We start from the raw sequence: 57,671 nt of genomic DNA on the forward strand, positions 1-57,671 counted from the left end.
GCCGGAGTGGTCGTGGACGCCCGGGTTCGCGGCCTCCGCGTGGGCGGCGGAGAACTCGTGGTGCGGGAACTTCAGGTCGCTGCCGCCGCCCTGGATGTCGAAGCCCATGCCCAGGCGGTTGACGGCGATGGCGGAGCACTCGATGTGCCAGCCCGGCCGGCCGCGGCCGAAGGGCGCGTCCCAGGCGGGCTCGCCCTCGCGCTCGGCGCGCCAGATGAGGGCGTCGAGCGGGTCGCGCTTGCCGGGGCGGTCGGGGTCGCCGCCGCGCTCGGCGAAGAACTCCGCCATCGTCGCCTCGTCGTAGTTGGACTCGTAGCCGAAGCCCGGGGTGGCGTCGCGGCGGAAGTAGACGTCGGGGTACTCGTCGTCCAGCTGGTAGGCGGAGCCGTTCTCCAGCAGCCGGCCGACCATCTCCACGACCTCGCCGACCGACTCGATGGCGCCGATGTAGTCGCGCGGCGGGATGACGGACAGGTTGGTCATGTCGTCGCGGAAGAGGTTGATCTGGGACTCCCCCAGCTCGCGCCAGTCGACGCCGTCGCGCTCGGCGCGCTCGAACAGCGGATCGTCGACGTCGGTGATGTTCTGCACGTAGTGGACCTCGTGGCCGTTGTCCAGCAGGACGCGGTGGATGAGATCGAACGTCAGGTAGGTCGCCGCGTGGCCCAGGTGCGTCGCGTCGTACGGGGTGATGCCGCAGACGTAGAGGCCCGCGGTGCCCTCCGGCCGCACGGGGCGCACCGCCGCGTCGGCGGAGTCGTGCAGGGACAGGGGCACGGGGGTGCCGGGGACCGTCGGGACGTCGGGGGCGGGCCAGGAGCGCATGGAGGGCAGTCTATCGCCAACCGCCCGCCCCGCAGGAGGCGGGGCGGGCGGTTGGCGGACGCGTCACGGATTTGCGCGTGACGACGGGGCGCCCGGCGGCCGCGCCGCGATCGGGGCGCGGCCGGGCGGGTGCGGGGCCTACAGCGGCTGCATGACGCCGATGCCCAGCAGCACCATGACGGCGAGGCCGACCGGGATGCGCCAGGCGGCGAACCAGGCGAAGGAGTGGTTGGCGACGAAGCGCAGCAGCCACGCGATGGCGGCGTAGCCGACGGCGAAGGCGATGAGGACGCCGACGGCCAGCTGCGGCAGCGACGCGGCCTGGCCGGCCTCCGGGTTGAACGCGTCGGGCAGGGAGAAGATGCCGGACGCCAGCACCGCCGGGATGGCCAGCAGGAAGCTGAAGCGGGTGGCGACTTCGCGGTCGAGGTTGAGGAACAGGCCCGCGGAGATCGTGCCGCCGGAGCGGGAGACGCCCGGGATGAGCGCCAGGCACTGGGCGAAGCCCATGATGACGGCGTCGCGCATGGTCAGCTCGCCGAAGCTGCGCTTCCTCCTGCCGAACTTCTCCGCGAGGATGAACACGAAGGAGAACAGGATGAGCATCGCGGCGGTGATCCACAGGTTGCGCAGGCCCTCGCGGATGGCGTCCTTGCCGAAGAAGCCGATGAGGCCGATCGGGATCGTGCCGACGATCACCATCCAGCCCATCTTGTAGTCGAAGTCCCGGGCCTCCTTGTTGAACAGGCCCCGGAACCACGCCGTCAGGATCCGCCAGATGTCCTTGGCGAAGTAGACGAGCACCGCGGCCTCCGTGCCCAGCTGGATCACGGCGGTGAACGAGGCGCCGGCGTCCTCGCCCCAGAACAGCTCGGAGACGATGCGGAGGTGGCCGGAGGAGCTGACGGGCAGGAACTCCGTCAGGCCCTGGACGATCGACAGGACGATCGTCTGCATCCAGGTCATGTCTGAGGTGGCGCCGGCCTGGGCCAGCGCGATGGGGGTATCGGTCACGCGGGTCACCCTACGCCCCGCGGCGGCGCCGCCCCAACGGAGCCGGGCCGCGTGTCCGGCGCCCCCGCCCCGCGGCGCCGTCTACCCTCGGACCCGTGCGACGACGGATTCTGGGAGACAGCGGCCTGCGCGTGTCGGCCATCGGGCTGGGCACCGCGACGTGGGGCGCAGGCACCGACGCGACGGAGGCGACCCGCATCATGGGCGACTTCCTCGACGCCGGCGGCGACCTGGTGGACGCGACGCCGGTGCCCGGCGGCGCCGACGCCGAGCGGGCGGTGCGGATGCTCGCCCACGTCCTGGCGCGGACCGGGGTGCGCGACGACGTCGTGCTCACCGCCTCCTCCGGCGTCGACGCGGCCCGGCCCGTCGGCAGGCGCGTCGACTGCTCCCGCAAGTCCCTGCTCGCCGGCCTCGACTCGCTGCTGGCGGGCCTCGGCGTCGACCACCTCGACCTGTGGTCGCCCGGCTACTGGGACGCGGAGACGCCGCCGGAGGAGGTCGCCGACACCCTCGAGCACGCCGTCCGCTCCGGCCGCGTCCGCTACGCCGGCGTCCGCGGCTACTCCGGCTGGCAGCTGGCCGTCACCCACGCCGCCGCCGGGCGCATCCGCCCCGTCGCCGCCCAGCACGAATTCAGCCTGCTGCAGCGCGGCCCCGAGGACGGGCTGCTGCCGGCGTGCGAGTACCTCGGCGTCGGCTTCATCGCCGGCGCCCCGCTGGCGCAGGGCGTGCTGACGGGCAAGTACCGCCACGCCATCCCGGTGGACTCCCGCGGCGCCTCCGAGCACGCCGACGCCGAGGTGCAGGACTACCTCGACGCCCACGGCGCCACCGTCGTCGGCGCCCTGTGCACCGCCGCGGAGGGCCTCGGCGTCGCCTCGTCGGTCGCCGCGCTGGCGTGGGCGCGCGACCGTCCGGGGGTGTCGTCGGTGCTGGCCGGCGCGCGTACCCGCGGCCAGCTGCGGGAGCTCCTCGCGGCCGATGACGTGGTGCTTCCCCCGGCCATCGCGGGCGCGCTGGACGACGTCTCCGCCTGACGCGGCGCCCGCCCGATGATGCCCGGAGGGGTACGGCCGGGCCGGACTCCCCGGGTGGTAGCGTCGGAAGGCGTGAGCAGCGTCAACTGGACACGAACGATGGCGGCCGCGGCGGCCCTGGCGACGGCGCTCGGCACCGCGGCCTGCGCCGGCACCGAGGGCGAGGAGCTGGCGGAGGCCATGGGCAACGCCTCCCCCGCCTCCGCCGCGGAGGTCGCCGCCGACCCCGCCGGGACGGTCGTCCCGCTGCAGGACCAGGTCACCGGGGCGCTGGCCGTCGGCGACCGCATCCTCGCCCGCGCCGGCGACCGGCTGCTGTCCGGCACCCCGGCCGAGCCCGCGATGACCTCCCAGTCGGTTGACCCGGCCTGCGGCCTGCTGGCCCCGTCGTCCGGCCCGGGCACCGCCCTGCTGCCCTGCCCCGACGGCATCCACGTCGTCGCCGGCGACGGCTCCACCACGGGCGTCGTCGGCCGCGGCACCGCCTACTCCGCCGCCGTCGGCCTGCCCGACGGCCGCATCGTCGGCCACCGTGCCGGGGAATCCGCCGTCGACGTCTACGGCTCCGACGGCGAGCCGGCCGCCGACTTCGACGTCTCCCGCCACGGCAGCCAGCTCATCGCCGTGCCCGGCACCCCCGACGGCGTCATGGAGCTCAACATCCCCGAGACCTCCGTCCACGAGGTCCACGTCGACGAGGCCCGCGTCGGCTCCAGCCTCCGCGCCGGCCTCGGCTCCGCCCGCGCCGCCAGCGGCGCCGACGGCACCATCGCCGTCACCGACCGCACCGGCGACCAGCTGCTCATCTTCACGATGACGGACATCATCCGCCTGCACCAGGCGTTCCCGGTGCCCGAGGGCCCGTGGGCCGTCACCGTCGACGACGCCCGCGACCTGGTCTGGATCACCAGCACCGCGCAGGGCCTGCTGACCGGCTGGGACGTCTCCTCCGGCACCGGCGTCAAGGTCGCCGAGCTGCCGCTCGTCGCCGACGCGCAGGCGCTGGCCGACGACGGCGACGGCGGCCTGGTCGCCTACTCCGCCTCCGGCGCCGGCGTCCAGCACCTCGACCGCGCGACCCTCGACGGCGCCATCGCCGCGCGCGAGGAGCAGGCGAACGCCGACCGGGAGCTCATGGCCCCGCGCGAGCCCGTCGACAAGCTGCCCGCCGGCCCCGAGGGCTCCGGCCAGGGCGGCGCGCCGGCCGAGGGGGCGGACAAGTGACCCCCGCGAAGGACTCCGCCGCGGACGGCGCCGGCCGCGCCGGCCGCGATGCCCACCCCGTGCGCACCGCCGCCTACCGCGCCGCGCTGCGCGCCATGTTCCGCATGGACCCGGAGACGATCCACACCTGGATCAACAAGGGCCTCGGCGGCCTCCGGGCCTCCCCGCCGCTGCAGCGGGCGCTCGCCCGCGTGCTGCCGGTGCGCGACCCGCTGCTGCGCCAGACCGTCTTCGGCGTCGACTTCCCCCGCCCGCTGGGCCTGGCCGCCGGCTTCGACAAGTCCGCCGCGGCCGCCGACGCGTGGGCGCCCATCGGCTTCGGCTACGCGGAGCTCGGCACCGTCACCGCCCACGCCCAGCCCGGCAACCCGGCCCCGCGCCTGTTCCGGCTGAAGGCCGACCGCGCGATCCTCAACCGCATGGGCTTCAACAACCCCGGCGCGGGGGCCGTCGCGGAGAACCTGCGGGCCCGCCGCGGCGACGGGGTCATCGGCATCAACATCGGCAAGACGAAGGTGACGCCGCTCGACGGCGCCGTCGACGACTACCGCGCCAGCGCCCGGGAGCTCGGGCCGCTCGCCGACTACGTCTGCGTCAACGTCTCCTCCCCCAACACCCCGGGCCTGCGCGACCTGCAGGCCGTCGAGTCGCTGCGGCCCATCCTCGCCGCCGTGCAGGAGGAGGTCGACGTCCCCGTCCTGGTGAAGATCGCCCCCGACCTGTCCGACGAGGACGTCGACGCGGTCGCCGACCTCGCCCTCGAGCTGGGGCTGGCCGGCATCGTCGCCACGAACACGACCATCTCCCGCGAGGGCCTGGCGACGGACGCCGCCGAGGTCGAGGCGATGGGCGCCGGCGGCGTGTCCGGCCCGCCGGTCGCCGCCCGCTCCCTGGAGGTCCTGACGCGCCTCCACGCCCGCGCCGGGGACCGCCTGACGCTGGTGTCCGTCGGCGGCATCGAGACCGCGGAGCAGGCGTGGGAGCGCATCGCCGCCGGCGCCTCGCTGCTGCAGGGCTACACCGCCCTCATCTACGGCGGCCCCGACTGGATCCGCGACATCCACCTGGGCCTGGCCCGCCAGATCCGCGTCCACGGCCTCGGCGGCATCGCCGACGCCGTCGGCTCCGGGCTGCCCTGGGTCGACGCCTGACCCGTCCCGGCGGGCACGGGCAGGGCCCCGGGCCGCACCGCCCGGACCGCCCGGACCGCACCGGGCGGGCACGGGAAAGGACCCCGGCGGCGCATCGTGCGCCGCCGGGGTCCTCGTCGTCACGCGTCACATGCGCGACCCGGGCCCTGGCGCGGACCCGGGCGCACGCGGCGCGGCGCTACTCGCCGGTGTTCTCCCACCACGGGGTGATGATGGAGCGGGCGATGGAGTGGAAGTACAGGTTGAAGCCCAGCACCGTCGGCGTCGCGTCCTCCGGCACCTCCAGCTCCTCCACGTCCACCGCGTGGACGGCGTACATGTAGCGGTGCGGCGCGTGGTTCGCCGGCGGGTTGGCGCCGTAGTGGCCGCGCTCGCCGGAGTCGCCCTTCAGCTGCACCGCGCCGGCGGGCAGGCTGGAGCCGTCGGCGGCGCCGGCGCCCTGCGCCAGGCCCGTCTCCGACGCCGGGATGTTGAACACGGCCCAGTGCCAGAAGCCGGCCGCCGTCGGGGCGTCCGGGTCGAAGCAGGTGACCGCGACGGACTTCGTGCCCTCCGGCAGGTCGGACCAGTTCAGCTCCGGGGAGACGGACTGGGGCGCGCGGAACTTCTCCTCGATCTGCTCGCCGTCGGCGATGTCCGGGGAGGAGAGCGGGAAGGACGGCAGGTCCTTCAGCGGGGCGTACGGGTCGGGGCCGGGGAAGTTGTTCGGAGTGCTCATGGGCCCCAGTGTGCCGAAACGCGGTGACGCCCGCCACGATCCGCGGCGGATTCCGGGGCGGCCCCGGCCCCGCGCACGTGCGCGCATGACACCGTTGGCATTCCCGATTCGCGGAATGACCTGCGGATTTGTGGCGCGCCCCGCGTTCGGGATAGAGTAACCGACGTTGCACCGCGGGGCCCGCCCCGCGGAGATGCGCACCCTGTCCGGGTGGCGGAATGGCAGACGCGCTAGCTTGAGGTGCTAGTGCCCAATTAACGGGCGTGGGGGTTCAAGTCCCCCTCCGGACACCATGCGGAAACCCCGCGGCTTCGGCCGCGGGGTTTCTTCTTGCGTTGCGACGGCACCCGCCCCGGCGGCCCTCCCCGCGCGTGCGGGGCATGGCCGCGGGGCGGTCGCCGTCGTCACGCGAATCGGCGGCGAGCCGCGCATCGCGCGCGGCGCGCGGGGCCTACTGCAGCGCCGACGTCAGGCGGAACAGGTTGTCCAGGTAGCGCTGCGGCCACGGGCGGCGCTTCCACTCCTCCAGCGTCAGCTCCGTGGAGACCCGGTCGTACTCGTCCGCGATCTCGATGAGCCGCGGTACGATGGAGCCGCGCGTGGCCAGCAGCGTCACCTCGTAGTTGAGGCCGAAGCTGCGCATGTCCAGGTTCGACGAGCCGAACGCCGCGACCCGGTCGTCGACCACCATGAACTTCGCGTGCAGCACCGCCGGCGCCGGGTAGCGCATGATGCGCACCCCGGACTCCAGCAGCATCCGGTAGTACGACGCCTGCGCGTGGCCCACCATGAACTGATCCGACTTCTCGTTGACGTGCAGGCGCACGTCGATGCCCATGTGCGCCGCCGTCGTCAGCGCCATCAGCATCGACTCGTCCGGCACGAAGTAGGGGCTGACGATGATGAGCCGCTCGCGCGCCTCGTAGATGAGGTCGTTGAACACGCGCAGGTTCGGCTCCGTCTGGAAGCCCGGGCCCGAGGGCACCACCTGCACGAGGTTCGTCTCCCCTCCCTCGTCCAGCGGCGTCCGCGCCGGCGTCGGCCGCTGCTGCACCGGCTGGTCGTAGCCCTCCGAGGCCCAGTCGACGGCGAAGACGGCGTCGAGCTCCGTGACCACCTCGCCCGTCAGCTCCACCATCGTGTCCACCCACCGGCGCACGGACTTCCGGTGCGCGCGCTGCTGGTACGCCGACTCGATCATGTTCTGAGAGCCCATGAACGCCCGGTCGCCGTCGACGGTGACGATCTTGCGGTGGTTGCGCAGGTCCGGCCGGCGCCACTGCAGGTGCACGATGCTGATGGGCAGCATCGGGTGCCACGGGATGCCCGCCCGGTTCAGCCGCCGCTTCAGCTTCCGGTAGCCGCGGTACTTGTAGGAGCCGATCGGGTCGACGAGGACCTTCACGTCCAGGCCGCGCAGATGCGCGCGCTCCAGCGCCTGGATGAACGGCTCCGTCGTCTCGTCGAGCGCGAAGATGTACATCTGCACGTGCACCGTCCGCTGCGCGTCGTCGATGGCGCGGATCATCGCCGCGATCGACTCCTCGTAGTTCGTGCGGATGCCGTGGTCGACGCCCAGCACCGCCGGCATGCCGGTGAGCCGCCGGTTCAGCAGGAACGTGCCCCGGATGCCGTCGTCGACGTCGACGCCCTCCGGGATGTCCGGCAGGTGCTTCGTGCGGCGCACCAGCTCGTCGTTCGCCCGCGCCTGGATGCGGTGGCGCCGCCCCGTGATCGCCTGCGAGCCCAGCAGGAGGAACAGCGGCAGGCCGAGGAACGGGATGAGCAGGATGACCAGCAGCCACGCCGTCGACGACGACGGGTTGCGGTTCGCCGGCACCACGCCGACGGCGATGATCTTGATGACGTAGTCCGCCACGACCAGCGCGATCTGCCACCACGTGGGGTCCTGGAACGGGAACCACGAGGGAACCAGCCAATCCACGGCCGCACCGTCCTTCCGTCGTCCGGCGGCGCCGGGCGGGCAGCCGGGCGCGCAGCCCGGCCGGTGGCCGGGCGAGGGACCCGGCGGGTGCCGGGCGAGGGGCCCGGCCGGTGGCCGGGCCCGTGGCCCGCGGCGTCGTCGGCCGCGGGGCCCGCGGCGTGATGCCCCGCGGGCAGCGGGACCCGCGGCGGGATGTGCCGCGGGGAGCATGCCCGGATTCTACGGTGCGGCCCCCGCGGTACAATCCCCCGGTCACCCCGCCCGACGGCCGCCGCCCGCGGCCCCAGCCCGAACCCCCGAGGAGCCCGCGTGCCCGCCGACGCCCCCGGCATCGATCCCGCCGACCTCGCCGTCTGCCTCCGCGTCCTCGAGGAGGGCGGCCGCCTGCCGGCGGAGCACCCCGACGCCGTCACGCTGCAGCGGGCCGTCGGCAAGCTGTTCAAGGACGTCAAGCGCGCCCGCCGCCGCGCGGCCCGCGACCGGCGCCTCGCCGCCGACCGCGCCGTCATCGAGGCGACTGCCACCGGCTCCCCCGACCGCATCGACGACGAGACGGAGGGCCTCGACCTCAGCGCGACGAAGGACTCCGGCGTCGCCGGCGAGCTCATCCGCCCGCAGAACTGCTACGTGTGCAAGAAGCCGTACACGACCGTCGACTACTTCCACCACCAGCTGTGCCCCGACTGCGCCGCCGACAACCGGGCGTGGCGCGACGCGCGCTGCGACCTCACCGGGCGGCGGGCCCTGCTGACCGGCGGGCGCGCGAAGATCGGCATGCACATCGCGCTGCGGCTGCTGCGCGACGGCGCGCACCTCACCATCACCACCCGTTTCCCGAAGGACGCCGTGCGGCGGTTCTCCGCCCTGCCCGACGCGGACGACTGGCTGCACCGCCTCAAGGTCGTCGGCGTCGACCTGCGCGATCCCGCCCAGGTCGTCCGCCTGGCGGACTCGGTGGCCGCCGACGGGCCGCTGGACATCCTCATCAACAACGCCGCCCAGACGGTGCGGCGCTCCCCCGGCGCCTACTCCGGCCTGGTCGACGGCGAGTCCGCGCCGTTGGACCCCGCCGCCGACCGCGCCGTGGAGTGGCTGAGCATCGCCGGGCCCGGCGGCACGACGGCGCTGCACCCGCGGGCGCTGGCCGGCGGGGCGCTGCCGGGCGGCGCGGGGGCGGGCGCGGGCTCCGGCTCCCCCGTCCCCGATGACGCCGCCCTCGTCCCCGGCGACGGCGCGGGCCTGCTGCCGTCGGCCGCCGGGGCCTCCACCGCGGCCGCCGAGGAGCTCGCGCGCGCCGCGATGCTCGCCGGCTCCGCGTCCCTCGACCGCATCGCCGACGGCACCGCCGTCGACGCAGGCGGCCTCCTGCCCGACCTCGTCGACCACAACAGCTGGGTCGCCGCCGTCGGCGCCGTCGACCCCGTCGAGCTGCTCGAGGTGCAGCTGTGCAACTCGGTCGCCCCGTTCATCCTGGTCAACCGCCTGCGCCCGGCGATGGAGGCGTCGCCCGCCCGCCGCAAGTACATCGTCAACGTCTCCGCCATGGAGGGCGTCTTCGGCCGCGGCTACAAGGGCGCCGGCCACCCGCACACCAACATGGCGAAGGCCGCGCTGAACATGCTCACCCGCACCTCCGCCGGGGAGCTGCGGGAGCACGGCATCCTCATGACCGCCGTCGACACCGGCTGGATCACCGACGAGCGCCCCCACGTTACGAAGGAGCGGCTCGCCCGCGAGGGCTTCCACGCCCCGCTCGACCTCGTCGACGGCGCCGCCCGCGTCTACCACCCCATCGTCGCCGGCGAGCGCGGCGAGGATCTCTCCGGCGTCTTCCTCAAGGACTACCGGCCGTCGCAGTGGTGACGGCGGGCGCGGCGCCGCGCGGTTCCCGTCGTCACGCGTGACGACGGCGACCCCTCCCCGTCCCGCCGACCCGCGCGCGGCCACTCGCCCCGGCCCCGCCGGCGGCGCGGCGGCTTCCGCACGACGACGCCCCGCCGCAGCCGGCGTCGATGCTGGCCGCAGCGGGGCGCCGTGAAGTCCCGTGGGATGCGGGGACTAGTGGTCGTGCTCGTTCGGGTCGTTCGCCTCGTCCTCCGGGGTGGCGTGGACGGTGCCCTTGACGTGGTCGGCGGGGCCGTAGATGGAGTAGACCTTCAGCACCTCGTCGCCCTCGTTGAGGACGTTGTGCCACTTGCCGGCCGGGACGAAGATCGCCCAGTCGTCCTCGACGACCTGATCGATGTCCAGGTCGTCCTCCGAGTTGCCGAGCAGCACGCGGGCCTTGCCCTGCTCGACGCGGAGGAACTGATCGTTGTCCGGGTGGACCTCGGCGCCGATCTCGCCGCCCGGCTGGATCGCCATGACGGTCATCTGGATGTGCTCGCCGGTCCAGAGGGTGTCGCGGAAGTTCTCGTTCTCCAGCGTCGCCTTCTCGATGTCCAGCACGTAGGGGTTCGGTCCGTGGTCGGTCAGCAGGTCGGCCATCGCGCATCTCCTTCTCGATTGGGTGTCCGTTACCCCTCCGAGTGTACGTCCGATCGGGCGTCCGGGGCGGGGGCCGGAGCCTTGTCGAACGCCGCGAGGATGCGCTCCGCGCCGAGCGTCGGCGTGATGGTGCCGTCGCGCAGCTGGCCCTCGACCAGGCCGCGTTCGGCGGCGACGTCGCCGTCCTCGTTGAGGCGCTGCAGCAGCGTCTCGTGGACCATCGACCACATCCAGTTGATGCGCTGCTCCGCGCGGGTGACGTCGAAGCGGCCGGCGGCGACCATCGCCTCGTGGTGCCTCTCCACCTCCGCCCAGAACTCCTCGACGCCCTCGAACTCCGTCGCCGACATCGTCAGCACCGGCGGGTTCCAGATGGCGTCCTTCGGGCGGACCAGCTTCATCGCCGTGCGCAGGTCGCGGGCCGCGCGCTTGGCCGGGCGGAGGTTCTGCCCGTCGGACTTGTTGATGGCGATGATGTCCGCCATCTCCAGCACGCCCTTCTTGATGCCCTGCAGCTGGTCGCCGGCGCCCGCCAGCGCCAGGAACGCGAAGCAGTCCGTCATCTGGCTCACCGCCGTCTCCGACTGGCCGACGCCGACGGTCTCCACGATGACGATGTCGAAGCCCGCCGCCTCCAGCACCACCATCGCCTCGCGGGTCGCCTTCGCGACGCCGCCGAGCGTGCCCGACGACGGCGACGGGCGGATGTACGCGTCGTCGGAGGCGCCCAGCTTCGCCATGCGGGTCTTGTCGCCGAGGATCGAGCCGCGCGTCTTCGTCGACGACGGGTCGACGGCCAGCACCGCCACCCGGTGGCCCTTCCCGATGAGGTGCATGCCCAGCGCCTCGATCGTCGTGGACTTGCCGACGCCCGGCACGCCCGTCAGCCCCAGCCGCAGCGACCCGCCGGAGAACGGCACCAGCCGGTCCAGCAGCTCCTGCGCCAGCACCCGGTGGGCGGCGGCGGTCGACTCCAGCAGCGTGATCGCCCGCGCGATGGCGGTGCGGTCGCCGGCTCGGACGCCGTCGAACAGCGCGTCGACGTCGATGCGGCGGCGCACGCGGCGGACCTTCTCCGGCGCCACGGCGGTGCGGCCGGTGATGACGGTGCCGGCGGTGGTGTTCAGGGTGCCCAGCGAGTGCTCGAGGAAGTCGCCCATGGGTCCCTCACTCCCCTCTCCTCGGGTGCGCCGCCCCGCGGGGCGGGCGCGTCGGTGTCGTGCGTCGGTGGCGGCGCATCCCCGCGGCCGGGCCGGACGCGGTGGCCGGCCCGGCCGCGGCGGTGCGCCGCGGGCCCCGGCGTCCGGCCGCCCGTCGCGTCGGGCGGCCGGGCCGGGGCCCCGGCGGGCGCGTCAGGCCCCGAAGGAGCCCTCGGCGCCGTCCGCGTGCTCCTCCGAGCCCTCGACGGTGACGTCGATGCCCAGCGAGTCGCCGAGCTTCGTCAGCATGTCGATGGCCGCGTCGGCGATGACGGTGCCCGGCGGGTAGATGGCCGCCGCGCCGTCGTCGTACAGCTCCTGGAAGTCGCCCGGCGGGATGACGCCGCCGACGACGATCATCATGTCGTCGCGGCCGAGCTTCCTCAGCTCGTCGCGCAGCTCCGGCACGAGGGTCAGGTGGCCGGCCGCCAGCGAGGAGACGCCGACGACGTGGACGTCGGAGTCCACCGCCGAGCGGGCGGCCTCCTCCGGCGTCTGGAACAGCGGTCCCACGTCGACGTCCATGCCGAGGTCCGCGTAGGCGGACGCGATGACCTTCTGGCCGCGGTCGTGGCCGTCCTGGCCCATCTTCGCCAGGTAGATGCGCGGCCGGCGGCCCTCCTCCTCGGCGAACTTGTCCGCCATGGCGATGGCGGTGGCGACGTTCGACTGGGGGCCTCCCACGCCGACCTCCTCCTTGTACACGCCGGACAGGGTCCGGATCTCGGCCTGGTGGCGGCCGAAGACCTCCTCCATGGCGTCCGAGATCTCGCCGATGGAGGCCATTGCGCGGGCGCAGTCGACCGCGAGCTTCAGCAGGTTCTTCTCCAGGTCGCCGGGCTCGCCCGGGTTGGCGCACGCCTCGGTGAGGCGGCGCAGGGCGGCCTGGCAGGCCTCCTCGTCGCGCTCGGCGCGCAGCCGCTCCAGCTTTTCGTGCTGCTCGCGGCGGACGCGCGTGTTGTCGACCTTGAGGACCTCGATCGCCTCGTCCTCCTCGACCTGGTACTTGTTCACGCCGATGAGGGCCTGGCGGCCGGAGTCGATGCGGGCCTGGGTGCGGGCCGCGGCCTCCTCGATGCGCAGCTTCGGGATGCCCTCGATGGTGGCCTGAGCCATGCCGCCGGCCTCCTCGACCTCCTCGATGTGGCCGCGGGCGCGCTCGACCAGCTGGTGGGTGAGCCACTCGATGTAGTACGAGCCGGCCCACGGGTCGACCGGGCGCACCGTGCCGGACTCCTGCTGCAGCAGCAGCTGGGTGTTGCGGGCGATGCGGGCGGAGAAGTCCGTCGGCAGCGCCAGCGCCTCGTCCAGCGCGTTGGTGTGCAGCGACTGGGTGTGGCCCTGCGTCGCGGCCATCGCCTCGATGCAGGTGCGCGCCACGTTGTTGTAGACGTCCTGTGCGGTCAGGGACCAGCCGGAGGTCTGGGAGTGGGTGCGCAGCGAGCGGGACTTCGGGCTCTTCGGGTCGAACTTGTTCACCAGCTCCGACCACAGGATGCGGCCGGCGCGCAGCTTCGCGATCTCCGTGAACGTGTTCATGGAGATGCCCCAGAAGAAGGACAGGCGCGGGGCGAACTTGTCGATGTCCAGGCCCGCGTCGAGGCCCGCCCGGATGTACTCCACGCCGTCGGCCAGGGTGTAGGCCAGCTCCAGGTCGGCCGTCGCGCCGGCCTCCTGGATGTGGTAGCCGGAGATCGAGATCGAGTTGAACTTCGGCATCTTCATCGAGGTGTACTCGAAGATGGACGAGATGATCCGCATCGACGGCTTCGGCGGGTAGATGTACGTGTTGCGGACCATGAACTCCTTGAGGATGTCGTTCTGGACCGTGCCGCGCAGCTGCTCCGTCGGGACGCCCTGCTCCTCGGCCGCGACGATGTACATCGCCATGACCGGCAGGATCGCGCCGTTCATCGTCATCGACACCGACACGGCGCCGAGGTCGATGCCCTCGAACAGCTGCCGCATGTCGTAGATGGAGTCCACGGCCACGCCGGCCATGCCGACGTCGCCCTGCACTCGCGGGTTGTCGGAGTCGTAGCCGCGGTGGGTCGCCAGGTCGAAGGCGACCGACAGGCCCTTCTGGCCGGCCGCGAGGTTGCGGCGGTAGAAGGCGTTGGACTCCGCCGCCGTGGAGAAGCCCGCGTACTGGCGGATGGTCCACGGCTGGTTGGTGTACATCGTCGGGTACGGGCCGCGCATGAACGGCGGGGTGCCCGGGAAGGAGTCGACGGGGTGGCCGTCGGCGGCGACCGCGTCGCGGTCGGCGCGGACGTAGACGCGGCGGACGTCGATGCCCTCCGGGATCGTCATCGTCTCCTCGCCGTGGGCGGCGTCCGCCGCGGCGGCGGCCTGCCCGGCTGCGGCGTCCGTGCGGGGCACGTCCGCGAAATTGGGGATGGTGCTCATGGGTTACGCCTCCAGCAGGTCGAGCAGGCGGGACAGTTCCGCGACCGCGTCGATGGTCATGGTCAGGTAGCCGTCGGGGCGCGAGGCCTCCGGGGCGTCCGCGAAGATCTTCTCCGGGCCGGCGAGGAGGACCTCCTCCGCGCCGGCGGCGCGGGCCGCGTTCACGGCGGCGACGCCGGACTCGGCGTACTCCGGGTCGGCGCCGCACAGGACGACGACATTCGTCGCCGCGGACTCCGCGAAGGAGTCCTCGCCGGGGACGACCTGGCCGGGGTTGACGGCCTCGATGCCGCCCGAGGCCAGCAGGTTGGTGGCGAAGCCGGTGCGCACGTTGTGCTTGGCCAGCGGGCCCAGCGGCAGCAGGGTGACCTGCGGGCGGCGGCCGTGCTCCTCGAGGAAGACGTCGGAGCGGTCGCGCAGCGCCTCGAAGTCGGCGGCCCAGCGGCGGATGTTCTCCGTCTCGCCGCGGCGGTCCGCCGGCAGCGGCGCCTCGCCGAGGTTCGGGAACTCGTTGATGGCCGTGACCTTGGTGCGGCGGTGGGCGATGTCGGCGCGGCGCGTCTCGTGCGCCGCGTCCAGCTCCTCGCGCACGTGGTCGGCGGCGACGACGAGGCCGCCGCGCTTCTCGACGTCCGCGAAGATGGTCCACGCCCGGTCGGCGACCTGGTCGGTCAGCTGCTCGACGTAGTACGAGCCGCCGGCCGGGTCGGAGACGAAGCCGAGGTGCGACTCCTCCAGGAGCAGCAGGTTGGTGTTGCGGGCGATGCGGGTGGCGAAGGAGCGGGAGACGTTCGGCTGGCCGCCGGGGATGGCGTTGTCGAACGGCAGGACCTCGACGCTGGTGGCGCCGGCGACGCCGGCGGCGAACGCCGCGACGGTGCCGCGGAGCATGTTCACCCACGGGTCGCGGCGGCTGTACATCACGGGGGCGGTGACGGCGTGGAACGGCGGCGGGGTGGCCTCGTCGACGCCGGAGACCTCCAGCACGCGGGCCCACAGGGCGCGGGCGGCGCGGAACTTCGCGATGGTCTGGAACTGGTCGTCGGTGGCCGACAGGCGGAAGACCAGCTGGTCGGCGGCCTGCTCCGCGGTCAGCCCCGCGTCGACGAGGGCGCGGAGGTACTCGACGCCGGCGGCCAGCGCGAAGCCGATCTCCTGGGCGTCGGTGGCGCCGCGGTTGGAGAAGGCCACGCCGTCGACGGTGATGGCGCGGGCGTCGCCGTCGCGCTCCGCGGCGCGGACGGCCAGGGCGACCGCGTCGTCGAGGGAGACGGCCTCCGAGCCGATGACCGGGGCGGTCAGCGGCGCCAGGCCCGCCTCGACGCGGGTCAGCGCGACGTCGCGGCCGGAGCCGTCGACGAAGGCGAAGACGGCCTCGGCGGCGGCGACGCCGTCGGCGCCGGCCTCCACGGCGATGGGCGCCATGTCCGGGTAGACGCCGTCGAGCAGCTGGGCCACGTCATCGGCGCCGAGATCCCCGGTCAGGTCCAGGCGGACGGAGGTGGTGCCGTTGGCCATCGCCGACAGCAGCGTCTCGTTGACCTCCTTCGCCGTGCCGCCGAAGGACCCGAAGGTCTCGCGGACGTCCCAGCCGGCGGTGTCGGCCGGCTTCGGCGCGGCGCCGCGGACGAACGGGAAGGCGCCGGGCACCGGCGCCTCCGGCAGATCGTCGGCCCGCGTGTACAGCGGGTTGACGTCCACCCCGTCGTAGGTGGTCTTGATGAGCTTGCGCCACACGTCCAGCGGGACGTCGGCGACGTCCTTCCTGCTGACGCGGGCGAAGACCCCGGCGACGGCCTTGTGCCAGGCCGCCTGCCGGTCGTCGAAGTCCGGCGGCAGGGGCGTGCCGCCGGCGGGGGCCGTGTCGTTCGTCACGTCGGACCTTCTCCCTCGTGTTCGGTTGTGCCACCGTCGGCCGTCCCCCGTCCCGCGGGCTGCGACCACCCGCGTCCGGGGCGCCGGGCGGCGTCCTCCATGTGCCGGGGGACGCCCGGCGTCCGCCCCGGTCGGGGCGTTCATGCGGGCGTCCGCACCTGTCGACCATGGTAGGCGCGTCCGGGGGCGGCACGCCCCGGCGCGCCCAACCCCCTGGTCACCAGGCACCCCGTTATAGGGGGTAGCGTCACCCGGGTGACGTCCTCCTCCGACCGCGCGCAGAGCCCCGATCGCCCCCGCCGCCGCGCCGCCGCCCGCATGGCGGTGCTGGCGCTGCTGGCCGTCGCCGGCGTCGTCGCGTGGCTGACGCTGGACGTGCCGGACGCGGCGGAGCTGCGCCGGTGGGCGGAGGCGACGGGCGCGTGGTTCCCGCTGGTGCTCTTCGCCGCCTACGTGGGGTTCACGCAGCTGCCGGTGCCGCGGACGATCTTCACGGTCAGCGCCGGCGTCCTCTTCGGCCCGGCGTGGGGGCTGGTCCTCGCCCTGGCGGCGACGGGCGTGTCCGGCGCCCTGTCGCTGACGGTCGTGCGGTCCCTGGGCCGGGAGTGGGTCCGCGCCCGCGTCGACGGCCCCTTCCTCCGCGACGTCGACCGCCGCCTGGAGCGCCGCGGCTGGCTGGCCGTGGGCAGCCTGCGCCTCATCCCGGGCGTGCCGTTCTCGCTGCTCAACTACGCGTGCGCGATGACCCCGGTCCACGTGGTGCCGTTCACCGTCGCGACCGTCCTGGGCTCGGCGCCGGGCACCGCCGCCGGCGTCCTCGTCGGCGACACGCTCACCGGCGAGTTCGACTGGCGCGCCGTCGCCTTCCTCGCGTCGCTGGTGCTGGTGGGTCTGGCGGGTCTGCTGCTCGAGTCGCGGCTGCCGTCGCCCTCCCGCGATCGGGTGCGTGACGACGTGCCCCGCGACGCCGCCGCCTGATCCCGGCGCCGGGGACGCGCCGTCGGCGGCACCCGGCCGGACCCGGGGGCGGCGCCGGATCCGCCCCGCGCGTCGCGGGCCCCGTCGTCAAGCCCCGTGCGTAGACTCGGGGCATGTACTGCGTGCACGCCCGTTACCGCGGACGCGCGGACGACCGGGCCGGCCTCGTCGCCGCGTCCGCCCGCGCGCTGGCCAAGCTCGACGGCGTCGACGGCATCGAGGTCGTCGGCGACGACGCCCTGTCGGCCGCCGCCCCGACCTCCGTCGGCGCGACGACGCTGACGATGGCGCTGCTCGCCGCCGGCGACTGGACCGCCGGCATCGGCATCTCCCCCGCCGGCTCCACGGACGCCGCCCGCGTCGCCGCCGCCGGGGTCATGCGCGCCGCCCGCGGCCCCGTCGTGCGCACGCGCATCCGCTCCGACGACCCGGCGGCCGCGGAGCTCGCCGACGACGTCTCCGCGGCGTTCACGCTGCTGCACCACGTGATCTCGCGCCGCTCCCCGGAGGGCCGCGAGGCGACGAACCTCATGCGCGCCGGCTGGTCGCAGGTCGAGGCGGCGGAGGACCTGGGCATCAGCAAGCAGGCCGTCAACCAGCGCCTCGCCGCCGCCGGCTGGCACGCCGAGGAGGCCGGCTGGGCGCTGGCCGTGCACCTCCTGGACCGCGCGCTGGAGATGTGACGGCGCGGGCCGCGCGGCCGTGCGGCCCGCGGCCCGGCGTCGGGGCGGCGGCGGACCCGGTCCGCCCCGTCCCCGCTACCGCGCCGGCGGCCAGGCGACGTCCGGCGCGGTGCCGTCGCCGAACGAGGTGCCGCCCAGCTCCTCGCGGCCGTGCGGGGTGAACCAGTTCGCCAGGTCCGGGCCCTTCGGCACGATGCCGGTCGGATTGATGTCCAGGTGCACCTCGTAGTAGTGCGACTTGATCTGGTCGAAGTCGACGTTGTTGCCGAAGCCCGGGGTCTGGAACAGGTCGCGGGCGTAGCCCCACAGCGCCGGCATCTCCGTCAGCTTGTTGCGGTTGCACTTGAAGTGGCCGTGGTAGACGGCGTCGAAGCGCACGAGCGTCGTGAAGAGGCGGACGTCGGCCTCCGTGATGTGGTCGCCGACGAGGTAGCGGCGCGTCGTCAGGCGCTCCTCCAGCCAGTCGAGGGCGGCGAAGAGCCGGTCGAAGGCCTCGTCGTGGGCCTCCTGGGAGCCGGCGAAGCCGACCCGGTACACGCCGTTGTTCACCTCGGTGAAGACGCGGCGCATGACCTCCTCCATCTCCTCCCGGTGCTCCTCCGGCCACAGGTCCGGGGCGCCCTCGCGCTGGTGGGCGGTCCACTCGGAGGCGAAGTCGCGGGTCATCTGGTCGAAGTCGTTGGTGACGACCTCGCCGGTGGCGACCTCCACCATCGCGGGCACGGTGATGCCGCGGGAGTAGTCCGGGAAGCGCTTCAGGTACGCGTCGCGGAGGCGGTGGATGCCCAGCACGAGGTCCTTCTCCCTCTCGTCGAGGTCGAAGGTCCACGACAGCTCGTCGTGGGTCGGGCCGGCCAGGCCGAGGGAGAACGCGTCCTCCAGGCCGAGCAGCTGCCGGTCGATGATGGCGCGGTTGGCCCACGGGCACGCGTAGGCGGCGATGAGCCGGTAGCGGCCGGGCTCGGCGGCGTAGCCGTCGCGGCCGTCGGCGGTGATGCGGGTGTCGATGTAGCGGGAGTCGCGGCGGAACTCCTTGCCCTTGTCGACGTAGACGCCCGGCGTCGAATGCGGGTCGCGGTCCTCGTTCGGGGTGGAGGCGGACTGGGTGCTGTCGGTCATGGGCGCCACTATAGGTGACACGTCAACACTGGGCAAGGCCGGTCCCGTCCCCGCGGCGCGGAAGGCGGCCCCGCACGGCCGGGCCCGCACGTCCGGCGTGGCGCGGTCCGTCCGCGCGGATCCCTCCCCGGACACGACGACGGCACCGCGGCCGGAAAGCCGCGGCGCCGTCGCCCGCGCGCATCGGGCGCGGTGCCGCGCGGGTGGCGTCGTCACGCGATGCGCGACCGCTCCCCGCGCGAACCCGGGGGCGTCAGTTCCCGCCCGGGGTCCACGGGCGGTCGCCGCCCTGCGGCGGCAGCCACGCGGACTCGCCCTGCGCCGCCGGACCCGGCTGCGCACCCGGCGTCTGCTGCTGCGCGCCCTGCCCGATGGCGCGGGCGTCGCCCTGCGCACCGTCGGCGCCGGCCTGCGGCGTGACCTTCGCGGCGCGGGCGGCGGCCTGGTCGGCCTCCGCCCGGTCGGCGGGCACGCCCTCCGGGACGTTCTGCCGCGACGCCGTCACCGGGTCGTCGACGGAGCGGTTGGCGACCTCGGAGGCCGCGGCGACCGCACGGGCGATCTCCGGAGAGGTGGAGGTGTCGAACCAGTCCTCGTCGTCGCCCTCCTCGGCCTTCCGCAGCGTCGCCGCGTCCGGCTCCGGGGCCTCGTAGCGGAACACCCCGTCCTCGCCGGCCTTGCCGAAGGCGCGGGCGAAGGACTCCAGGGAGTCGCCGAACTGCGACGGCACCATCCACACGGAGTTGCCCTCGCGGTTGGCCAGCTCCGGCAGCGTCTCCAGGTAGCGCCACGCCAGGATCTCCGGCGTCAGCTCGGAGGCCTTGATGGCGGCGTTGACCTTCCGCAGCGCGCGGGCCTCGCCCTGGGCGCGCAGGTAGGCGGCGGCGCGCTCGCCCTCGGCGCGCAGCATCATCGCCTGCCGCTCGCCCTCGGCGCTCAGCACCGCGGCGTGCTTGTCGCCCTCCGCCGCGAGGATCTGGGACTGCTTGCGGCCCTCGGCGGTCTTGATCTCCGCCTCCCGGGTGCCCTCCGCGGTGAGGATCATCGCGCGCTTCTCCCGGTCGGCCTTCATCTGCCGCTCCATCGCCTGCTGGATGGTCGGCGGCGGATCGATGGCCTTCAGCTCCACGCGGGCGATGCGCAGGCCCCACTTCGCGGTGGCCTCGTCCAGCTCCCCACGCAGGCGCCGGTTGATGTACTCGCGGGAGGTCAGCGTCTGCTCCAGCGTCAGGCCGCCGACGACGTCGCGCAGCGTCGCCGTCGTGATCTGCTCGATGCCGAAGATGTAGTCGGCGACGCCGTAGATGGCGCGCGCCGGATCGTTGACCTGGAAGGTGACGACGGTGTCGATGTCGACCGTCAGGTTGTCCTGGGTGATGACCGCCTGCGGCGGGAACGTGACCATCCGCTCGCGGGTGTCCACCCGCTCGCGGACGCGGTCGATGAAGGGCACGAGGAAGGTGAGGCCGTTCTGCACGGTCCGCGTGTAGCGGCCGAGCCGTTCGATGATGGCTGCCTCGCCCTGCGGCACCAGCGTCACCGACTTGGCGACGACGACGATGACGAGGACGACGATCAGCGCGAGGACGATGAGTCCGACCATGGCTAGATCTCCTTGTCGACGATGGCGGTGTTGCCGTCGATGACGACGACCGTGACCCGGGCGCCCTCGGGGAATCCGGCCCCGCCGGGCAGCGCCCGCGCCGACCACAGCTCGCCGCCGAGGCGGACGATGCCGGCGTCGGCGCCGACGGGCTCCACGACGATCGCGCCGCGGCCGGCGAGCTGCTCCGGCGTGGACTCGACGCGGTGATCGGGGCCGGCGGCCAGGCGCCTCTTCAGCGGCGGCCGGACCAGCAGCATCAGCAGCGCGACGGCCACCGCGAACACCGCGATGACGCCCCACAGCGGCAGTCCCGCGAAGGCCGCGCCGGCGGCGATGAGCGCCGCGATGCCGAGCATGAGCATGGACAGGTCGCCGATCAGCACCTCGCCGATGATGAGGAGAAGTCCTGCGATGACGAAAACTATTGCCGGGGTCACGCCGCCCAGGGTAGCCAAACCCCGGTTGCCCGGCCGGGTATCCGGCCGAGACGCGCCCGGGCGCGTGCCGCGGCCGCGGCTCCCGCGGTGGTGCGTGACGACGCCCCCCCCGCCCGCCGCCGCGCCGCCGGCGGCGCGCGGGGGCCGGGTGCGGCGGCCGCTCAGGCCCCGGGCTCGGTGACGAAGTCGACGAGGCTCTCGACGGCGCCGAGCAGGCTCGGCTCCAGATCCCGGAAGGACTCCACGGCGTGGTAGACGCGGTGCCAGCCCTCGCGGGTGTCGCCCCAGCCGAGGCGGCGGCACACGCCGGTCTTCCAGTCCTCGCCCATCGGGACCTCCGGCCAGGCGCGGATGCCAACCGACGCCGGCTTCACCGCCTGCCACACGTCGACGTAGGGGTGGCCGGTGACCAGGACGTGGGGGCCGAGGGACTGCGTCATGCGCGACTCCTTCGTCCCCTCCACGAGGTGGTCGGCGAGGACGCCGACGCGCCGGCCCGGGCCGGGGCCGAACTCCGCCAGCGCCTCCCCGAGGTTGTCCAGGCCCTCGAGCTGCTCGACGACGACGCCCTCCACGCGCAGGTCGTGGCCCCACACCTTCTCGACGATCGCGGCGTCGTGCACGCCCTCGACCCAGATGCGGCTGGGCAGCGCGACCCGCGCCTTCACGTCGGCGACGCGGCGCGAGCCGGAGGCGGAGCGCTCCAGGCGGGGATCCTTCGCGGCCGGCGCGGGGCGCACGAGCGTGACGGGGCGGCCGTCGATGAGGAAGCCCTCGGGCTCCATCGGGAACAGGCGCACCCGGCCGCGGCGGTCCTCCAGCCGGACGTGGTCGCCGCCCGGCGCCTTCTCGACGCCCACGACGGCGCCGACCCACGAGCCGTCGGCGGTCTCCGCCACCAGGCCGTCGTCGGCGGGGACCTCCGGCACCTCCGGGACGCGGGCGCGGCGGTGCGCCTTCGCGCCGCCGAGCGGATCGGATCCGGAGTACCTGTCGTGGAAGCCCATGGGCGACGAGGTTACCGCCCGCGCCGCCGCGCCCGGTAGCGTGGCGCGGCATGAGCGAACCCCGGAGCGTCCGCACCGTCGTCGACGAGGTGTGGAACCCCACCCAGCACGTCGCGCTGTGGCTCGGCGCCTGGGTCACCGGCCACGCGCAGGCCGACTTCGTCCTCGACGCGCTGGAGTCCCTCGGCCGCCGCCACGAGGTCGACCTGTCCGACGCGTGGGTGCCCGACGCCGTCGCCGACGGCCCCGCCGGCGCCGGCGGGCTGATGCGCATGGTCCGCGCGGTCACCGACGGCGCCGAGCCCGGCCCGGAGGCCGAGCCCCCGGTGCGCCTGGTGCTCTCCGGCCCCGGCGACGTCCCCGCCCTGCCCGCGGGCACGGACTGCGCCCGCGAGGCGGCGGCCGCCGGCGCCGCCATCGTCGTCGCCGACGCCGAACCCGGGTGGCACCACGTCCTGGTCCCCCGCCTGCGCCGCGACGACGGCGGCCCGCTGGTCCGCTGGCGCTGGTTCACCCTCGAGGGCCCGCTGCCCGCGACCGCGCACCTGTCCCCCGGCGAAGTCGACCTGCTGCTGGCCGACGCCACCCGCGACGCCGCGCGCACCATCGCCGCCGCCCACCCCGGCGGCCACGCCGCCTCCGCCGCCGGGGGCTTCGATCCGCGGCTGACGGTCGGCACGCTCACCGACCACTTCGACCTCGTCGCCCTGCCGGACGCCCTGCCGCGCCGCGCCGGCGGGGTCCTCGCCCGCGCCGACCGCGTCGCCGCGATCCTCGCCGTCGCCTCCGGCGGCGACGCCGGCGCCGTGCTCGACCCGCACCTCACGCCGCTGTGGCGGCCGGTGCGTCTGGCCCGGATGGCGGCCGTCGAGCACGCGGTCCGCGAATGGGTGGGCGTCTTCTAGCGCCCCCGCATCGCGCACGGAAGGAGAGGCGCCGCCCGCCTCGGGCGGCGCCCCTCCCCCATGCCCCGCGGCCGTCCCTACCGGGAGGCGGCGTGGGCGCCGTCGCGGGTGCCGTCGTCACGCACCCCCGCGGACGCGGCGTCCCCCGCACCCTCCGGCGCGGACCCCTCCGGGGCTTCCGACCCCGGCCGGCCGTTCGGGTGCTTGCGCTTCGTGGGCACGCAGCACTCCTCCGCGCAGAACGAGCCGTTGGCGGCGGAGCCCAGCTGCGGCTCGTCGCCCAGCCTGCGGGCTTCCTCCCCGTCGACGCGCTCGCGGATGAGCTCGCCGATCATGCGGGTGAACGCGTCGGTCGGCCCCGGCGTCGCGGCGCGCTCGATGAGGATGTCGTGGTGCTCCATCTCCTCCTGCAGCTCGCTGTCCAGGTCCCACACCACCTCGATGTGGTCGGACACGAAGCCCACCGGGCACACCACCGCGGCGCGCAGGCCGTCCTCGACCTTCGCCTCCATGTGATCGACCACGTCGGGCTCCAGCCACGGGATGTGCGGCGGGCCGGAGCGCGACTGCCACACCAGGTCCCAGTCGGCGACGCCCAGCTCCTCCGCGATGAGCCGGCACGACTCCCCGATCTGGCGGGTGTACAGGTGCCCGCCCTCCGCGGCCGGGCCCGAGGCCCGGTTGTCCGTCAGCGGAATCGAATGGGCGGTGAAGATGAGGCGCGCGTGGTCGCGGCGGTCCTCCGGCAGCTTGTCGAACGCCTCCCGGCAGGACCGGGCGAACGCGCCGATGAACAGCGGGTGATCGTGGAAGCCGCGGAGCCGCTCCAGGCGGACCTGCGGCAGCCCCACCGCGTCGAGGTGCAGGCGGGCACGCAGGATGTCCTCGTGGTACTGGCGGCAGCCGGAGTAGCCCGCCCACGCGCTGGTGGCGAAGACGAGGGCGTTGCGCACCCCGTCGCGGCTCATCTCCTCCACCGCGTCCTCCAGCATCGGGTGCCAGTTGCGGTTGCCGAAGTACACCGGCAGGTCGGGGCCCTCCTCCGCGAGGTGGGCGCGCAGGTTCGCGATGATCTCCCGGTTGAGGTCGTTCAGCGGCGACCGGCCGCCGAATTCGCGGTAGTGCTCGCCGACGACGTCCAGGCGCTCCGGCGGGATTCCGCGGCCGCGCGTCACGTTCTCCAGGAACGGGCGCACGTCCTCCATCTTCTCGGGGCCGCCGAAGGACAGCAGCAGCACGGCGTCGTAGGGGGTCGCGGTCATGCGGCCAGCCTACCCCCAAGGGCATTCAGGGAACGCGACGGGACTCGCCGAGCGCGCCGCCCGCGGCGATGAGCAGCGCCGCCGCCGTCGCCAGCATCCAGGGCCGCGGGTTCTCCGCGCGCCGCGTCTCGGTGCCGATGTCCTCCGCCAGCCCCGCGTACGCCTCCCTCAGCTCCTCCAGGGAGCCGGCGGAGTGGAAGCCGCCGCCGGAGCGCCGGGCGATCTCCCGCAGCGACTCGTCGTCAGTGGGCACCGGCAGCACCTGATCCTCGACGACGATGGTGCCGCCCGGCGTGCCGAAGCTGATGGTGTTGACGGGCACGCCGCGCGACGCCGCCTCGTCGGCCGCGGAGTACGCGCCGCGCGGGTCGTCCAGCTCCGCCGGGATGGTCTGCTTGCCGTCCGACAGCAGCACGATGGTCGCCGGCGGCGGACCCTGCTCCGACCGGACGCGCTCGCCGAAGCTGGTCACCGCGTCGAGGGCAGCGAGGATCGCGTCGCCGGTGGCCGTCGCCTGGTCCAGCGCGGCGCCGTCCAGGGCGCGCGCGACGGTGTCGTGGTCCGTCGTCGGGGGCACCGGCGTGCGGGTGGAGCCGGCGAAGGTGACCAGGCCGAGGTTGAGGTCGTCGGGCAGCATCCCGATGAATTCCGCGCCCGCCTGCTTCGCCGCCGTCAGCCGGTCCGGTGCGACGTCGGTGGCGGCCATGGACAGCGACACGTCGACGACGAGCATCACGGTCGCGCGGTTGCGGGCGACCTGCGTCTCCGTCACCGGACCCGCCAGCGCCGTCGACGCCGTCGCCAGCGCCACCAGCGTCGCCGCCGGGGCGATGTGCCGCAGCCACGGCCGGCCGGCGGGCGCCACGCGCGCCAGCGCCGGCAGGTTGCCGAACGCGAGCGCCCGGCGGCCGCGGCGGCGCGTCGCGACGACGTAGGCCATCGCCAGCGCGGCGGCCGCGACGACGCCGAGCAGCCACCAGGGGTGCGCGAACTCCGGGAGCATCTACGCCGCCCCCGTCCGCGCCGGGGACAGCTGGCGCGCCAGGTCCGCGACCCAGTCGCGGTCGGTGCGCAGCGTGACGACGCGCGCCCGCGCGGCCCGCAGGGCGTCGTCCACCTCCGCCGCGTGGCGGGCGGCCTCCGCGGCGTAGCGGGCGCGGGTGCGGTCGTCGACCGTCACCTCCAGCAGCCGGCCGGTGCCGGGGTCCGCGAGCACCGCGGGGCCCTCGCCGGGCAGCGCCACGTCGGCGGGGTCGACCAGGCGCACGGCAAGGACGTCGCAGCGGGCGCCGACGGCGCGCAGCTCCCGCGCCCAGTCCACCGGGCCCAGGAAGTCGGAGACGACGACCGCGAGCCCGCAGCGCGGCGCCCGCGCCGGCAGGGTGCCGAGGTCCGCGGCGAGCCCGGAGCCGCCGGAGTGGCGGGCGGCGGCCGCGGCCAGGCGCAGGGCGGCGACGCGGCCGGAGCCGGGCGGGACGACGGAGCCGTCGGCCAGCAGCGCGGTGCGCGTCCCCGGCCCGTCGTTGAGCAGGGCGACGGCGGCGCAGACGGCGACGAGCAGGTGCCGCTTCGTCGTGTCGACCGTGCCGGCGGCCAGCCGCGGCGGGGCGTCGGCGAGGATCCAGCACTCCAGCTCCCGCTCCGCCTCCGGGTCGCGGACGTGCGGGGCGCCGGTGCGGGCGGTGACCGCCCAGTCCATGCGGCGCACGTCGTCGCCCGGCACGTACTCGCGGGCGGCGTCCGGGTCGGTGCCCGGCCCGCGGGCGGCGGAGGCGAAGGAGCCGCGCAGCAGGCCGTCGAGCCGGCGCGTGACGGTCAGCTCCAGGTGGCGCAGGACGCGGTGCAGATCGCGGTCGGGGTCGCCGGGCACGGGTCCGGCCGGGCCAGGCGACCCCGCCGGAACGGAACGCCGGCCCGGGCCCGCCGTCTCCCCGGTCCCGTCGGCACGCCGGCCCGCGCCCGCCATCTACGCCCCCGCCTGCGGCAGCCGCACCGAGGCGAGGATGCGGCGCACGATCTCGTCGGGCTCGACGTCGTCGGCCAGGCCCTCGTAGCCCAGCACCAGGCGGTGGCGCAGGACGTCGGGCAGCACGGCGACGACGTCGTCGGGGATGACGTAGTCGCGGCCGGCCAGCAGGGCGGTCGCGCGTGCGGCGGAGACGGCGCCGAGCGTGGCGCGCGGCGAGGCGCCGTAGGCGAGCCACCGGGCGACGTCGTCGAGGCCCGCGCGCATCGGGTTGCGGGTCAGCTCCACGACGGCGACGACGTAGTCGATGAGCGAGTGGTGGACGAAGACGCCGCGGGCGGCCTCCTGCAGCTCGCGGACGCGCTCCGGGTCGAGGACGCGTCGGGCCTCCGGGGCGACGCCGCCCATGCGGTAGACGATCTCGCGCTCCTCCGACGGCGACGGGTAGCCGACGTCGACCTTGAACAGGAAGCGGTCGCGCTGCGCCTCGGGCAGCGGGTAGACGCCCTGGTTCTCGATGGGGTTCTGCGTCGCCAGCACGAGGAACGGGTCGGGCACGGCGGTGGTGCTCCCGGCGATGGACACCTGGCGCTCGGCCATGACCTCCAGCAGCGCGGACTGGACCTTCGCGGGGGCGCGGTTGACCTCGTCGGCCAGCACGACGTTGGCCATGACGGGGCCGTGCTCCACGAGGAACTCGCCGGTGTCCTGCCGGAAGATGCGCGTGCCGACGATGTCCGACGGCACCAGGTCCGGCGTGAACTGGATGCGGTTGAAGGACCCGCCGATGATGCGCGCGAAGGTGGAGACGGCCAGCGTCTTCGCGACGCCGGGCACGCCCTCCAGCAGCACGTGGCCGCCGGCGAGCATCGCGACGACGAGGCTGCGGCACAGGTGCGACTGCCCGACGACGACGGTGGAGAGCTCCGCGAGCACCCGGCGCAGGTCCTCGCCCGCGGCCTCCGCGGATCCGGCGGCGGGTCGCGCGGTGCGGGAGGTGCGTGACGACGGCTCCCCCGCCGGCGGCCGCGCCCCGGCGGACGGGGCCTGCCCCGCGGGCGCGGAGCCGGCGGTGGGCGCCCGGCGGCCGGTCGGGGCCGGGCCGGGGGCCGCCGCCTGGCCGGACGGCGGGTGCGGGACGGCATGGGCCCCGGACGCGGCGAAGCCCGCCTCCGGCGCGCGGTGGCGGGCGTCGCCGTCCCCCGGGACGGCGTGCGGTCGGTGCTGGTCCACGGGGCGGCTCCTCTTCGTGCGGGCGGGCGGTGCCGTCCAGGCTAGAGCAGGCGGACCACGTTCGGGGTCATGCTGTCGTAGCGGACCTTCGAGATCTTGACGACGTCGCCCGACTGCGGCGCCTCGATCATCTGCCCGTCGCCCAGGTAGAGCGCGACGTGGCCGTGGCCGTTCTTGCCCCAGAACAGCAGGTCGCCGCGCTGCATCTGCGACTTCGGGTAGTGCGTGCCCTTCTGGTACTGGTACCCGGTGTAATGCGGCAGCTGGATGCCGACGCCCGCGTAGGCGTAGAGCGTCAGGCCGGAGCAGTCGAAGCCGATCTTGTTGTAGTCGCCGTGGCGGTCCGCGACGCCGCCGTCGCGGATGCCCTTCGTCGGGCCGTTGGCGTCGCCGCCGCCCCAGGCGTAGGGGACGCCCAGCTGGCCCATCGCGCGGTTGATGACCGTCTCGATCTTCGCCTCGCGGGAACCGGCCGTCGGCGAACCGCCGTCCGGGGAACCCGGCGTGGCGGTGCGGGCCGGGGAGCCGGAGGCGTCGTCGCCCGCCTCGCCGGTGCCGTCGGCGTCCGCGGTGCCGCCGGAGGAGCCGAAGCCGTTCTCCAGGATGTCGTCGATGCCGAGGCCCGCGATGCCCGGGTTGTCCGTCGTCGAGGAGGCGTCGGTGCCGCGCTCCCCGTCCGTCCCGGTCCCGGTGCCGGACTCGCCGTCGTTCCCCGAGGAGCCGGACGCGTCGCCGGACTCGCCGCCGATGACGTCGGCGTCGGAGTCGCCGGCGGCTCCGGACCCGGACGAGCCGGAGGCGTCGCCCGCGTACTCCTGCGTGGTCGCGACGCCGGCGTCGATGGACTCGGCCTCGCCGGCGACCTGCGCGGCGGCGCCGCGCGCGGCCTCGTTGCGCTGATCCTCCGGCGCCTCCGCGGCGGCGGCGCGGGCGGCCTCCAGCTGGCGGGCCAGGATGTCGGCGGCCGCGGCCGCACGCCGGTAGTCCTCCTGCGCGGCGACCAGCCGCTCGGAGACCTCGCGGATGGCGGTCTCGGCGTCGGCGTGGCGGGCCTCCGCGTCGGCGGTGGCGGCGTCGGCCTCGGCCTTCGCCTGGCGGTTGCGGGCGTCGGCGTTGGCGTCGCGGGTGCGGGCCTTCACCAGGTCGTCGAGGATGAGCTGCTGCTTGTCGGCCTCGCGGCGCAGGACGCCGGCGCGATCGAGCGCGTCGGCGGCGTCGTCGGCGCCGCCGAGGACCGAGGAGGTGGAGCGGCCCTGGCGGGCGATGGCGCGGGCGAGTTCGTTGAACTCGTCCTGGGCCGTGCGCAGCCGGGTGCGGGTCTCCTCCAGGCGGCGGCCCGACTCGTCGGCCGCGGCGGCGGCGCGATCGGACTCGGCGCGGGCGACCTGCAGGTCGACGAGGGCCCGGTTGACGTCCTCGCGGACGACGCCCAGCTGCAGCTCGAGCTCGTTGACCGCGGCACGGCTCTCCGCCACGCGGGCGGCGAGGTCCTGGACGACGGCGTCGGAGCCGGCGAGCTCGTCCTGCATGCGGGCGAACTCGTCGGCGGTGACGGCGTGCGGGGCGTCGGCGGGCTGGGCGACGGCGGGCGCGGCCTGGGCGGCGATGGCTCCGGCGACGGCGAGCCCGGCGGCGGCGCGCAGCCACCGGCGGACGGTCCGGGGGTGTCGGGTCTGGCCCACGGGTCGAGCTCCTTATGTCGGCGTGCGGCCCCCGGGACACCGCCGGGGCCTCGGCGACTTCCCCTTCGCCGGGACCCGGCCGGGCGGGCCGTCGTCGGCGGCGTCCGGGAGCCATGGGTGTGTCGGGATTCGGCTCATGAGTCGATCCCTCGAACAAAGGGCACGGTACGACACTTATGACTCTGAAGAAACACCAGTCACATCGGCAGGGTTGACCGGGCGGCGCCGTGACCGTCCCGTGATCAACGTTGCGCAGGGGTTTCGCGACACGCCGGAAAAATTGTGATGTTAGTCACGAAAAAGGGGCGCCGACGGGCGCCCCGGCCCGCCGGTGCGGGTTCATGACGTGGCGATTCGAGATGAAGTCAAGTGGACGAGCTTGTCGCCGTCGTTAAGCATGCGACCTTCACGCCGCATCGCGGCGTGCGCGCCGTGCTATACGCGGCGCCGGCCCGGGCGATCCCCGGGTGCGGCCTCGTCCGGAACCCCCGCGCGGCCGGCGCGATCCCCGGGCGAGTCCGTGTCACCGTCGCCGGGGTCGCGGCGCTCCGCCCGCGCCTCCGCCCGCACCTCCGCCTGCGCCTGCGCCCGGGCGCGGGTCCACCACACCAGCGGCAGGCCGACGGCGAGGATCGCCAGCACGCCGAGCGCGATGAGGTTGAGGCCCGTGTACGGCATCGACCACTCCGCCAGCGCATCGACGAAGTCGGACATGCCCATCGTGTAGTCCCACGTCTCCATGCCCTCCAGCTGGGCGTTCTCCAGCGCCGCCCGCGGGAAGTCCTCGGAGACCGCCACCAGCTCCCCCGGTGCCCGCACGACGACGGTGCCGCCGTCCTGGGCGAGGATCTGCTGCGCGAGGTCGCGGGTGACGTGATCGCCCTCGGGCTGCCAGTCGAGCACCACGATGCGCAGCTCCCCCACGCCCTTGTCGTGCGCCTGCACCACGACGCCCTGCAGCGCCACGTCGAGCTTCGGATCCGTCGCCGCGACGCGGTCCTGCGCCAGCTGCTCGCGGATCAGATCGGCGTTGAACTCCGGCGGTCGGTTCGGCATCGCGGCGGCTCCTGTCGGGCGGGTCGGGCGGGCTGGGCGTGGCGTGCGGGCGGTGCGCGGCGGACGCCCGGCGTCGGCGGCTGCGCGCGGTCGCCGCCTGACGACGGGGCCCGTGCGCGCATTGTGCCCCGCGCGCGGCCCCCGGACGTGGAGGATCGCCGGTCCGGCGCGTCACCGGCGCGTCATCCGCCCGTCATCCGGAGGTTTTCCGCATCGCGCCAGGGCGGGGGTGGCGGTCGGGGCGGAGCGCCCGGGACACGCCCCGTACCGGGGGTGATCGGCAACAGAACGGCCGTACTGTTAAACTTGGCGCCAGGACGCGTGGGCGACCGTCGTCGCCGCATGCACGCGCCACATGGCCGGCCCCGTTTCGTGTGCGGGGGCCCGGTCAGCGGACTCATCCGAACCCACGAATTGGAGCAGACTGTGACCGAAAGCAAGAACTCCTTCAATGCCAAGAAGACCCTCCAGGTCGGCGAGAAGTCCTACGACTACTACGCCCTGGACGCGGTCGAGGGCATGGAGAAGCTGCCCTACGCGCTGAAGGTTCTCGGCGAGAACCTCCTGCGCAACGAGGACGGCGCCAACATCACCGAGGAGCACATCCAGGCGATCGCCAACTGGGATGCCTCGGCCGACCCGTCCATCGAGATCCAGTTCACGCCGGCCCGCGTCATCATGCAGGACTTCACCGGCGTCGCCTGCGTCGTCGACCTCGCCACCATGCGCGAGGCCGTCAAGACCCTCGGCGGCGACCCGGATCAGGTCAACCCGCTGAACCCGGCCGAGATGGTCATCGACCACTCCGTCATCATCGAGGCCTTCGGCGACGACCAGGCGTTCGAGCGCAACGTCGAGATCGAGTACCAGCGCAACGACGAGCGCTACCGCTTCCTGCGCTGGGGCACCGGCGCCTTCTCCAACTTCCGCGTCGTGCCCCCGGGCACGGGCATCGTCCACCAGGTCAACATCGAGTACCTGGCCCGCTCCGTCTTCGACAAGGACGGCCTGGCGTACCCGGACACCTGCGTCGGCACCGACTCCCACACCACCATGGAGAACGGCCTGGGCATCCTGGGCTGGGGCGTCGGCGGCATCGAGGCCGAGGCGGCCATGCTGGGCCAGCCGATCTCCATGCTGATCCCGCGCGTCGTCGGCTTCAAGCTGCACGGCGACATCCCGGCCGGCGTCACGGCCACCGACGTGGTCCTGACCATCACCGACATGCTCCGCCAGCACGGCGTCGTCGGCAAGTTCGTGGAGTTCTACGGCGCCGGCGTCTCCAAGCTGCCGCTGGCCAACCGCGCCACCATCGGCAACATGTCCCCGGAGTTCGGCTCCACCGCCGCGATCTTCCCGATCGACGACGAGACCGTGAAGTACCTCCGCCTGACCGGCCGCTCCCAGGAGACCCTGGACCTGGTCGAGGCCTACGCCAAGGCCCAGGGCATGTGGCTGGACGAGAACACCCCGGAGGCCGAGTATTCCGAGTACCTCGAGCTCGACCTCTCCACGGTCGTCCCGTCCATCGCCGGCCCGAAGCGCCCGCAGGACCGCATCGAGCTGTCCTCCGCCAAGGAGCAGTTCCGCAAGGACCTGCACAACTACGTCACCATCGACCCGGCCCAGGACGCCGGCGACATGGCGAACGAGGGCGGCGCCGCCGCCGGCAACGCCGCCTCCGCGGCCGACGCCAAGGGCAACGTGCCGGACACCAACGCGACCGACGTCGAGGGCCTGCCCTCCGCCGCGATCGGCGCCGACGGCCGTCCGTCCAACCCGACCAAGGTCACCTACAAGGGCGAGGACATGGTCCTCGACCACGGCATGGTCGGCATCGCGTCCATCACCTCCTGCACCAACACCTCGAACCCGTCCGTCATGCTCGGCGCGGCCCTCCTGGCCCGCAACGCCGCGGACAAGGGCCTGAAGTCCAAGCCGTGGGTCAAGACCTCCATGGCGCCGGGCTCCCAGGTCGTCACGGGCTACTACGAGAAGGCGGGCCTCTGGCCGGCCCTGGAGGCCATGGGCTTCTACCTCGTCGGCTACGGCTGCACCACCTGCATCGGCAACTCCGGCCCGCTGCCGGAGGAGATCTCCGCGGGCATCAACGAGGGCGACCTCGCCGCGACCGCCGTGCTGTCCGGCAACCGCAACTTCGAGGGCCGCATCAACCCGGACATCAAGATGAACTACCTGGCGTCCCCGATCCTCGTAATCGCGTACGCCATCGCCGGCACGATGGACTTCGACTTCGAGACCCAGCCGCTGGGCCAGGACCAGGACGGCAACGACGTCTTCCTGCGCGACATCTGGCCCTCCACGGAGGAGATCGAGCAGGTCATCGAGGAGTGCATCACCGCCGAGCTGTACGAGGAGGACTACCAGGACGTCTTCGCCGGCGACGAGCGCTGGCAGTCCCTGCCCACCCCGGAGGGCAAGACCTTCGCGTGGGACGACGCCTCCTCCTACATCCGCAAGGCCCCGTACTTCGACGAGATGGACATGGAGCCGCAGCCGGTCAACGACGTCGCCGGCGCGCGCGTCCTGGCGCTGCTGGGCGACTCGGTCACCACCGATCACATCTCCCCCGCGTCCTCCATCAAGCCGGGCACCCCGGCCGCGCAGTACCTCGACTCCATGGGCGTCGAGCGCAAGGACTACAACTCGCTGGGCGCCCGCCGAGGCAACCACGAGGTCATGGTCCGCGGCACCTTCGCGAACATCCGCCTGCAGAACCAGCTGCTGGACGGCGTCACGGGCGGCTACACCCGCGACTTCACCCAGGAGGGCGGCCCGCAGGCCTTCATCTACGACGCGGCGCAGAACTACGCCGCCGAGAAGACCCCGCTGGTCGTCCTGGGCGGCAAGGAGTACGGCACCGGCTCCTCCCGCGACTGGGCTGCGAAGGGCACCCTGCTGCTGGGCGTGAAGGCCGTCATCGCCGAGTCCTTCGAGCGCATCCACCGCTCGAACCTCATCGGCATGGGCGTCATCCCGCTGCAGTTCCCGGAGGGCGAGTCCTGGAAGTCCCTGGGCATCGAGGGCACCGAGACCTTCGACATCCAGGGCATCGAGGAGCTCAACGAGGGCCGCACGCCGAAGACCGTCAAGGTCGTCGCGACCAAGGAGAACGGCGAGACCATCGAGTTCGACGCGGTCACCCGCATCGACACGCCCGGTGAGGCCGACTACTACCGCCACGGCGGCATCCTGCAGTTCGTGCTGCGGAACATGATCAAGGGCTAGGCAGGGCCTGACCCGTCGCCCCGGTCCGCCGCTCCCCCTCCCCGGGGGCGCGGAGGGGCCGGGGCGGTCATGTTTCCGCCGGAACACGGAGCCGCATATGCCGAAGGTAAGTGAACGGGATCTCGCCGACCGCCGGCGGGACATCCTCGACGGCGCACGGCGGTGCTTCGCGGACTACGGCTACGACGGCGCGACCGTCGCCCGCCTGGAGGCGGCCACGGGCAAATCCCGTGGCGCCATCTTCCACCACTTCGGGTCCAAGGAGGGGCTGTTCCTCGCCCTGGCCGAGGAGGACGCGGAGGAGATGGCGGCGGTGACGGCCGAGGCCGGCCTGGTCGAGGTCATGCGCGACGTGCTCGCGCATCCGGAGCGCCACGCCTGGCTGGGCACCCGGCTGGAGGTCGTCCGGAGGCTGCGTTCCGACGCGGACTTCCGGGCCCACTGGCTGGAGAACCAGGCCCGCCTGGACGAGGCGGTCCTGGCCCGGCTGCGGGCGAGCGCCGCCGCCGGCACGCTGCGGGACGACGTCGCCCCGGAGACCGTCCAGAGGCTTCTGGAGCTGGTCCTCGACGGCGTCATCACCCGCATCGCCGCCGGCAGGCCGACGGAGGGCGTCGGCGACGTGCTGGACCTGCTGGAGCAGACGGTCCGCGGCCGCTGACCCGCCGAGAACGGGCCCCGCGTCCGCCCCCGACCACGGGGGCGGTGCGCGGGGCCCGTCCGCGCGCCCGGGGTCCCCCCGCACCGGGTGCGCCGTTCGCGTGACGACGGGGCCCGCGCGGCGGGGATCCCTCCCCCGCGCGCCCCCGTTTCCGCGGGTCCGGTGCGGGTCCGCGACCCAAGGTGAACTAAGCTGTCCACTCATGGACGAAGGCCGTTTCCTCCTGGTGGGCATCCGCGACGGCGACGACGTCGCGGAGGCCGAGCACCTGGATTTCCTGCGCAGCACCGGTCTGCCCGCGCACCGACTCGAGCACCGGCGCATCCTCGCGCCCTCCGACGGCCTGCCGAACCTGGCGGACTACGACGGCGTCTTCGTCGGCGGCAGCCCGTTCAGCGTGACGGACCTGGAGCACCCGGTGCTGCAGAAGCACGTCCACGACCTGATGTACGCCGTCGTCAAGTCCCCGACCCCCGCGCTGATGATCTGCTACGGCAGCAGCTACGCGGCGTTCGCGGGCCGCGGCCGCGTCGACCGGTCGTACCCGGAGCGCGCCGGCGTCTCCCGCGTGGAGCTCACCGAAGCCGCGGCGGCCGACCCGGTCTTCGGCGCCCTGCCGCGGACGTTCGAGGCGCTGACCGGCCACAAGGAGTGCGTCGCGGAGCTGCCGCGCGGCGCGGTGCTCATGGCGACGGGCCCGACGTGCCCGGTGCAGGCCTACCGCGCCAACCGCAGCACCTGGGTGACGCAGTACCACCCGGAGATGGACGCCGACGGCCTGCTGCTGCGGATGGGCTTCTACCAGGACGCCGGCTACTTCAGCCGCCACGAGATCGAGGAGATCGCCGGCATCGTCCGCGCCGCCGACCTGGCGGGCGCGGAGGCCGTGATGCGCTCGTTCGTCCGCCATTGCCTGACCCGACCCGGACGACGGGAGGACTAGTTCACCCATGACCCTGCCGGCCCGATCCACCGCCCCCGCGGATTCCGCCCCGGGCGCCGTGAAGCCGTTCCTGCTGCTGTCCACCCGCGGCGAGGACGCCGCCGCGCACGCGGAGCACCTGTCCTTCGCCCGCGTGGCGGGGCTGCCCGCGGCGAAGCTGCACCAGCTGCGCCTGGAACGGGAGCGGCCCGCCCGCGTCGACCTGTCGCGCTACTCCGGCGTGATGGTCGGCGGCGGCCCGTTCAACGCCTCCGACGAGGACAAGTCGGCGCTGCAGAAGGAGGTCGAGGCGTGGTTCGCCGACCACCTTGCGGAGGTCCTCGACCGCGACATGCCGTTCTTCGGCGCCTGCTACGGCGTCGGCCTGCTGGGCACCGCCGGCCGCGGCCACGTGTCGCGCCGCCACGGCGAGCAGGCGGCGGTCGTCGACGTGACGCTCACCGACGCCGCCGCGGAGGATCCGGTGCTGGAGGGGCTGCCCCGAAGCTTCCCCACCATCGTCGGGCACAAGGAGGCCATCGAGCGGCTGCCGGAGGAGGCGACGCTGCTGGCCACCGGCGAGGCGTGCCCGGTGCAGATGTTCCGCATGGGCCGCAATGCCTACGCCACCCAGTTCCACCCGGAGCTCGACGCGGACACCTTCCTGCAGCGTCTGCGGGTTTACGCGGACCAGGGGTATTACGCCCCGGGCGCGGAGCTGCGCGCCGTCGACGAGGCCCGCCGCCGCCCGGTCGCGGTGTCGGGCCGGATGCTGCGCAACTTCGCGCGCGTCCATGCCGCCCCGCGCCACCACTGAGCCGGGGCGCCGCTGAGCCGGGTCACCGCCGGCGCCCGCGCCGCGCGGGAGCCGTCGTCACGCGCTCCCGCGCGTCAGAGCGATCGGCGCAGGTCCGCGACCAGCGGCAGCACCCGATCCGGGATGCGGTGGCGCAGGACGACGTCGGTGCGCAGCCGCTCGACGCCCGGGATGGCCAGCAGCGCGCCGCACAGCTCCTCCAGGTGGGCGTGGTCGCGGGCGACGACGCGGCACGACAGGTCGTCGGCGCCCGCGACGGAATCGGCGCGCAGGATTTGCGGCACGGCGGCGAGGCGGGCGACGACGGCGTCGAGGTCCGCCTGGTGCAGCCGGATGTGGACGTCCGCCGCCAGCGGGTGGCCGAGCTGCGCCGGATCCGGGGCCGGCGCGAACGACGGCAGGACGCCGGCGGCGATGAGCTTGTCCAGGCGGGACTGGGCGGTGCCGCGGGCGACGCCGAGCCGGCGGGCGTACTCGCGGACGCCGGCGCGCGGTTCGGTGAGCACGAGGGTGAGCAGGTCGCAGTCGAGCTTGTCCATGATCCGTTCCGATACGCATAAATGCATGTTCACCTGCAAAAGCAGAATGTGGGCCAATGGTACAGGCGGACGGGGCTGCGGCGGTGCCGGTTGTCCAACTGGCACCGATTTCCCCGGCGGGTCGTGACTGTGACCTGGGTCACGGTTAACGTCCGCGTCACCGAACCAGGACCAGCGACCGTCGAGGTGACCACCCATGACCACGATGCTCAACCCGCCCTCCTCCCCCTCGCCGCAGCCCGGCGGGCGCCGCGGACGGACCCGCACCGGGACGCCGGACGGCGCCGCCCGCGCCCTCCGCGCCGCGGGGGCCGCGGATACCGCCCAGGCTCCGTCCGCCGAGGACGCCGCCGCGATCCTGACCGGCCGCTACACCGCCGACGAGGGCGCCGTGCACCTGACCGGCATCCAGGCGCTGGTGCGCATGATCCGCGATCGCGCCATCGCCGACCGCGCCGCGGGCCTGGCGACGTCGAGCTTCGTCTCCGGCTACGAGGGCTCCCCGCTCGGCGGCTACGACCTGGAGCTCGCCCGCCGCCGCACCATCCTGGCCCCCTACGACGTCCGGCACGTCCCGGCCGTCAACGAGGAGCTGGGCGCCACCGCCGTCGCGGGCTCCCAGTTCCCGGGCCGCGGCGGCGGGGCCGGCACGCTGCGCGACGGCGTCGACGGCGTCGTCGGCTACTGGTACGGCAAGGCCCCGGGCCTCGACCGCTCCGCGGACGCCCTGCGCCACGCGAACCTCTCCGGCACCTCCCCGACCGGCGGCGCCGTGGCCATCGTCGGCGATGACCCGGCGGCGAAGTCGTCGACCGTGCCGTCGAACTCCGAGGGCCTGCTCGCCGACCTCGGCCTGCCCGTGCTCGTGCCCGCCGACGCCGGCGAGGCGCTGCGCCTGGGCATGCACGCCGCGTGGCTGTCCCGCGCCTCCGGCCTGTGGACGGCGCTGCGCGTGACGACGGCCGTCGCCGACGGCTCCGCCACCGTCGACCTCTCCGGCCTGCCCGCCGCCCCCGCCGCCCCGGACGGGGAGCGCCACGCCCCCACCGCCCGCCTGCTCGGCCAGACGCTGCACGTGTTGGAGGCCTCCCGGGTCGGTCCCCGCATGGACCGCGCCCGCGCCTACATCCGCGACCACGGCCTCAACCGCGTGCTCCACGCCGCCCCGGGCGACCGCGTCGGCGTCGTCTGCGCCGGAGCCCCCGCCCTGGCCGTCGAGGAGGCGCTGCGCGACCTCGGCTCCCCCGCCGGCGTCCGCGTCCTGCGACTCGGCGTCACGTGGCCGCTCGACGCCGACGAGGTCGCGGTGTTCGCCGACGGGCTCGACGCCGTCATCGTCGCCGAGGACCGCGGCAGCTTCCTGTCGGAGTCGCTGCGCGCCGTCCTGTACGCCACGCCGCACCGGCCCCGCATCCTCGCCGGGCCCGCCGACGGCCTGCCGCGCACCGGCGCCGTCACCGCCGCCGACGTCGCCGCGGTCATCCGCGGCGCCTGCCGTGATGCGGGCGTGCCCGTGCGGGAGACCGCCGCAGCCGGCCCCGCCGGCCGCACCCGCCCCCGCGGGCCCCGCAGCCTGCCGCTGGCCGTCGCGGCCCGCGCCCCGCACTTCTGCTCCGGCTGCCCGCACAACGCCTCCATCCGCGTGACGGGCGAGTCCCTCGTCGGCGCCGGCATCGGCTGCCACGCCATGGTGCTGCTCATGGACCCCGACCGGGTCGGCGACGTCACCGGCACCGCCCAGATGGGCGGCGAGGGCCTGCACTGGGTCGGCATGAGCCCCTTCGTGGAGGAGCGCCACTACGTGCAGAACCTCGGCGACGGCACCTTCCTGCACTCCGGCTCGCTGGCCATCCGGGCGCTGGTGGCCGCGGGCGTCGACTGCACCGTGAAGCTGCTGCACAACGGCACCGTCGCCATGACCGGCGGCCAGGACCCCGTCGGCCAGAAGCCGCTGGCCGGGATGCTGGACATCCTGCGGGCCGAGGGCGTCTCCCGCATCGTCGTCACCACCGACGACGTCGCCCGCACCCGCCGCGCCCTGCCGCGCGGCACCGAGGTCCGCGACCGCGCCGACCTCGCCGACGTCCAGCGGGAGCTCGCCGCCGAATCCGGCGTCACCGTCCTGGTGCACGACCAGCACTGCGCCGCGGAGAAGCGGCGCGCCCGCAAGCGCGGGAAGGCGGAGACGCCGGCGACCCGCGTCGTCATCAACGAGCGCATCTGCGAGGGCTGCGGCGACTGCGGCGCGAAGTCCGGCTGCCTCTCCGTCCAGCCGGTGGACACGGAGTTCGGCCGCAAGACCCGCATCGACCAGTCCACGTGCAACGTCGACTGCTCGTGCCTGTCCGGCGACTGCCCCGCCTTCGTCACGGTGACGCCGAAGGGCGCCCGCGCCGCCCGCCCCACGGCCCCGCCGCTGGACGCCGCGGCGCTGCCCGCCCCGCCGGCGCCGGCCCCGCGCGACGGGTCCTTCGGCGTGCGGGTCACGGGCGTCGGCGGCACCGGCGTCGTCACGCTCGCCGCGGTGCTCGCCACCGCCGCGCAGCTCGACGGCGGCCACGTCCGCGGCACCGACATGACGGGCCTGGCGCAGAAGGGCGGCTCGGTCGTCTCCGACGTCCGCATCGCCGCCGCCCCGCTGGAGGAGCCGGGCACGGTCCCGGCCGGCGGCGCCGACCTCCTCATCGCCTGCGACGGCCTCACCACCGCCGAGCCCGGCAACCTCGCCGTCATCGACCCGGGGCGCACCGTCGCCGTCGTCTCCTCCACCGACAACCCCACCGGCGCGATGTGCGTCGACGTCGCCGCCACCCGTCCCGACGGCGTGGCGCTGGCCGGCGCCATCGGCCGCTCCGCCGCCCGCGCCGTTACCCTCGACGCCGCCGGCCTGTCGCTGCGCCTCTTCGGCGACGGCGCCCACCAGACGATGCTGCTCCTTGGCGCCGCCGTCCAGACCGGCGCGCTGCCCGTCACCCCGGAGGCCGTCGAGCAGGCGATCGCCGCCAACGGCGTCGCCGTCGACGCCAACACCCAGGCGTTCCGCCGCGGCCGTCAGCTCGTCGCCGACCCCGTGGCCCTGGAGTGCCTCACCGAGGACCTCGACCCGGCCCCGGAGGCGCCCGAGCCGCCGCGCTGGGCCGTCGACGCCGCCGCCGACGCCCTCGACCCGCGCGCCGAGGGCGTGCCCGACCCCGACGTCGTCGCCCACGTCGCCCTCCGCGCCGCGGAGCTCGCCGACTGGGGCTCCCGCCGCGACGCCGACGGCTTCCTCACCGACATCGCGCGCATCGCCGCCGCCGAGCGCGCCGCCGCCCCCGGCTCCACGGAGCTCACCGTCGCCGCGAGCTTCGGCCTGCACAAGCTCACCGCCGTCAAGGACGAGTACGAGGTCGCCCGCCTCGCCCTCGACGACGCGTTCGCGGACCAGGTCGCGGCCGAGCACGGCGACGGCGCCGACGTCCGGGCCATGCTCCACCCGCCGTTCCTGCGCGCGATGGGCATGACCCGCAAGATGGCCGTCGGCCGCGCCGGCCGCGTGGCGCTGCGGGCGCTGTCCCGCATGAAGGGCCTGCGCGGGACGCCGCTCGACGTCTTCGGCCGCGCGCACGTCCGCCGCGTCGACCGGGAGGTCCTCGCCGAGTACCGCGCGGCCCTGCTCGACGCCGCCGACGGCCTCGACGCCGAGGGGCTGCCCCGCGCCCTCGAGATCGCCGGGCTCGCCGACGGCGTCCGCGGCTACGAGGACGTCCGCCTGCGCACCATCGGCGCCTTCCGCAGCCGGCTCGCCGAGCTCACCGGGGACGGGGCACGCTAGCCGCGCGGGTCGCCGTCGTCACGCATCACGCGATCACCCGCACGACGCGTGACGACGGCGCCCGCGCGCACGCGGGGGCCGTCGCTAAGCAAAAGACGGTGCGCGGGAACCGCTCCCGCGCGACCGGCGGATCACGCCAGCTCGACCAGCTCCATGTAGTCGTCGCTCCACAGATCCTCCGTGCCGTCCGGCAGCACGATGACCCGCTCCGGCTCCAGCGCCTTCACCGCGCCCGGATCATGGGTGACCAGGACGACGGCGCCCTCGTAGGTCCGCAGCGCGTCGAGGACCTGCTCGCGGGAGACCGGGTCGAGGTTGTTCGTCGGCTCGTCGAGCAGCAGCACGTTCGCCCGCGACGACACCAGCGCCGCCAGCGCCAGGCGCGTCTTCTCGCCGCCCGACAGCGTCCCCGCCGGCTGATCCAGCTGCTCGCCGCTGAACATGAACGCGCCCAGCAGGCCGCGGAGATCCTGCTCGTCGGCGTCCGGGCACGCCTCGATGGTGTTCACCCACACCGACTTGTCCGGGTCGATGGTGTCGTGCTCCTGCGCGAAGTAGCCGATCTTCAGGCCGTGGCCCGTCACGATGCCGCCCTCGCCGTCCGTGCGCTCCACCCCCGCCAGCAGCTTCAGCAGCGTCGTCTTGCCGGCGCCGTTGAAGCCCAGCACGACGACGCGGGAGCCGCGGTCGATGGCCAGGTCCACGCCGGCGAAGACCTCCAGCGAGCCGTACATCTTCGTCAGGCCCTTCGCGTTCAGCGGCGTCTTGCCGCACTTCGCGGGCTCCGGGAAGGAGATGTGGGCGACCTTGTCGGCGACGCGGACCTCGTCGAGGGCGCCCATCATCCGGTCGGCGCGGGCGGCCATCTGCTTCGCGGCCTTCGCCTTCGTCGCCTTCGCGCCGAGGCGCTCGGCCTGCTGCTTCAGCGCCGACGCCTTCTTCTCCGCGTTGGCGCGCTCGCGGCGGCGGCGCGCCTCGTCGGTCGCGCGGGCGTCGAGGTACTTGCGCCAGCCCATGTTGTAGACGTCCGCCTCGCCGCGCACGGCGTCGAGGAACCAGATCTTGTTGCACACCGCCGCCAGCAGATCGACGTCGTGGGAGATGACCACCAGGCCGCCGTCGTGGGCCTTGAGGAACCCGCGCAGCCACGTGATGGAGTCCGAGTCCAGGTGGTTCGTCGGCTCGTCGAGAAGCAGCGTCATCCCCGACTTGCCGGACCCGGCGGTGGCGCCGAAGAGGATCTGCGCCAGCTCCACGCGGCGGCGCTGGCCGCCCGACAGCGTCTTCAGCGGCTGGTCGAGGACGCGGGCGGGCAGGCCCAGGGCGTCGCAGATGCGCGCCGCCTCCGCGTCGGCCTCGTAGCCGCCGAGGTCGTGGTAGCGCTCCTCCAGGCGGGAGAACTTGCGGATCGCGGCGTCGCGTTTGGCGTCGTCCAGCGTCGTCTCCATGATCTCCTGCTGGCGGTCCATGCTCCGCCGCATCTGATCCAGCCCCCGCGCCGACAGCACGCGGTCGCGCGCGGACTGGTCGATGTTGCCCTCGCGCGAATCCTGCGGCAGGTAGCCGACGTCGCCGGAGCGGACGACGGAGCCGCCGTACGGCTCGCCCTCGCCGGCGAGGATGCGCATGGTCGTGGTCTTGCCCGCGCCGTTGCGGCCGACCAGGCCGATGCGGTCGCCCGGCTGCACGCGCAGGTGCTCGCCCGGGGCGTCCAGGAGGGTGCGGGCGCCGACGCGGACCTCGAGATCCTTGGTGACAATCACGGCGGGGCAGTCTATCAGCCGCCGTTTCCGCGGCTAGCCTGGGTGCATGGTTGCACGAGGGGTCATCGGGCGCGCGGCGCGGCGGGTCGCGGGGGCGGTGCGGGGCGCTGTTGGCGGTGTTCGTTCCGCGTCTGCTGCGGGTTCCGGGGTGTCGCGTGACGACGTCATCCGCGCCGTCGTCCTCGGCCTCGGCCCCGCGGGGCGGGCGGCGGCCCATCGCGCTGCGGCGAGGGGCTGGCGGGTGCTGGCCGTTGACCCGGCGGGGGCGGCGGGCTCCATGCCGTCGACGGTCGGGGCGTGGGCGCGGCAGCTGCCGGCCTGGCTGCCGCCCGAGGCCGTGGTGTCGCGGTTCCGGCCGCTGGCGGTGACGGCCGACGGGCGGGAGCGCGTGCTGGACGAGTACGTGGTGCTGGACACCGGCGTCCTCGCGGGCCTCGGCGGCTTCGACGTTATCGAGGGGAGCGGCGTGGCGGGCTCCGGGGTGACGGTGGAGTGGGACGGCGCGGGGCGGTCGCGGCGGTGGGCCGGCCCGGCGGTGAGCCTGCTGGACGGCGGCGGGGCTTCGCCGTCCGCCCCCGCCGAGTTGCCCGAGGAGTGGACCTCCCCCGACGTCCTCGTCGACGCCTCGCCCACGGACCGCCCGCTGCCGGTGCTGCAGCTGGCGGTCGGGCACGTGTTCGCGGAGGCCGACGTCCCCGCCGCCCACCGCCGGCCGGTGCTCATGGACTTCACGGTGCCCGCGTCGGCCGGCCCGGGCGTCGACGCCACCGACGCAGCCCCGGCCTCCGGTGCCCCTGACGCGGGCCCCGCCTCCGCAACGTCACCCGCATCCGCCGAGAACGCCGACGGCTTCCCCGCGACGTTCTCCTACCGGCTCCCGCTCGGCGACGGCCGCTGGCTCATCGAAGAGACCATCCTCGTCGTCCACGTCCGCGACGGCGCGCACCTCGACGCCCTCTTCGCGGGCCTGCGCCGCCGTCAGGTCGCGCGGCTTGACGTGCTCGGCGTCGACCCGGGTGCCGCCGTCGGCGAGGAGCTCATCCGCTTCCCCGTCGGCCCCGCGGACCTGCCCTCGAACCGGCCGCGCACGCCGCTCGCCGAACGCCTGCGCGGCATCCCGGTCGGTCGCGGCGTGTCCCTTGACCTGTCGCGGCTGGTGCCGTGGTCGGGTGCGGCCGTCCCCGGGCTCGCCGCGTTCGGCGCCGCCGGCGGATGGATGCACCCGGCGACGGGCTACTCCGTCGGGGCGGTGCTCGCCGACGTCGACCGGGTGCTGGACCGCGTCGCGTCGCGTGACGACGCTTCCCCGCCCGGCGGCCGCCCCCTCGCGTGGCTGCGGCGCCGGGGACTGGCGGTGCTGCTGCGCTTCGACGCCCGCGCGACGCGCGACTTCTTCGGCTGCTTCTTCCGCCTGCCGGCGCCGTTCATCCGGGCGTATCTGACGGGCGGCTCGCCGCTCGCGACGCTGGGCGTCATGGTGTCGCTGGCGGTCCCGCTGGCGCTGCGGAGCCCGCGGACGCTGGGCCTGCTGCTCCGCGGCTTCGTGCGCCGCCTGCCCGTCTGATCCGGCTCGCCGGGCCGGCATGGGCACCGCCGCGTGCGTGCTGCACGGTTTCACCGGGGGTTGACGCCCTTTAGCGGGCCAGACGCACGATTGCCCCAGAGCGGTGCCTCCCCCGTTGTCCGTTACCCCGCACGCGCCGTCGCCATCCTCCTCAGGCGCCGCCGACACCCTCTGCCGGGGGTAATGCGGTTTAGCGGGATCAACGCGATCTCCGTCCTGGGGTTTTGCGGCGGATTCTGTCGCGTTCATCCCGCTAAACGCGGTTAACCCCGTCGAGACGGGCATGACCCCGTCGACGGGACCCGGCTAAATCGTCCGCATGGCTCCTCCAGACCGGGACTCCCCGTCACCTGGCGCTCGTCGAATGCTGTTAACGCGATTTAGCGGCCCAAACGCGATCCGGTTCCTGGGCTTTTGCCGCCGATTCCGTCGCGTTCGGGCCGCTAAACCCGGTTAACCCCCGTGAGGCACCGCGTCCCAGCCAGGCGGATGCCGCGCCGACGGCCCGGACCCGGAAAGCCCGGTGCCACGGCGGGTGCCACGCCGACCGGCCACCGGGGACCGCCCGTCCCCTGCGCGTCCCGGACCCGTCTCCGCCCCGCCTCCTCCCCCGAACCGGGCAACACCCGGGGGTGACCTCCCGAAAAATGCCTACGACGGCATAAGATTCCCCGGGAACTCGGCGCATCGCCCACCGGCGGCGCGTCAGCCTGCCCCCGGGCCGGCACCCCGCAGCCACCACACTGCACCCCCGCGCGGGCTCCCGTCCGCGCACCCCGCAGCCACCACGCTGCACCCCGCGGCCGACCAGGCCGCACGACGCGGCCCACCCCGCCGCACCCCCGCACGGCCCCCGGGCCGGGCACCCCGCGCAGACCGCGTGGACGTCGGCCACCTGCCACGGCCCGCGCATCCCCGGCGCAGCCGCCGCTCCCCGACCAGGGGCGGCCCCGGCTGCCACGGAACCGAATCCAGAGGAGACCTCCGTGCCCCATCCCGAGTCCCCGCACAAGGGGCAGCTCCGCCGCAGCCTGAGGGCGCGGCACCTGAACATGATCGCCATCGGCGGCTCGATCGGCACGGGCCTGTTCGTCGCCTCGGGTGCGACGATCTCGAACGCCGGCCCGGGCGGTGCGCTGCTGGCGTACGCGCTCATCGGCGTGATGGTGTACCTGGTGATGCAGTCGCTGGGCGAGATGGCCGCGTATCTGCCGGTGGCGGGTTCGTTCCAGGAGTACGGCACGCGGTTCGTGTCGCCGTCGTTCGGCTTCGCGATGGGCTGGAACTACTGGTTCAACTGGGCCATCACGGTGGCGGCGGAGCTCGTCGCCGCGGCGCTGGTGATGAAGTACTGGCTGCCGGACGTGCCGTCGATCGTGTGGTCGGCGCTGTTCCTGGCGCTGATCTTCGGCATCAACGCGCTGAGCGCCCGGGCGTTCGGCGAGGGCGAGTTCTGGTTCGCGGCCATCAAGGTCATCACGGTCGTGGTGTTCCTCGTCATCGGCGTGGCCATGATCGCGGGCATCATGGGCGGGAAGTCGCCGGGCTTCGAGAACTGGACGACGGGCGACGCCCCGTTCGTCAACGGCGGCCTGGGCATCCTCGCGGTATTCATCGCGGCGGGCTACTCGTTCCAGGGCACGGAGCTGGTGGGCGTCGCCGCGGGCGAGGCGGAGGATCCGGAGCGCACCATCCCGCGCGCCATCCGCACCATCTTCTGGCGCATCATGCTCTTCTACATCGGCGCCATCGCGGTCGTCGGCTTCCTCATCCCCTACACCGATCCGAGCCTGCTGAACGCGTCGGAGGACAACATCGCGGTGTCGCCGTTCACGCTGGTGTTCGACCGGGCGGGCATCGCCATCGCGGCGGGCCTGATGAACGCGGTCATCCTGACGTCGGTGCTGTCGGCGGGCAATTCGGGCCTGTTCGCGTCGACGCGCATGCTGTTCTCGCTGGCGCGGCAGGGCCAGGCGCCGCGGTTCTTCGGCAAGCTGGACAAGCGCCACGTGCCGATGCGGGCGCTCGTCGCGACGACGTGCGTCGGCATGGCGGGCTTCATCACGTCGATCGTCGGCGACGGCGCGGCGTACACGTTCCTGCTGACGCTGTCGGCGCTGGCGGGCTTCATCACGTGGATGGGCATCTCGTGGAGCCACTACCGCTTCCGGAAGGCGCTGAAGGCGCAGGGCCGGCCTCTGTCGTCGCTGCCGTACGTGTCGCCGTTCTTCCCGCTGGGCGCGGTCGTGGCGCTGGTGATGTGCTTCCTGGTGGTCATCGGCCAGGCGTACGAGCCATGGAAGACGGGCGAGGACACCTTCGCCCTGCTGGTGCCGTACGCGGGCATCCCGGTGTTCCTGGCGCTGTGGGCGGGCCACAAGCTGGTGACGGGCGAGAAGCGCGTCGACCCGGCGAAGGCCGATCTCACGCGCGGGGATCTGGAGCGGCGCCCCGTCGCGTAGCCTCCCCCTCCCCTTGACGACGGCGCCCGCCGCGCGCAGCACCTGCGCGCCGCGGGCGCCGTCGCCGTCTCCGCGTCCCCGCGGCCGCGCGTGACGACGGGACCCTCCCGCGGCCGCGCCGGACGCCCCGGCCGCGGGAGGGTCCCGTCGTCACGCAAACGCGCGCACCGGGGACGCGGGCGACCCGTGCGAGGCCCGCGCACGACGGCGCCGGCGCCGCACCCCGTGGCTGCGGGGTGCGGCGCCGGCGTGCGCGGTCCGTCCGGGGCGTGGCCTAGACGGAGAAGCCGAGGGCGCGCATCTGGTCGCGGCCGTCCTCGGTGATCATCTGCGGGCCCCACGGCGGGGACCAGACCCAGTTGATGCGGAAGTCCTCGACGCCGTCGACGTCCATCACCAGGGACTCGGTCTGGGCGGTCAGCATGTCCGTCAGCGGGCACGCCGGCGTCGTCAGCGTCATGTGGATGACGGCGGTGCTGCCGTCCTCCACCCAGATGTCGTAGACCAGGCCCAGGTCGACGACGTTGATGCCGATCTCGGGGTCGACGACGTCGAACATCGCGTCCTCGATCTTCAGCGCCAGCTGGTCGTCCTCCGGGGTCTGCTCCGGCCGCGGCGGCACCGTCAGGGAGCCGCCGGACTCGAGGCCCGGGTTGTACTGGGCGGCCTGCTCCTGGGCGGCCTCGGCGGCGCGGGCCTCCTCGTCGGAGAGGTTCGCGCCGGTGGCGTCGTCGGCCATTGTCTTCCTTTCCGCGCCGGTCCCGCGTGCGGGCGGCGCTTGGGTCGTCGCGGGCGCGGAGCCCTACTTCGCCTTGGTCTCCAGCGCCTCGGCGGCCGCGGCCTGGAACGCCTTCCAGCCCAGCAGCGCGCACTTGACGCGGGCGGGGTACTTGGACACGCCCTGGAAGGCGATGCCGTCGCCGATGAGGTCCTCGTCGCCCTCGACCTTGCCGCGGGAGGTGATCATCCGCTCGAACTCGGCGAGCTTCTCCATCGCCTCCTCGAGCGGTCGGCCGACGATCTCCTCGGCCATCACCGACGTCGACGCCTGGGAGATCGAGCAGCCGACGGCGTCGTAGCTGACGTCCTCGACCGTCGTCCCGTCCTCCGACAGCAGCACGCGCAGGGTCAGCTCGTCGCCGCAGGAGGGGTTGACGTGGTGGACCTCGCAGTCGTGCGGGTCGCGCAGCCCGCTGTGCTGCGGGTGCTTGTAGTGGTCCAGGATGACTTCCTGGTACATCGACTCGAGTTTCATGGGTGCTTCCTCGTGCCTCGGCGTGTCCTCGCCCCGTTCAACGCGTCACGCGCCGAAGAATTCCTTCGCGTCGCGGATCGCGTCGGCCAGAGCGCCGACCTCGTCGAGGGTGTTGTACAGGTAGAACGACGCGCGGGCGGTGGACTGGACCCCCAGCGCGCGGTGCGCCGGCCAGGCGCAGTGGTGGCCGACGCGGATGCAGACGCCGCGGTCGTCGAGGACCTGGCCCAGGTCGTGCGGGTGGACCCCGTCGACCTCGAAGGAGACGGCGGAGCCGCGGGCGACGGCCTCGCGCGGGCCGACGATGCGCAGCCCGTCGATCTCCTGCAGCGCGGACAGCGCCGCGCGGGTCAGCTCGTTCTCGTGCTCCGCGACGTTGGCCATGCCGACGCGCTCCAGGTACTCCACGGCGGCGCCGAGCCCGACGACCTGGCTGGTCATCATGGTGCCGGCCTCGAACCGCTGCGGCGGGGCCGCGTAGGTGGAGCCGTCCATGGCGACGACCTCGATCATGGAGCCGCCGGTGAGGAACGGCGGCAGCTGGTCGAGCAGCTCCGCGCGGCCCCACAGGGCGCCGACGCCGTTGGGGCCGAGCATCTTGTGGCCGGAGAAGGCGAGGAAGTCCACGCCGAGGTCCGACACGTCGACCGGCATGTGCGGCACCGACTGGCAGGCGTCGAGCACGGTGAGGGCGCCGACGGCCTTCGCGCGGCGGACGAGCTCCGGCACGTCCGAGATGGAGCCCGTGACGTTCGACTGGTGGGTGAAGGCCACGACCTTGACCTTGTCGGTCAGCTCCAGGGAGTCGAGGTCGATGCGGCCGTCCTCCGTCGCCGCGTACCAGCGCAGCGTCGCGCCGGTGCGCCGCGCCAGCTCCTGCCACGGCACGAGGTTGGCGTGGTGCTCCAGCTCCGTGACGACGATCTCGTCGCCCTCCCCGACCCGCAGGTCGCCGGCGCGCTCGTCGCCCAGCACGTAGGCGACGAGGTTGAGGGCCTCCGTGGCGTTCTTCGTGAACGCCAGCTCGTGGTCCTCCGCGCCGATGAAGCGGGCGATGGCCTCGCGGGCGCCCTCGTAGGCGTCCGTGGCCTCCTCGGCGATCTCGTACGCGCCGCGATGGACGGGCGCGTTGCAGGTCTCCAGGAAGCGCCGCTCGGCGTCGAGCACCTGGCGGGGCCGCTGCGAGGTGGCGCCGGAGTCCAGGTAGACCAGGCGCCGCCCGTCGCGCACGGTGCGGGAGAGGATCGGGAAATCCTCGCGCAGCGCGGGATCAAGCATTGAGGAACCGCTCGTAGCCGTGCTCCTCCAGCTCCAGGGCCAGCTCCGGGCCGCCGGACTCGATGAAGCGGCCGTCGCTGAACACGTGGACGAAGTCGGGCTTCACGTAGTTCAGGATGCGCTGGTAGTGGGTGATGATGAGGATGCCGCCGTCGTTCTCCTCCTGGTAGCGGTTGATGCCGTCGGAGACGACGCGCAGGGCGTCGACGTCCAGGCCGGAGTCCGTCTCGTCCAGGATGGCGAACTTGGGCTTGAGCAGGTCCAGCTGGAGGATCTCGTGGCGCTTCTTCTCGCCGCCGGAGAAGCCCTCGTTGACGGAGCGCTCGGAGAACGACGGGTCGATCTCCAGGTCCTTCATCGCCTCGCGCACCTCCTTGACCCAGTGGCGCAGCTTCGGGGCCTCGCCGCGCACGGCGGTGGCGGCGGAGCGGAGGAAGTTGGACATGGAGACGCCGGTGACCTCCACCGGGTACTGCATGGCCAGGAACAGGCCGGCGCGGGCGCGCTCGTCGACCTCCATCTCCAGGACGTTCTCGCCGTCCAGGAGGATCTCGCCGTCGGTCACCTCGTAGCGGGGGTGGCCGGCGATGGTGTAGGCCAGCGTGGACTTGCCGGAGCCGTTCGGGCCCATGACGGCGTGGGTCTCGCCGGAGTTGATGGTCAGGTCCACGCCCTTGAGGATGGGCTTGGACTCGCCGCCCTCCTCCGTGGGGAGGACGCTGGCGTGCAGGTTCTTGATTTCGAGGGTGCTCATGTCGGTGGGCCGTCCTTCGTGGTGTCTGTCGTGGTGGCCGGTGCCGCCCCGGCGCCTCGCGCCGGCCGCGGGCCTTCCCGCGGCGCCCGTCGCGCGCGGCCCGGCCTGGGTGATGTCGTGGGTCAGAGGGAGACGGTGTCCAGCTCGGCGTCGACGAGCTCGGCCAGCCGGTCCCGGGCGGATTCGACCGGGATGCGGTTGATGACCTCGCCGAAGAAGCCGCGGACGACCAGGCGGCGGGCGACGTCCTCGGGGATGCCGCGGGCCTGGAGGTAGAACAGCTGGTCGTCGTCGAAGCGGCCGACGGTGGCGGCGTGGCCGGCGCCGGCGATCTGCCCGGTCTCGATCTCGAGGTTCGGGACGGCGTCCGCGCGGGCGCCCTCGGTGAGCACCAGGTTGCGGTTCAGCTCGTAGGTGTCGGTGCCCTCCGCCTCGGCGCGGATGAGCACGTCGCCGACCCATGCGGTGCGGGCGTCGGGCTTCTTCGACGCCGGGTCGCCCTGCAGCGCGCCCTTGTACATGACGTTGGAGCGGCAGTTCGGGACGGCGTGGTCGACCAGCAGCCGCTGCTCGAAGAACTGGCCGTCGTCGGCGAAGTAGACGCCGAGCATCTCCGCGTCGCCGCCGGGGGCGGTGAACTTCAGGCGCGGGATGACGCGGACGACGTCGCCGCCGAAGGTGGCCACGGTGTGGCGCAGGGTGGCGTCGCGGCCCATGGTCGCGTGGTGCGCGGACAGGTGCACCGCGTCCTCCGCCCAGTTCGCCATGACGACGGTGGCCAGGCGGGCGCCGTCGGCGACGAGGAACTCGACGTTGTCGGCGTAGGTGCCGGAGCCGCGGTAGTCGACCACGACGACGGCCTCGGCGTTGTCGCGGACGTCGATGACCAGGTGGCCGTAGGCGACGGCATCCTCGCCCGGGCCGTCGACCGTCACGGTGATCGGCTCGGCCGCCCGGTGGTTCTTCGCGACGGTGATGACGACGGCCTCGTCGAAGGAGCTGAAGGCCTGCGCGGCGACGCGGTCCGTCGGGGCGCCCGCGCGGCCGAGCAGCTCGGAGCCGCGGGCGACGCGGGAGACCTCGACGCCCTCGCCGGCGCCGTCGACCGTGACCTCGGCGTGGACCGGGTCGCCGGCGGTGCCGTCGTGCAGGCCGCGGAGGCGGCGCAGGGGCACGAAGCGCCACTCCTCGTCGCGGCCCTTCGGGACGGTGAAGTCGTTGACGTCGAAGGACGCGAAGACGTCGCCCTTGTTCGCCAGGACGCGGGCCTTGTGGGCGTCCTGGCCCGTGGCGGCCGCGGTGGTGTCGTTCTCGTTCACAGTGGTCATGGGGTTAACCGACCGACCCTTCCATCTGCAGTTCAATGAGGCGGTTGAGCTCGAGGGCGTACTCCATCGGCAGCTCCTTGGCGATGGGCTCGACGAAGCCGCGGACGACCATGGCCATGGCCTCGTCCTCCTCGATGCCGCGGGCCATCAGGTAGAAGAGCTGGTCGTCGGAGACCTTCGAGACCGTCGCCTCGTGGCCGAGCGTGACGTCGTCCTCGCGGACGTCGACGTACGGGTACGTGTCCGAGCGCGAGATCGTGTCGACGAGCAGCGCGTCGCACTCGACGGACGACGACGAGTGCTTGGCGCCCTTGTTGATCTGGACCAGGCCGCGGTAGGCGGCGCGGCCGCCGTTGCGGGCCACGGACTTGGACACGATGTTCGACGACGTGTGCGGCGCCATGTGGACCATCTTCGCGCCGGTGTCCTGGAACTGGTCCTCGCCGGCGAAGGCGACGGACAGGACCTCGCCGCGCGCGTGCGAGCCGGTCATCCAGACGGCCGGGTACTTCATGGTGACCTTGGAGCCGATGTTGCCGTCGATCCACTCCATGGTCGCGCCCTCCTCGCACTTCGTGCGCTTGGTGACCAGGTTGTAGACGTTGTTCGACCAGTTCTGGATGGTCGTGTAGCGGCAGCGGCCGCCCTTCTTCACGATGATCTCGACGACCGCGGAGTGCAGGGAGTCCGACTTGTAGATCGGGGCGGTGCAGCCCTCGACGTAGTGCACGTACGCGTCCTCGTCGACGATGATGAGGGTGCGCTCGAACTGGCCCATGTTCTCCGTGTTGATGCGGAAGTAGGCCTGCAGCGGGATGTCGACGTGGACGCCCGGCGGGACGTAGATGAAGGAGCCGCCCGACCAGACGGCGGTGTTCAGGGCGGAGAACTTGTTGTCGCCGGCCGGGATGACCGTGCCGAAGTACTCCTTGAACAGCTCCGGGTGCTCCTTGAGCGCCGTGTCGGTGTCCAGGAAGATGACGCCCTGCTTCTCCAGGTCCTCGCGGATCTGGTGGTAGACGACCTCGGACTCGTACTGCGCGGCGACGCCGGCGACGAGGCGCTGCTTCTCCGCCTCGGGGATGCCGAGGCGGTCGTAGGTCTCCTTGATGTCCTCGGGCAGGTCGTCCCAGGTCTGGGCCTGCTCCTCGGTGGAGCGGACGAAGTACTTGATGTTGTCGAAGTCGATGCCGGACAGGTCCGCGCCCCACGTGGGCAGCGGCTTCTTGTCGAAGATGCCGAGCGCCTTCAGGCGCGTCTCGAGCATCCACTCCGGCTCGTTCTTCTTGGCGGAGATGTCGCGCACGACGGCCTCCGACAGGCCGCGCTGCGCGGACGCGCCGGCGACGTCGGAGTCGTGCCAACCGTACTGGTAGGCGCCGATGGACTCGATGATCTCCTCATCGGTCTGCGGCTTGGACACCTTCGCGGAATCGTCCTGGGCGAGGGTCATTGTCCGCTCCTTTCTTCTGGTGCCGTGGTCGGGCTGGTGGCCCCCGGGCGGATTCCCGGGGCGGGGTGCGCCGGACGGCGGACCGGCGTGAGGGGGATGTTCGTCGTGCACACGCCGTTGCCGTCGGCGATGGTAGCGAGCCGCTGGGTGTGCTGGCCCAGCAGGGTGCCCACCGCGCGGTGCTCGGCGACGCACAGTTCGGGGAAGTCCTCCGCCACGTGGCTGATCGGGCAGTGGTGGTGGCAGATCTGCAGGTTGCCGTCCGTCGCGTTGACGGTGGCGGCGTACCCGTGGCGCCGGAACGCCTCGACGACCTCCCCGATGACCGAGTCCAGGTCGCCGTCCTCCCCGACGGCCCCCACGCCGTCGAGGATCCGGTCGGCGCGGCGCCGCGCGAACGCCTCCACCGCGGCGTCGCCGCCCGCGTCGCGGAGGGCCTCCAGGGCCTCCGCCGCAAGGTCGTCGTAGCCGTGGCCGAAGCGGGACCTGCCCGCGTCGGTGAGGCGGTAGCTGCGGGCGGGGCGTCCCCGTCCCCGGGTGCGGCGGCCGTGCGGCGGCGCCTCCTCGGCGAGGCCCTCCTCCAGGAGGATGTCGAGGTGGCGGCGCACCGCGGCCGACGAGAGCCCGAGGTCGGAGGCGACCTCCGAGGCGCTGGCGGGATTGCGCTCCAGCAGCGCCAGGAGGATCCGCCGGCGGGTGTCGCCGTCGGCGCCCTTGGTGCGTCCGGTCATGGCCGCTGGTCACCTCCTCGCGTCGCGTCCGTGGTCCCCGGGCCGGCGGGTGATCCCCGGCCCGGGCGTGTGCCGTGTCGTCCGTGCCGGCGCCGTTCGCGGGCACGACGGCCCGCCGGCCGCGCCGGTTTTAGACAACACAAGTGTTGCGTATATCGGCCCGCATGTCCAGGTGGCCATGTCCGGGCGAGTCGGGCGTCCGAACGTGCGCGTTCCGGGCGTCGGCCGGGCGCCCTGCCCGCGGACGTCGCAACGCAACCGCGCACACCTCCCCGCAACTCCCCCGCACCCGAGCCGCGCACCCGCGCCCCGCCGGCCCGGACGCGCGGGAGGTCTCCCGGGCCGGACGCGCGGGCGCGGCGGCTAGTCTGGTGCGGTGACCGAATCGACCCCCGGGACGTTCAGCCCCCGCTGGCTGCGCGACGCCCTGCCGAAGGCCTGCCTCGCCGGCTCGCGGTCCGCGGCGCTGCACCAGGCCTCGGACGTGCCGCTGGCGTACCGCGTCGATCACCGGGAGCTGCGCCGCTTCACGGCGGTGCGGTGGCTGGGCACGCTGGGGTCCATCCTCATCATGGTGGGCGGGCTCGGCGCGGGCGCGACGCCCGTCGTCGGCAACGACCTCTGGGGCGCGGGCCTCGGCGTGATCCTCGGCCGCATGCTGCAGTCGACGACGATCGTGGCGCTGACCGGCATGGGCATGCTGGTGCTGGCGTGGCTCGGCGTCGGGGCGTTCGTGTACGCGGGGTCGCGCACGCGCGTGACCGCCGTCGACACGGGCATGCTGGCGCGGACGTTCGCGGGCTGGGTGCTGCCGATGATGGTGACGGCCCCGCTGTTCACGCAGGACATCTACTCGTATCTGGCGCAGGGCGCGATCGTCGACAGGGGCATGGACCCGTACGTCGCGGGCCCCGTCGACCTGCTGGGCGCCCGCGATCCGCTGGCGCGGTCGGTGCCGGTCATCTGGTCGCACTCCCCCAGCCCGTACGGCCCCGTCGCGCTGTCGGTGGCGTGGGCGATCTCCGCGGCGACGGGCGATCACATCGTCGTCTCCGTGCTGCTGCACCGCGTCGTCTCCGTGGCCGCGCTGTTCGTCGCGGCGTGGGCGCTGGTGAAGCTGTCGCAGCGGTGCGGCGTCGCGCCGCAGTACGCGCTGTGGCTCGGCATCCTCAACCCCCTGACGCTGCTGCACCTGGTCGGCGGCATCCACAACGAGTCGATCCTCGTGGCCTTCCTGCTGCTGGGCATCGAGACGTGCCTGCGGGCGCTGCACGGCCCGGCCGGTCCGCACGGCGCGGATCCGGCGGTGGAGCGGGCGGAACCGGGCGCCCCGGTGCTCGGCGCCCGCGGCTGGGCGCTGTTCGCGCTCGGCTGCGGGTTCATCGCCATGGCCGGGCTGGTGAAGGTCACCGGCTTCGTCGGCCTGGGCTTCGTCGGCATGGCGCTGGCGCGCCGCTGGGGCCCGTCGCTGTGGTCGGTGGTCCGCGCCGCCGTGATCTGCGCCGCCGTCGCGGCGGTCGTCGCGGTGGGCTTCTCCGTGGCGACGGGGCTGGGCCTCGGCTGGGTGACGTCGCAGGGCGGAGCGACGTCGGTGCGCAGCTGGATGAGCCTGACGACGCTGCTGGGCATGCTCTCCGGCGCCTTCGGCATGCTGCTGGGCATCGGCGACGTGTCGGATTCGGCGATTTCCCTGACCCACGCCCTGGGCCTGGCGCTGGCCGGCGCGTGGATGCTGCGCATGCTGTGGGCGACGTTCCGCGGCCGCATCCATCCGCTGGGCGGCTACGGCCTGGCGATGTTCGTCACCGTCGTCGTCTTCCCGGTGGTGCACCCCTGGTACCTCCTGTGGGCGCTGGTGCCGCTGTCGGCGTGGGCGAACCGGGGCGCGTTCCGCGTCGCCGTGGTGGCGTACTCCGCGCTGTTCAGCTTCTTCGTGCTGCCCCGCGGGCTCGGGCTGCCGCCGCTGACCGTGGTGCAGGTCTACGTCGGTGCGCTGGTGGCGTTCGTCGCGTGCATGGCGATCATCCTGGCCGTCGGTGCCCGCCGCGGCGTGTTCCGCATCCGCTGACCGCCGTCCCCGGTGCGCCCGCCCAACGCCGCCCGCGCCCGCCGCGGATCGCCTCCCCCGCGCCGCGTGCGCCGTGGGGTCCGCGGCCGCCCGCGGATCCGCGTGACGACGCCCGCCGCCCCGGTTTCCGCGACGATGCCCGGAGGGGGTTCCCGCGATGCAGAACGGTCGTCGCCTAGACTGTCCCATCGTGACCACCGACACGAGCCCGGCCCTGCGCCTGACCGGCGCGACGAAACGATACGGCGGCGTCGCCGCCGTCGACGGGCTCGATCTCGAGCTGCGCCGGGGCCGCGTCCTGGCGCTGCTCGGGCCGAACGGCGCCGGCAAGACGACGACCATCGAGATGTGCGAGGGCTTCGTCCGGCCGGACGAGGGCTCCGTCGAGGTGCTGGGGATGAACCCCTGGCGCGACGCCGCCCGGCTTCGGCGGCGCATCGGCATCATGCTGCAGGGCGGCGGCGCCTACCCGGGCATCCGCGTGGGCGAGATGCTCGACCTGGTCGCCTCCTACGCCGCGAATCCGATGGACGCGGACTGGCTACTCGGCGTCGTCGGCCTGTCGCGGCACCGCCGGACCAGCTACAAGCGGCTGTCGGGCGGCCAGCAGCAGCGGCTGTCCCTGGCGTGCGCGCTGGTGGGCCGCCCGGAGCTGGTGTTCCTCGACGAGCCGACCGCCGGCCTGGACGCGCAGTCCCGCATCGCCGTGTGGGATTTGGTGTCCTCGCTGCGCCGCGACGGCGCGACGGTGGTGCTCACCACGCACTTCATGGACGAGGCGGAGGCGCTGGCCGACGACGTCCTCATCATCGACCGGGGCCGCGCCGTCGCCGCCGGCACGCCGAGCGAGCTGACGGGCCTGGAGACCTCCCGCGGCGTCGACCTGTCGACGGAGACCCCGGTGGACGCCGCCCGTCTCGCCCGGGAGCTCGGCCCCGGCGTCACGGTGACGGAGACCGCGCCGGAGCACTACCGCGTCACGGGCGCCGGCGAACCGGACGACATCGCGCGCCTGGCCGCCTGGTGCGCCGCGGAGCGGACGCTCATCACAGAGCTCCGCGTCGCGCACCGCAGCCTGGAGGACGTGTTCCTGGACATCACCGGCCGAGAGATGAGGAGCTGACCGTGGCCGACACCGCCTCCCGCTTCCCCGCGGGCACCTTCACCCCGGCCCCGGGCCGCAACTCCATCGCCCGCATCCTCCTCGCCCAGACGCGGATGGAGGCGACGCTCATCCTCCGCCACGGCGAGCAGCTGCTGCTGTCGGTCTTCATCCCGCTGGCGCTGCTGGTGGGCTTCACGCTCGTGCCGGTGCTCGACGCCGAGGACCCGATCCGATCCGTCTACCCGTTCACGCTGGCCGTCGCCGCGATGAGCGCCGGGTTCACCGGGCAGGCCATCGCCGTCGGCTTCGACCGCCGTTACGGGGCGCTGAAGCGGATCGGCGCCTCGGGCCTGCCGAAGTGGGCGATCATCGCCGGCAAGACGACGGCGGTGCTGTGCGTCTCCGCGCTGCAGTACGTGCTGTTCACCGTGGTGGCGCTGGCGCTGGGCATGCGCGCCCCGGTCGCGGCCTTCGTCGCCGCGTTCGGCATCATGCTGCTGGGCACCGTCGTCTTCACCGTGCTGGGCCTGCTCATGGGCGGCACCCTGTCCGCGGAGCTCATCCTCGCGCTGGCCAACCTCATCTGGTTCGTGCTGCTCGGCGCGGCGGCGCTCGTCGCCGTGGGCCCGGAGCTGTCCGACGCGGCCGTCACGGCCCTGTCCGTCATCCCGTCGGTGGCCCTGACGGAGGCGATCATGGGCGTGTTCGAGGGCCGGGTCGCCTGGTTCTGCTACATCGTGCTGCTCGTCTGGGCCGTCATCGGGGCCTGGGTCGCGGTCCGGTACTTCCGCTTCGAGTCGACCGACGACTGACGCCGGCCGCCCCGCTCGCACCGCACGCCCCGCCGGCCCCGGCGGGGCGTCCGCGATCCGGGCACGGGGCCTCCCGCGCCGCCTCCGGTTCGTGTCCGCCTGCCCCCGGATGCGCCCGGAATCACCCCCGCGGGCCGCATGGCCGATGCGGGCGGGGGCACCCGGAGGGAGTAGCATCGGAGGGGTGACACGCTCCACCGAGACGCCCGCACCCAGCCTCACGGATCGGGCGCTTCCCCTCCAGTTCCTGCCCCTGCCGTCCATCGCGCGCCAGAAGCTGCTGTCGCTGCTCGTGCTCATCGCGCAGGCGGGCATCACGGTGACCGGATCCATCGTCCGCGTGACGGGCTCCGGCCTCGGCTGCGACACCTGGCCCCAGTGCCACCCCGGCAGCTTCGTGCCCGTCCCCGGCGCCGCCAGCGCGCTGCACCAGGCGGTGGAGTTCGGCAACCGCCTGCTGACGTTCGTGCTCATCGCCGTCACCCTCGCGACGTTCCTGGCCGTGCTGCGCGCCGGCCGGCGCAAGGCGATCATCTGGCTGACCTTCGCCAACGGCATCGGCATCATCCTGCAGGCGGTCATCGGCGGCATCTCCGTCCTCGTCGACCTGAAGTGGTACGTCGTGGCGCTGCACTTCCTCCCGTCGATGATCCTGGTGTGGCTCGCCGGCCTGCTGTACGTGAAGGTGCAGGAGCCGGACGACGGCCACGTCACGAACACCTACCCGCCGATGCTGCGCGGCCTCGGCGCCGGCGCCGCCATCGCGATGGCGCTGACGCTCATCACCGGCACCATGGTCACCGGCGCGGGCCCGCACGCCGGCGACGCCGACGTCCTGCCGGAGGACCGTCTGCAGCTGCCCATCATCGAGCTGAGCCACGTCCACGCCGGCTTCATGTACCTGTACCTCGGCCTCACCATCGGCCTGGTGTTCGGCCTGCTGGCGTTCCGCGCGGACAAGGCCGTCGTCACCCGCGCCTGGTGGCTCATCGTCGCGATCGTCGCGCAGGCCGCGATCGGCATGACGCAGTACTGGACGGGCGTGCCGGAGGTGCTGGTTCCCTTCCACGTCGCCGGGTCCTCCGTCGTCGTCGCGCTGACCGCCATCGTCTTCCAGATGGGCCGCCGACGCCTCGGCGGCGCCGCCACCGCCACGGGCTCCCCGGCCGGCGATTCGGAGCGTGCCGCGAAGGTCTAGCCCGCCACGGCCGGCGCGGTTCCCGCCCCGGCCCGCCGCCGGATCCCCGGCGGCTTCCCCCGACGCCCCGGCATCGC

At 73.9% G+C, this 57,671-nt stretch carries 45 protein-coding genes and 1 tRNA gene (1 of these 46 only partly in view); 19 read left to right on the forward strand and 27 right to left on the reverse strand.

Annotated elements, in window-relative coordinates:
• Together mshC and QQS41_RS00505 are read right to left on the reverse strand one after the other, a co-directional pair.
• Positions 1-825 carry the 5' portion of a cysteine--1-D-myo-inosityl 2-amino-2-deoxy-alpha-D-glucopyranoside ligase gene (mshC, locus tag QQS41_RS00500; RefSeq protein ID WP_448850756.1) on the reverse strand. It extends 456 nt beyond the left edge of the window, so 825 of the gene's 1,281 nt are visible here — the first part of the coding sequence; it begins with the start codon at positions 823-825; its stop codon lies beyond the left edge, outside the window.
• 138 nt (positions 826-963) lie between these two features.
• Positions 964-1,791, reverse strand: a complete 828-nt coding sequence (locus QQS41_RS00505; RefSeq protein ID WP_448851919.1) for an undecaprenyl-diphosphate phosphatase — start codon at positions 1,789-1,791, stop codon at positions 964-966.
• Positions 1,792-1,934: 143 nt separating this feature from the next.
• On the opposite strand from QQS41_RS00505, the gene QQS41_RS00510 reads away from it, so the two are divergent.
• The 3 genes from QQS41_RS00510 to QQS41_RS00520 all read left to right on the forward strand — a co-directional run bounded on the left by QQS41_RS00510 (position 1,935) and on the right by QQS41_RS00520 (position 5,254).
• Complete coding sequence (locus QQS41_RS00510; RefSeq protein ID WP_448850757.1) at positions 1,935-2,879, forward strand: aldo/keto reductase; 945 nt, start codon at positions 1,935-1,937, stop codon at positions 2,877-2,879.
• A 72-nt stretch (positions 2,880-2,951) separates the two neighbouring features.
• Positions 2,952-4,103 carry a hypothetical protein gene (locus QQS41_RS00515; RefSeq protein ID WP_448850758.1) on the forward strand — a complete coding sequence of 384 codons (1,152 nt, stop codon included), beginning with the start codon at positions 2,952-2,954 and terminating at the stop codon, positions 4,101-4,103.
• 59 nt (positions 4,104-4,162) lie between these two features.
• A complete protein-coding gene (locus tag QQS41_RS00520) occupies positions 4,163-5,254 on the forward strand; it encodes a quinone-dependent dihydroorotate dehydrogenase (RefSeq protein ID WP_448851920.1) in 1,092 nt (363 codons plus the stop codon).
• Positions 5,255-5,432: 178 nt separating this feature from the next.
• Here QQS41_RS00520 and QQS41_RS00525 read toward each other — a convergent pair whose 3' ends face one another.
• Positions 5,433-5,972: a YbhB/YbcL family Raf kinase inhibitor-like protein gene (locus tag QQS41_RS00525; RefSeq protein WP_448850759.1), complete on the reverse strand. Its 540-nt coding sequence runs from the start codon at positions 5,970-5,972 to the stop codon at positions 5,433-5,435.
• 204 nt (positions 5,973-6,176) lie between these two features.
• On the opposite strand from QQS41_RS00525, the gene QQS41_RS00530 reads away from it, so the two are divergent.
• Positions 6,177-6,265 (forward strand) — tRNA-Leu (locus QQS41_RS00530).
• A 158-nt stretch (positions 6,266-6,423) separates the two neighbouring features.
• On the opposite strand, the gene cls is transcribed toward QQS41_RS00530, so the two are convergent.
• A complete protein-coding gene (cls, locus tag QQS41_RS00535; protein WP_448850760.1) occupies positions 6,424-7,917 on the reverse strand; it encodes a cardiolipin synthase in 1,494 nt (497 codons plus the stop codon).
• Between the two features lie 309 nt (positions 7,918-8,226).
• Between cls and QQS41_RS00540 the strand changes: the two genes are divergently transcribed.
• The gene (locus QQS41_RS00540) at positions 8,227-9,780 is read left to right on the forward strand and encodes an SDR family NAD(P)-dependent oxidoreductase (protein WP_448850761.1); all 1,554 of its coding nucleotides are present in this window, start codon (positions 8,227-8,229) and stop codon (positions 9,778-9,780) included.
• A 195-nt stretch (positions 9,781-9,975) separates the two neighbouring features.
• Here QQS41_RS00540 and QQS41_RS00545 read toward each other — a convergent pair whose 3' ends face one another.
• From QQS41_RS00545 to QQS41_RS00560, 4 genes are all read right to left on the reverse strand, one after another.
• Positions 9,976-10,404 carry a cupin domain-containing protein gene (locus tag QQS41_RS00545; protein ID WP_448850762.1) on the reverse strand — a complete coding sequence of 143 codons (429 nt, stop codon included), beginning with the start codon at positions 10,402-10,404 and terminating at the stop codon, positions 9,976-9,978.
• A 29-nt stretch (positions 10,405-10,433) separates the two neighbouring features.
• Positions 10,434-11,564 (reverse strand): methylmalonyl Co-A mutase-associated GTPase MeaB, encoded by a 1,131-nt coding sequence (gene meaB, locus QQS41_RS00550; RefSeq protein WP_448850763.1) that lies wholly within the window; start codon positions 11,562-11,564, stop codon positions 10,434-10,436.
• 192 nt (positions 11,565-11,756) lie between these two features.
• A complete protein-coding gene (gene scpA / locus QQS41_RS00555) occupies positions 11,757-14,012 on the reverse strand; it encodes a methylmalonyl-CoA mutase (RefSeq protein WP_448850764.1) in 2,256 nt (751 codons plus the stop codon).
• A gap of 3 nt (positions 14,013-14,015) precedes the next feature.
• On the reverse strand, positions 14,016-15,887 hold the full coding sequence (locus tag QQS41_RS00560) for a methylmalonyl-CoA mutase family protein (RefSeq protein WP_448850765.1): 1,872 nt from the start codon (positions 15,885-15,887) through the stop codon (positions 14,016-14,018).
• A 255-nt stretch (positions 15,888-16,142) separates the two neighbouring features.
• On the opposite strand from QQS41_RS00560, the gene QQS41_RS00565 reads away from it, so the two are divergent.
• Together QQS41_RS00565 and QQS41_RS00570 are read left to right on the forward strand one after the other, a co-directional pair.
• Complete coding sequence (locus tag QQS41_RS00565) at positions 16,143-16,865, forward strand: TVP38/TMEM64 family protein (protein WP_448850766.1); 723 nt, start codon at positions 16,143-16,145, stop codon at positions 16,863-16,865.
• A 113-nt stretch (positions 16,866-16,978) separates the two neighbouring features.
• The gene (locus QQS41_RS00570) at positions 16,979-17,548 is read left to right on the forward strand and encodes a DNA-binding protein (protein WP_448850767.1); all 570 of its coding nucleotides are present in this window, start codon (positions 16,979-16,981) and stop codon (positions 17,546-17,548) included.
• 75 nt (positions 17,549-17,623) lie between these two features.
• On the opposite strand, the gene QQS41_RS00575 is transcribed toward QQS41_RS00570, so the two are convergent.
• The 4 genes from QQS41_RS00575 to QQS41_RS00590 form a co-directional block, all read right to left on the reverse strand.
• On the reverse strand, positions 17,624-18,667 hold the full coding sequence (locus tag QQS41_RS00575; RefSeq protein WP_448850768.1) for a glutathione S-transferase family protein: 1,044 nt from the start codon (positions 18,665-18,667) through the stop codon (positions 17,624-17,626).
• Between the two features lie 253 nt (positions 18,668-18,920).
• Entirely contained in the window at positions 18,921-20,270 is a 1,350-nt protein-coding gene (locus QQS41_RS00580) for an SPFH domain-containing protein (protein ID WP_448850769.1), read from the reverse strand.
• A gap of 2 nt (positions 20,271-20,272) precedes the next feature.
• Entirely contained in the window at positions 20,273-20,710 is a 438-nt protein-coding gene (locus QQS41_RS00585; protein WP_448850770.1) for an NfeD family protein, read from the reverse strand.
• Between the two features lie 161 nt (positions 20,711-20,871).
• Positions 20,872-21,717, reverse strand: coding sequence for a DUF3097 domain-containing protein (locus QQS41_RS00590; protein WP_448850771.1), 846 nt, complete (start codon positions 21,715-21,717; stop codon positions 20,872-20,874).
• A 50-nt stretch (positions 21,718-21,767) separates the two neighbouring features.
• Between QQS41_RS00590 and QQS41_RS00595 the strand changes: the two genes are divergently transcribed.
• Complete coding sequence (locus QQS41_RS00595; RefSeq protein WP_448850772.1) at positions 21,768-22,622, forward strand: hypothetical protein; 855 nt, start codon at positions 21,768-21,770, stop codon at positions 22,620-22,622.
• 77 nt (positions 22,623-22,699) lie between these two features.
• On the opposite strand, the gene QQS41_RS00600 is transcribed toward QQS41_RS00595, so the two are convergent.
• From QQS41_RS00600 to QQS41_RS00625, 6 genes are all read right to left on the reverse strand, one after another.
• Positions 22,700-23,884 (reverse strand): ferrochelatase, encoded by a 1,185-nt coding sequence (locus QQS41_RS00600; protein WP_448850773.1) that lies wholly within the window; start codon positions 23,882-23,884, stop codon positions 22,700-22,702.
• A gap of 25 nt (positions 23,885-23,909) precedes the next feature.
• Complete coding sequence (locus QQS41_RS00605) at positions 23,910-24,887, reverse strand: VWA domain-containing protein (protein WP_448850774.1); 978 nt, start codon at positions 24,885-24,887, stop codon at positions 23,910-23,912.
• Positions 24,888-25,754 (reverse strand): DUF58 domain-containing protein, encoded by an 867-nt coding sequence (locus QQS41_RS00610; protein WP_448850775.1) that lies wholly within the window; start codon positions 25,752-25,754, stop codon positions 24,888-24,890.
• Positions 25,755-25,850: 96 nt separating this feature from the next.
• Positions 25,851-26,795 (reverse strand): AAA family ATPase, encoded by a 945-nt coding sequence (locus QQS41_RS00615; protein ID WP_448851921.1) that lies wholly within the window; start codon positions 26,793-26,795, stop codon positions 25,851-25,853.
• A gap of 329 nt (positions 26,796-27,124) precedes the next feature.
• On the reverse strand, positions 27,125-28,765 hold the full coding sequence (locus QQS41_RS00620) for an NlpC/P60 family protein (protein WP_448850776.1): 1,641 nt from the start codon (positions 28,763-28,765) through the stop codon (positions 27,125-27,127).
• Positions 28,766-29,200: 435 nt separating this feature from the next.
• Positions 29,201-29,821: an Rv1476 family membrane protein gene (locus QQS41_RS00625; protein ID WP_448850777.1), complete on the reverse strand. Its 621-nt coding sequence runs from the start codon at positions 29,819-29,821 to the stop codon at positions 29,201-29,203.
• Between the two features lie 426 nt (positions 29,822-30,247).
• Here QQS41_RS00625 and QQS41_RS00630 point away from each other — a divergent pair, with 426 nt between their 5' ends.
• The 4 genes from QQS41_RS00630 to QQS41_RS00645 all read left to right on the forward strand — a co-directional run bounded on the left by QQS41_RS00630 (position 30,248) and on the right by QQS41_RS00645 (position 35,470).
• The gene (locus QQS41_RS00630; RefSeq protein ID WP_448850778.1) at positions 30,248-33,070 is read left to right on the forward strand and encodes an aconitate hydratase; all 2,823 of its coding nucleotides are present in this window, start codon (positions 30,248-30,250) and stop codon (positions 33,068-33,070) included.
• A gap of 97 nt (positions 33,071-33,167) precedes the next feature.
• Complete coding sequence (locus QQS41_RS00635) at positions 33,168-33,731, forward strand: helix-turn-helix domain-containing protein (protein WP_448850779.1); 564 nt, start codon at positions 33,168-33,170, stop codon at positions 33,729-33,731.
• Between the two features lie 202 nt (positions 33,732-33,933).
• The gene (locus QQS41_RS00640; protein ID WP_448850780.1) at positions 33,934-34,674 is read left to right on the forward strand and encodes a glutamine amidotransferase-related protein; all 741 of its coding nucleotides are present in this window, start codon (positions 33,934-33,936) and stop codon (positions 34,672-34,674) included.
• Positions 34,675-34,681: 7 nt separating this feature from the next.
• Positions 34,682-35,470 carry a glutamine amidotransferase gene (locus QQS41_RS00645; RefSeq protein WP_448850781.1) on the forward strand — a complete coding sequence of 263 codons (789 nt, stop codon included), beginning with the start codon at positions 34,682-34,684 and terminating at the stop codon, positions 35,468-35,470.
• Positions 35,471-35,544: 74 nt separating this feature from the next.
• Here the strand turns inward: QQS41_RS00645 and QQS41_RS00650 are convergent, their stop codons facing one another.
• On the reverse strand, positions 35,545-36,009 hold the full coding sequence (locus QQS41_RS00650; RefSeq protein WP_448850782.1) for an Lrp/AsnC family transcriptional regulator: 465 nt from the start codon (positions 36,007-36,009) through the stop codon (positions 35,545-35,547).
• Positions 36,010-36,205: 196 nt separating this feature from the next.
• Here QQS41_RS00650 and QQS41_RS00655 point away from each other — a divergent pair, with 196 nt between their 5' ends.
• Complete coding sequence (locus tag QQS41_RS00655; protein WP_448850783.1) at positions 36,206-39,823, forward strand: indolepyruvate ferredoxin oxidoreductase family protein; 3,618 nt, start codon at positions 36,206-36,208, stop codon at positions 39,821-39,823.
• Positions 39,824-39,954: 131 nt separating this feature from the next.
• Here QQS41_RS00655 and QQS41_RS00660 read toward each other — a convergent pair whose 3' ends face one another.
• Positions 39,955-41,586 (reverse strand): ABC-F family ATP-binding cassette domain-containing protein, encoded by a 1,632-nt coding sequence (locus QQS41_RS00660; RefSeq protein WP_448850784.1) that lies wholly within the window; start codon positions 41,584-41,586, stop codon positions 39,955-39,957.
• 241 nt (positions 41,587-41,827) lie between these two features.
• Here QQS41_RS00660 and QQS41_RS00665 point away from each other — a divergent pair, with 241 nt between their 5' ends.
• Positions 41,828-43,150, forward strand: a complete 1,323-nt coding sequence (locus QQS41_RS00665; RefSeq protein WP_448850785.1) for a lycopene cyclase family protein — start codon at positions 41,828-41,830, stop codon at positions 43,148-43,150.
• A gap of 1,052 nt (positions 43,151-44,202) precedes the next feature.
• The gene (locus QQS41_RS00670; protein WP_448851922.1) at positions 44,203-45,612 is read left to right on the forward strand and encodes an amino acid permease; all 1,410 of its coding nucleotides are present in this window, start codon (positions 44,203-44,205) and stop codon (positions 45,610-45,612) included.
• Positions 45,613-45,886: 274 nt separating this feature from the next.
• Here QQS41_RS00670 and QQS41_RS00675 read toward each other — a convergent pair whose 3' ends face one another.
• From QQS41_RS00675 to QQS41_RS00705, 7 genes are all read right to left on the reverse strand, one after another.
• The gene (locus QQS41_RS00675; RefSeq protein WP_448850786.1) at positions 45,887-46,351 is read right to left on the reverse strand and encodes a metal-sulfur cluster assembly factor; all 465 of its coding nucleotides are present in this window, start codon (positions 46,349-46,351) and stop codon (positions 45,887-45,889) included.
• Between the two features lie 63 nt (positions 46,352-46,414).
• The gene (gene sufU / locus QQS41_RS00680; protein WP_448850787.1) at positions 46,415-46,867 is read right to left on the reverse strand and encodes a Fe-S cluster assembly sulfur transfer protein SufU; all 453 of its coding nucleotides are present in this window, start codon (positions 46,865-46,867) and stop codon (positions 46,415-46,417) included.
• 45 nt (positions 46,868-46,912) lie between these two features.
• Positions 46,913-48,145 (reverse strand): cysteine desulfurase, encoded by a 1,233-nt coding sequence (locus tag QQS41_RS00685; protein WP_448850788.1) that lies wholly within the window; start codon positions 48,143-48,145, stop codon positions 46,913-46,915.
• The gene (sufC, locus tag QQS41_RS00690) at positions 48,138-48,899 is read right to left on the reverse strand and encodes a Fe-S cluster assembly ATPase SufC (RefSeq protein ID WP_448850789.1); all 762 of its coding nucleotides are present in this window, start codon (positions 48,897-48,899) and stop codon (positions 48,138-48,140) included. Before sufC ends, QQS41_RS00685 begins: the two co-directional genes overlap by 8 nt.
• A gap of 122 nt (positions 48,900-49,021) precedes the next feature.
• Positions 49,022-50,227: a Fe-S cluster assembly protein SufD gene (gene sufD, locus QQS41_RS00695; RefSeq protein WP_448850790.1), complete on the reverse strand. Its 1,206-nt coding sequence runs from the start codon at positions 50,225-50,227 to the stop codon at positions 49,022-49,024.
• Positions 50,228-50,231: 4 nt separating this feature from the next.
• Positions 50,232-51,680, reverse strand: a complete 1,449-nt coding sequence (gene sufB / locus QQS41_RS00700) for a Fe-S cluster assembly protein SufB (RefSeq protein WP_448850791.1) — start codon at positions 51,678-51,680, stop codon at positions 50,232-50,234.
• On the reverse strand, positions 51,677-52,411 hold the full coding sequence (locus QQS41_RS00705) for a helix-turn-helix transcriptional regulator (protein ID WP_448850792.1): 735 nt from the start codon (positions 52,409-52,411) through the stop codon (positions 51,677-51,679). Before QQS41_RS00705 ends, sufB begins: the two co-directional genes overlap by 4 nt.
• A 376-nt stretch (positions 52,412-52,787) precedes the next feature.
• Here QQS41_RS00705 and mptB point away from each other — a divergent pair, with 376 nt between their 5' ends.
• From mptB to QQS41_RS00725, 4 genes are all read left to right on the forward strand, one after another.
• Complete coding sequence (mptB, locus tag QQS41_RS00710) at positions 52,788-54,479, forward strand: polyprenol phosphomannose-dependent alpha 1,6 mannosyltransferase MptB (RefSeq protein ID WP_448850793.1); 1,692 nt, start codon at positions 52,788-52,790, stop codon at positions 54,477-54,479.
• Positions 54,480-54,636: 157 nt separating this feature from the next.
• On the forward strand, positions 54,637-55,602 hold the full coding sequence (locus tag QQS41_RS00715; protein WP_448850794.1) for an ABC transporter ATP-binding protein: 966 nt from the start codon (positions 54,637-54,639) through the stop codon (positions 55,600-55,602).
• Between the two features lie 2 nt (positions 55,603-55,604).
• Positions 55,605-56,396, forward strand: coding sequence for an ABC transporter permease (locus QQS41_RS00720; protein ID WP_448850795.1), 792 nt, complete (start codon positions 55,605-55,607; stop codon positions 56,394-56,396).
• A gap of 184 nt (positions 56,397-56,580) precedes the next feature.
• Positions 56,581-57,594, forward strand: a complete 1,014-nt coding sequence (locus tag QQS41_RS00725; protein WP_448850796.1) for a COX15/CtaA family protein — start codon at positions 56,581-56,583, stop codon at positions 57,592-57,594.
• Positions 57,595-57,671 lie beyond the last annotated feature (77 nt).

The sequence above is a fragment of the Corynebacterium sp. 335C genome (genome assembly GCF_053525695.1).

Excerpts from the sequence above, each read along its gene's own strand:
- QQS41_RS00505 (WP_448851919.1), bottom strand. The coding sequence starts at position 1,791 with ATGACCTGGATGCAGACGATCGTCCTGTCGATCGTCCAGGGCCTGACG.
- QQS41_RS00525 (WP_448850759.1), bottom strand. The coding sequence starts at position 5,972 with ATGAGCACTCCGAACAACTTCCCCGGCCCCGACCCGTACGCCCCGCTG.
- QQS41_RS00545 (WP_448850762.1), bottom strand. The coding sequence starts at position 10,404 with ATGGCCGACCTGCTGACCGACCACGGACCGAACCCCTACGTGCTGGAC.
- meaB (WP_448850763.1), bottom strand. The coding sequence starts at position 11,564 with ATGGGCGACTTCCTCGAGCACTCGCTGGGCACCCTGAACACCACCGCC.
- scpA (WP_448850764.1), bottom strand. The coding sequence starts at position 14,012 with ATGAGCACCATCCCCAATTTCGCGGACGTGCCCCGCACGGACGCCGCA.
- QQS41_RS00570 (WP_448850767.1), top strand. The coding sequence starts at position 16,979 with ATGTACTGCGTGCACGCCCGTTACCGCGGACGCGCGGACGACCGGGCC.
- QQS41_RS00575 (WP_448850768.1), bottom strand. The coding sequence starts at position 18,667 with ATGACCGACAGCACCCAGTCCGCCTCCACCCCGAACGAGGACCGCGAC.
- QQS41_RS00580 (WP_448850769.1), bottom strand. The coding sequence starts at position 20,270 with ATGGTCGGACTCATCGTCCTCGCGCTGATCGTCGTCCTCGTCATCGTC.
- QQS41_RS00590 (WP_448850771.1), bottom strand. The coding sequence starts at position 21,717 with ATGGGCTTCCACGACAGGTACTCCGGATCCGATCCGCTCGGCGGCGCG.
- QQS41_RS00595 (WP_448850772.1), top strand. The coding sequence starts at position 21,768 with ATGAGCGAACCCCGGAGCGTCCGCACCGTCGTCGACGAGGTGTGGAAC.
- QQS41_RS00600 (WP_448850773.1), bottom strand. The coding sequence starts at position 23,884 with ATGACCGCGACCCCCTACGACGCCGTGCTGCTGCTGTCCTTCGGCGGC.
- QQS41_RS00605 (WP_448850774.1), bottom strand. The coding sequence starts at position 24,887 with ATGCTCCCGGAGTTCGCGCACCCCTGGTGGCTGCTCGGCGTCGTCGCG.
- QQS41_RS00625 (WP_448850777.1), bottom strand. The coding sequence starts at position 29,821 with ATGCCGAACCGACCGCCGGAGTTCAACGCCGATCTGATCCGCGAGCAG.
- QQS41_RS00635 (WP_448850779.1), top strand. The coding sequence starts at position 33,168 with ATGCCGAAGGTAAGTGAACGGGATCTCGCCGACCGCCGGCGGGACATC.
- QQS41_RS00640 (WP_448850780.1), top strand. The coding sequence starts at position 33,934 with ATGGACGAAGGCCGTTTCCTCCTGGTGGGCATCCGCGACGGCGACGAC.
- QQS41_RS00645 (WP_448850781.1), top strand. The coding sequence starts at position 34,682 with ATGACCCTGCCGGCCCGATCCACCGCCCCCGCGGATTCCGCCCCGGGC.
- QQS41_RS00650 (WP_448850782.1), bottom strand. The coding sequence starts at position 36,009 with ATGGACAAGCTCGACTGCGACCTGCTCACCCTCGTGCTCACCGAACCG.
- QQS41_RS00655 (WP_448850783.1), top strand. The coding sequence starts at position 36,206 with ATGACCACGATGCTCAACCCGCCCTCCTCCCCCTCGCCGCAGCCCGGC.
- QQS41_RS00670 (WP_448851922.1), top strand. The coding sequence starts at position 44,203 with ATGATCGCCATCGGCGGCTCGATCGGCACGGGCCTGTTCGTCGCCTCG.
- QQS41_RS00675 (WP_448850786.1), bottom strand. The coding sequence starts at position 46,351 with ATGGCCGACGACGCCACCGGCGCGAACCTCTCCGACGAGGAGGCCCGC.
- sufU (WP_448850787.1), bottom strand. The coding sequence starts at position 46,867 with ATGAAACTCGAGTCGATGTACCAGGAAGTCATCCTGGACCACTACAAG.
- QQS41_RS00685 (WP_448850788.1), bottom strand. The coding sequence starts at position 48,145 with ATGCTTGATCCCGCGCTGCGCGAGGATTTCCCGATCCTCTCCCGCACC.
- sufC (WP_448850789.1), bottom strand. The coding sequence starts at position 48,899 with ATGAGCACCCTCGAAATCAAGAACCTGCACGCCAGCGTCCTCCCCACG.
- sufD (WP_448850790.1), bottom strand. The coding sequence starts at position 50,227 with ATGACCACTGTGAACGAGAACGACACCACCGCGGCCGCCACGGGCCAG.
- sufB (WP_448850791.1), bottom strand. The coding sequence starts at position 51,680 with ATGACCCTCGCCCAGGACGATTCCGCGAAGGTGTCCAAGCCGCAGACC.
- QQS41_RS00705 (WP_448850792.1), bottom strand. The coding sequence starts at position 52,411 with ATGACCGGACGCACCAAGGGCGCCGACGGCGACACCCGCCGGCGGATC.
- QQS41_RS00715 (WP_448850794.1), top strand. The coding sequence starts at position 54,637 with ATGCAGAACGGTCGTCGCCTAGACTGTCCCATCGTGACCACCGACACG.